57 protein-coding genes and 8 pseudogenes are annotated in these 53,599 nt (G+C 68.1%); 37 read left to right on the forward strand and 28 right to left on the reverse strand.

The genetic code is table 11. From position 1 onward, the window contains the following. The first annotated feature begins 85 nt into the window (after positions 1-85). On the forward strand, positions 86-370 hold the full coding sequence (locus ABH931_RS36725; protein ID WP_370123628.1) for a hypothetical protein: 285 nt from the start codon (positions 86-88) through the stop codon (positions 368-370). Beyond that, positions 367-858 (forward strand): hypothetical protein, encoded by a 492-nt coding sequence (locus ABH931_RS36730; RefSeq protein ID WP_370123630.1) that lies wholly within the window; start codon positions 367-369, stop codon positions 856-858. The genes ABH931_RS36725 and ABH931_RS36730 overlap by 4 nt, the downstream gene beginning before the upstream one ends. A gap of 8 nt (positions 859-866) precedes the next feature. On the opposite strand, the gene ABH931_RS36735 is transcribed toward ABH931_RS36730, so the two are convergent. Together ABH931_RS36735 and ABH931_RS36740 are read right to left on the reverse strand one after the other, a co-directional pair. Next, positions 867-1,403, reverse strand: a complete 537-nt coding sequence (locus ABH931_RS36735) for a DUF2716 domain-containing protein (RefSeq protein ID WP_370123633.1) — start codon at positions 1,401-1,403, stop codon at positions 867-869. A gap of 207 nt (positions 1,404-1,610) precedes the next feature. After that, positions 1,611-1,913, reverse strand: coding sequence for a hypothetical protein (locus tag ABH931_RS36740; RefSeq protein ID WP_370123636.1), 303 nt, complete (start codon positions 1,911-1,913; stop codon positions 1,611-1,613). A gap of 529 nt (positions 1,914-2,442) precedes the next feature. Between ABH931_RS36740 and ABH931_RS36745 the strand changes: the two genes are divergently transcribed. Continuing rightward, on the forward strand, positions 2,443-2,760 hold the full coding sequence (locus ABH931_RS36745; RefSeq protein ID WP_370123639.1) for a hypothetical protein: 318 nt from the start codon (positions 2,443-2,445) through the stop codon (positions 2,758-2,760). On the opposite strand, the gene ABH931_RS36750 is transcribed toward ABH931_RS36745, so the two are convergent. Then, positions 2,708-3,568 carry a hypothetical protein gene (locus ABH931_RS36750; protein WP_370123641.1) on the reverse strand — a complete coding sequence of 287 codons (861 nt, stop codon included), beginning with the start codon at positions 3,566-3,568 and terminating at the stop codon, positions 2,708-2,710. The two genes, ABH931_RS36745 and ABH931_RS36750, sit on opposite strands and share 53 nt — an antisense overlap. 288 nt (positions 3,569-3,856) lie before the next feature. Between ABH931_RS36750 and ABH931_RS36755 the strand changes: the two genes are divergently transcribed. Together ABH931_RS36755 and ABH931_RS36760 are read left to right on the forward strand one after the other, a co-directional pair. Further along, positions 3,857-4,249, forward strand: a complete 393-nt coding sequence (locus ABH931_RS36755) for a hypothetical protein (protein ID WP_370123643.1) — start codon at positions 3,857-3,859, stop codon at positions 4,247-4,249. Further along, positions 4,246-4,725 (forward strand): hypothetical protein, encoded by a 480-nt coding sequence (locus tag ABH931_RS36760; RefSeq protein ID WP_370123644.1) that lies wholly within the window; start codon positions 4,246-4,248, stop codon positions 4,723-4,725. The genes ABH931_RS36755 and ABH931_RS36760 overlap by 4 nt, the downstream gene beginning before the upstream one ends. 84 nt (positions 4,726-4,809) lie before the next feature. Here the strand turns inward: ABH931_RS36760 and ABH931_RS36765 are convergent, their stop codons facing one another. The 5 genes from ABH931_RS36765 to ABH931_RS36785 form a co-directional block, all read right to left on the reverse strand. Further along, positions 4,810-5,202 carry a hypothetical protein gene (locus ABH931_RS36765; protein WP_370123646.1) on the reverse strand — a complete coding sequence of 131 codons (393 nt, stop codon included), beginning with the start codon at positions 5,200-5,202 and terminating at the stop codon, positions 4,810-4,812. Positions 5,203-5,676: 474 nt separating this feature from the next. Then, positions 5,677-6,078 carry a hypothetical protein gene (locus tag ABH931_RS36770; RefSeq protein ID WP_370123649.1) on the reverse strand — a complete coding sequence of 134 codons (402 nt, stop codon included), beginning with the start codon at positions 6,076-6,078 and terminating at the stop codon, positions 5,677-5,679. 494 nt (positions 6,079-6,572) lie between these two features. Next, positions 6,573-7,133, reverse strand: coding sequence for a hypothetical protein (locus ABH931_RS36775; RefSeq protein WP_370123652.1), 561 nt, complete (start codon positions 7,131-7,133; stop codon positions 6,573-6,575). Positions 7,134-7,199: 66 nt separating this feature from the next. Continuing rightward, complete coding sequence (locus ABH931_RS36780) at positions 7,200-8,717, reverse strand: RHS repeat-associated core domain-containing protein (protein WP_370123654.1); 1,518 nt, start codon at positions 8,715-8,717, stop codon at positions 7,200-7,202. A 37-nt stretch (positions 8,718-8,754) separates the two neighbouring features. Further along, complete coding sequence (locus ABH931_RS36785; protein ID WP_370123656.1) at positions 8,755-9,234, reverse strand: VOC family protein; 480 nt, start codon at positions 9,232-9,234, stop codon at positions 8,755-8,757. Between the two features lie 250 nt (positions 9,235-9,484). On the opposite strand from ABH931_RS36785, the pseudogene ABH931_RS36790 reads away from it, so the two are divergent. Then, positions 9,485-9,946: pseudogene (locus ABH931_RS36790) on the forward strand (ISAzo13 family transposase); the annotation flags it as partial. Positions 9,947-10,176: 230 nt separating this feature from the next. Here ABH931_RS36790 and ABH931_RS36795 read toward each other — a convergent pair. Then, positions 10,177-10,911, reverse strand: a pseudogene (locus ABH931_RS36795) (transposase); the annotation flags it as partial. Between the two features lie 45 nt (positions 10,912-10,956). After that, positions 10,957-11,820 carry a tetratricopeptide repeat protein gene (locus ABH931_RS36800; protein ID WP_370123658.1) on the reverse strand — a complete coding sequence of 288 codons (864 nt, stop codon included), beginning with the start codon at positions 11,818-11,820 and terminating at the stop codon, positions 10,957-10,959. Positions 11,821-12,090: 270 nt separating this feature from the next. Here ABH931_RS36800 and ABH931_RS36805 point away from each other — a divergent pair, with 270 nt between their 5' ends. Next, positions 12,091-12,630: a DUF3592 domain-containing protein gene (locus ABH931_RS36805; RefSeq protein ID WP_370123660.1), complete on the forward strand. Its 540-nt coding sequence runs from the start codon at positions 12,091-12,093 to the stop codon at positions 12,628-12,630. A 229-nt stretch (positions 12,631-12,859) separates the two neighbouring features. On the opposite strand, the gene ABH931_RS36810 is transcribed toward ABH931_RS36805, so the two are convergent. Then, entirely contained in the window at positions 12,860-13,123 is a 264-nt protein-coding gene (locus tag ABH931_RS36810; RefSeq protein WP_370123662.1) for a hypothetical protein, read from the reverse strand. Positions 13,124-13,363: 240 nt separating this feature from the next. On the opposite strand from ABH931_RS36810, the gene ABH931_RS36815 reads away from it, so the two are divergent. Further along, positions 13,364-14,128, forward strand: coding sequence for a hypothetical protein (locus ABH931_RS36815; protein ID WP_370123664.1), 765 nt, complete (start codon positions 13,364-13,366; stop codon positions 14,126-14,128). Positions 14,129-14,176: 48 nt separating this feature from the next. On the opposite strand, the pseudogene ABH931_RS36820 reads toward ABH931_RS36815, so the two are convergent. Beyond that, positions 14,177-14,425: pseudogene (locus tag ABH931_RS36820) on the reverse strand (SOS response-associated peptidase family protein); the annotation flags it as partial. 125 nt (positions 14,426-14,550) lie between these two features. On the opposite strand from ABH931_RS36820, the gene ABH931_RS36825 reads away from it, so the two are divergent. The 11 genes from ABH931_RS36825 (at position 14,551) to ABH931_RS36875 (ending at position 30,533) form a co-directional block, all read left to right on the forward strand. Next, positions 14,551-15,981 carry a site-specific integrase gene (locus tag ABH931_RS36825; RefSeq protein WP_370123752.1) on the forward strand — a complete coding sequence of 477 codons (1,431 nt, stop codon included), beginning with the start codon at positions 14,551-14,553 and terminating at the stop codon, positions 15,979-15,981. Positions 15,982-16,088: 107 nt separating this feature from the next. After that, positions 16,089-19,013 (forward strand): hypothetical protein, encoded by a 2,925-nt coding sequence (locus tag ABH931_RS36830; protein ID WP_370123666.1) that lies wholly within the window; start codon positions 16,089-16,091, stop codon positions 19,011-19,013. Beyond that, positions 18,974-20,098, forward strand: coding sequence for a tyrosine-type recombinase/integrase (locus ABH931_RS36835; protein WP_370123667.1), 1,125 nt, complete (start codon positions 18,974-18,976; stop codon positions 20,096-20,098). The genes ABH931_RS36830 and ABH931_RS36835 overlap by 40 nt, the downstream gene beginning before the upstream one ends. After that, positions 20,095-20,421 (forward strand): helix-turn-helix transcriptional regulator, encoded by a 327-nt coding sequence (locus ABH931_RS36840; protein WP_267052067.1) that lies wholly within the window; start codon positions 20,095-20,097, stop codon positions 20,419-20,421. The genes ABH931_RS36835 and ABH931_RS36840 overlap by 4 nt, the downstream gene beginning before the upstream one ends. Beyond that, a complete protein-coding gene (locus ABH931_RS36845; protein ID WP_370123669.1) occupies positions 20,418-22,778 on the forward strand; it encodes an XRE family transcriptional regulator in 2,361 nt (786 codons plus the stop codon). Before ABH931_RS36840 ends, ABH931_RS36845 begins: the two co-directional genes overlap by 4 nt. Beyond that, positions 22,775-23,443 (forward strand): hypothetical protein, encoded by a 669-nt coding sequence (locus tag ABH931_RS36850; RefSeq protein ID WP_370123671.1) that lies wholly within the window; start codon positions 22,775-22,777, stop codon positions 23,441-23,443. The genes ABH931_RS36845 and ABH931_RS36850 overlap by 4 nt, the downstream gene beginning before the upstream one ends. Before the next feature lie 101 nt (positions 23,444-23,544). Beyond that, a complete protein-coding gene (locus ABH931_RS36855) occupies positions 23,545-24,420 on the forward strand; it encodes a hypothetical protein (protein ID WP_370123672.1) in 876 nt (291 codons plus the stop codon). 156 nt (positions 24,421-24,576) lie between these two features. After that, positions 24,577-26,031 (forward strand): hypothetical protein, encoded by a 1,455-nt coding sequence (locus ABH931_RS36860; RefSeq protein WP_370123674.1) that lies wholly within the window; start codon positions 24,577-24,579, stop codon positions 26,029-26,031. A 380-nt stretch (positions 26,032-26,411) separates the two neighbouring features. Beyond that, positions 26,412-27,491 (forward strand): hypothetical protein, encoded by a 1,080-nt coding sequence (locus ABH931_RS36865; RefSeq protein ID WP_370123676.1) that lies wholly within the window; start codon positions 26,412-26,414, stop codon positions 27,489-27,491. After that, positions 27,488-27,925 (forward strand): hypothetical protein, encoded by a 438-nt coding sequence (locus tag ABH931_RS36870; protein WP_370123678.1) that lies wholly within the window; start codon positions 27,488-27,490, stop codon positions 27,923-27,925. The genes ABH931_RS36865 and ABH931_RS36870 overlap by 4 nt, the downstream gene beginning before the upstream one ends. Positions 27,926-28,592: 667 nt before the next feature. Then, complete coding sequence (locus ABH931_RS36875; protein ID WP_370123679.1) at positions 28,593-30,533, forward strand: hypothetical protein; 1,941 nt, start codon at positions 28,593-28,595, stop codon at positions 30,531-30,533. A gap of 74 nt (positions 30,534-30,607) precedes the next feature. Here ABH931_RS36875 and ABH931_RS36880 read toward each other — a convergent pair whose 3' ends face one another. Then, positions 30,608-31,144 carry a DUF2716 domain-containing protein gene (locus ABH931_RS36880; protein WP_370123681.1) on the reverse strand — a complete coding sequence of 179 codons (537 nt, stop codon included), beginning with the start codon at positions 31,142-31,144 and terminating at the stop codon, positions 30,608-30,610. 252 nt (positions 31,145-31,396) lie between these two features. Between ABH931_RS36880 and ABH931_RS36885 the strand changes: the two genes are divergently transcribed. Continuing rightward, positions 31,397-31,843: an SMI1/KNR4 family protein gene (locus ABH931_RS36885; protein WP_370123683.1), complete on the forward strand. Its 447-nt coding sequence runs from the start codon at positions 31,397-31,399 to the stop codon at positions 31,841-31,843. Here the strand turns inward: ABH931_RS36885 and ABH931_RS36890 are convergent. The 7 genes and pseudogenes from ABH931_RS36890 to ABH931_RS36920 form a co-directional block, all read right to left on the reverse strand. After that, positions 31,840-32,370 carry a transposase gene (locus ABH931_RS36890; RefSeq protein WP_370123686.1) on the reverse strand — a complete coding sequence of 177 codons (531 nt, stop codon included), beginning with the start codon at positions 32,368-32,370 and terminating at the stop codon, positions 31,840-31,842. The two genes, ABH931_RS36885 and ABH931_RS36890, sit on opposite strands and share 4 nt — an antisense overlap. Beyond that, positions 32,367-32,906, reverse strand: coding sequence for a winged helix-turn-helix domain-containing protein (locus ABH931_RS36895; protein WP_370123689.1), 540 nt, complete (start codon positions 32,904-32,906; stop codon positions 32,367-32,369). Before ABH931_RS36895 ends, ABH931_RS36890 begins: the two co-directional genes overlap by 4 nt. Positions 32,907-33,233: 327 nt before the next feature. Continuing rightward, positions 33,234-34,118, reverse strand: a complete 885-nt coding sequence (locus tag ABH931_RS36900; protein WP_370123692.1) for a hypothetical protein — start codon at positions 34,116-34,118, stop codon at positions 33,234-33,236. Further along, positions 34,115-34,342: a hypothetical protein gene (locus ABH931_RS36905; protein WP_370123694.1), complete on the reverse strand. Its 228-nt coding sequence runs from the start codon at positions 34,340-34,342 to the stop codon at positions 34,115-34,117. The genes ABH931_RS36900 and ABH931_RS36905 overlap by 4 nt, the downstream gene beginning before the upstream one ends. A gap of 57 nt (positions 34,343-34,399) precedes the next feature. Continuing rightward, complete coding sequence (locus ABH931_RS36910) at positions 34,400-35,188, reverse strand: hypothetical protein (protein WP_370123696.1); 789 nt, start codon at positions 35,186-35,188, stop codon at positions 34,400-34,402. Between the two features lie 27 nt (positions 35,189-35,215). Then, the gene (locus ABH931_RS36915; protein WP_370123698.1) at positions 35,216-36,316 is read right to left on the reverse strand and encodes a hypothetical protein; all 1,101 of its coding nucleotides are present in this window, start codon (positions 36,314-36,316) and stop codon (positions 35,216-35,218) included. A gap of 169 nt (positions 36,317-36,485) precedes the next feature. Beyond that, positions 36,486-36,992: pseudogene (locus tag ABH931_RS36920) on the reverse strand (SOS response-associated peptidase); the annotation flags it as partial. 145 nt (positions 36,993-37,137) lie between these two features. On the opposite strand from ABH931_RS36920, the gene ABH931_RS36925 reads away from it, so the two are divergent. After that, positions 37,138-37,470 (forward strand): hypothetical protein, encoded by a 333-nt coding sequence (locus tag ABH931_RS36925; protein WP_370123700.1) that lies wholly within the window; start codon positions 37,138-37,140, stop codon positions 37,468-37,470. 7 nt (positions 37,471-37,477) lie between these two features. On the opposite strand, the gene ABH931_RS36930 is transcribed toward ABH931_RS36925, so the two are convergent. Beyond that, on the reverse strand, positions 37,478-37,765 hold the full coding sequence (locus tag ABH931_RS36930; protein ID WP_370123757.1) for a hypothetical protein: 288 nt from the start codon (positions 37,763-37,765) through the stop codon (positions 37,478-37,480). A gap of 62 nt (positions 37,766-37,827) precedes the next feature. Beyond that, positions 37,828-37,950 (reverse strand): annotated as a pseudogene (locus ABH931_RS36935) (Ku protein); the annotation flags it as partial. Positions 37,951-38,375: 425 nt separating this feature from the next. On the opposite strand from ABH931_RS36935, the gene ABH931_RS36940 reads away from it, so the two are divergent. Continuing rightward, positions 38,376-38,948 carry a hypothetical protein gene (locus ABH931_RS36940; RefSeq protein ID WP_370123703.1) on the forward strand — a complete coding sequence of 191 codons (573 nt, stop codon included), beginning with the start codon at positions 38,376-38,378 and terminating at the stop codon, positions 38,946-38,948. On the opposite strand, the gene ABH931_RS36945 is transcribed toward ABH931_RS36940, so the two are convergent. Continuing rightward, complete coding sequence (locus ABH931_RS36945) at positions 38,935-39,237, reverse strand: hypothetical protein (RefSeq protein WP_370123706.1); 303 nt, start codon at positions 39,235-39,237, stop codon at positions 38,935-38,937. The genes ABH931_RS36940 and ABH931_RS36945 overlap by 14 nt on opposite strands. A gap of 380 nt (positions 39,238-39,617) precedes the next feature. Here ABH931_RS36945 and ABH931_RS36950 point away from each other — a divergent pair, with 380 nt between their 5' ends. After that, complete coding sequence (locus tag ABH931_RS36950) at positions 39,618-39,995, forward strand: hypothetical protein (protein WP_370123709.1); 378 nt, start codon at positions 39,618-39,620, stop codon at positions 39,993-39,995. 136 nt (positions 39,996-40,131) lie between these two features. Here ABH931_RS36950 and ABH931_RS36955 read toward each other — a convergent pair whose 3' ends face one another. Beyond that, a complete protein-coding gene (locus ABH931_RS36955; RefSeq protein WP_370123712.1) occupies positions 40,132-40,458 on the reverse strand; it encodes a hypothetical protein in 327 nt (108 codons plus the stop codon). Positions 40,459-40,683: 225 nt separating this feature from the next. Between ABH931_RS36955 and ABH931_RS36960 the strand changes: the two genes are divergently transcribed. After that, a complete protein-coding gene (locus ABH931_RS36960; protein ID WP_370123714.1) occupies positions 40,684-41,163 on the forward strand; it encodes a DUF6193 family natural product biosynthesis protein in 480 nt (159 codons plus the stop codon). Between the two features lie 56 nt (positions 41,164-41,219). Here ABH931_RS36960 and ABH931_RS36965 read toward each other — a convergent pair. Further along, positions 41,220-41,474, reverse strand: a pseudogene (locus tag ABH931_RS36965) (ATP-binding protein); the annotation flags it as partial. 43 nt (positions 41,475-41,517) lie between these two features. Continuing rightward, positions 41,518-42,060 carry a phosphoribosyltransferase family protein gene (locus tag ABH931_RS36970; protein WP_370123717.1) on the reverse strand — a complete coding sequence of 181 codons (543 nt, stop codon included), beginning with the start codon at positions 42,058-42,060 and terminating at the stop codon, positions 41,518-41,520. Positions 42,061-42,342: 282 nt separating this feature from the next. Here ABH931_RS36970 and ABH931_RS36975 point away from each other — a divergent pair, with 282 nt between their 5' ends. Further along, positions 42,343-42,873, forward strand: coding sequence for an SMI1/KNR4 family protein (locus tag ABH931_RS36975; protein WP_370123720.1), 531 nt, complete (start codon positions 42,343-42,345; stop codon positions 42,871-42,873). 62 nt (positions 42,874-42,935) lie between these two features. Here the strand turns inward: ABH931_RS36975 and ABH931_RS36980 are convergent, their stop codons facing one another. Further along, entirely contained in the window at positions 42,936-43,514 is a 579-nt protein-coding gene (locus tag ABH931_RS36980; protein WP_370123760.1) for a hypothetical protein, read from the reverse strand. 18 nt (positions 43,515-43,532) lie between these two features. Next, positions 43,533-43,691: a hypothetical protein gene (locus ABH931_RS36985; protein ID WP_370123755.1), complete on the reverse strand. Its 159-nt coding sequence runs from the start codon at positions 43,689-43,691 to the stop codon at positions 43,533-43,535. A 565-nt stretch (positions 43,692-44,256) separates the two neighbouring features. Here ABH931_RS36985 and dnaB point away from each other — a divergent pair. From dnaB to ABH931_RS37045, 12 genes and pseudogenes are all read left to right on the forward strand, one after another. Next, positions 44,257-45,603 carry a replicative DNA helicase gene (gene dnaB / locus ABH931_RS36990; RefSeq protein ID WP_370123723.1) on the forward strand — a complete coding sequence of 449 codons (1,347 nt, stop codon included), beginning with the start codon at positions 44,257-44,259 and terminating at the stop codon, positions 45,601-45,603. Positions 45,604-45,618: 15 nt separating this feature from the next. Then, positions 45,619-46,236, forward strand: a complete 618-nt coding sequence (locus ABH931_RS36995) for a DciA family protein (RefSeq protein WP_370123726.1) — start codon at positions 45,619-45,621, stop codon at positions 46,234-46,236. Continuing rightward, entirely contained in the window at positions 46,233-46,913 is a 681-nt protein-coding gene (locus ABH931_RS37000; RefSeq protein ID WP_370123728.1) for a hypothetical protein, read from the forward strand. Before ABH931_RS36995 ends, ABH931_RS37000 begins: the two co-directional genes overlap by 4 nt. Further along, on the forward strand, positions 46,910-47,446 hold the full coding sequence (locus tag ABH931_RS37005) for a hypothetical protein (protein ID WP_370123731.1): 537 nt from the start codon (positions 46,910-46,912) through the stop codon (positions 47,444-47,446). The genes ABH931_RS37000 and ABH931_RS37005 overlap by 4 nt, the downstream gene beginning before the upstream one ends. Next, positions 47,427-47,903, forward strand: coding sequence for a hypothetical protein (locus ABH931_RS37010; RefSeq protein ID WP_370123734.1), 477 nt, complete (start codon positions 47,427-47,429; stop codon positions 47,901-47,903). The genes ABH931_RS37005 and ABH931_RS37010 overlap by 20 nt, the downstream gene beginning before the upstream one ends. A gap of 110 nt (positions 47,904-48,013) precedes the next feature. After that, a pseudogene (locus ABH931_RS37015) lies at positions 48,014-48,381 on the forward strand (saccharopine dehydrogenase); the annotation flags it as partial. Between the two features lie 115 nt (positions 48,382-48,496). Beyond that, on the forward strand, positions 48,497-49,480 hold the full coding sequence (locus ABH931_RS37020; RefSeq protein WP_370123737.1) for a hypothetical protein: 984 nt from the start codon (positions 48,497-48,499) through the stop codon (positions 49,478-49,480). A 365-nt stretch (positions 49,481-49,845) separates the two neighbouring features. Beyond that, positions 49,846-50,133, forward strand: a complete 288-nt coding sequence (locus tag ABH931_RS37025) for a hypothetical protein (RefSeq protein WP_370123740.1) — start codon at positions 49,846-49,848, stop codon at positions 50,131-50,133. Positions 50,134-50,161: 28 nt separating this feature from the next. Next, positions 50,162-51,331, forward strand: a complete 1,170-nt coding sequence (locus ABH931_RS37030) for a hypothetical protein (protein ID WP_370123743.1) — start codon at positions 50,162-50,164, stop codon at positions 51,329-51,331. 174 nt (positions 51,332-51,505) lie between these two features. Continuing rightward, positions 51,506-52,734: pseudogene (locus ABH931_RS37035) on the forward strand (IS701 family transposase). A 75-nt stretch (positions 52,735-52,809) separates the two neighbouring features. Continuing rightward, on the forward strand, positions 52,810-53,226 hold the full coding sequence (locus tag ABH931_RS37040) for a transposase (RefSeq protein ID WP_370123746.1): 417 nt from the start codon (positions 52,810-52,812) through the stop codon (positions 53,224-53,226). A 50-nt stretch (positions 53,227-53,276) separates the two neighbouring features. Then, entirely contained in the window at positions 53,277-53,552 is a 276-nt protein-coding gene (locus ABH931_RS37045) for a hypothetical protein (RefSeq protein WP_370123749.1), read from the forward strand. The last annotated feature ends 47 nt before the right edge of the window (positions 53,553-53,599 follow it).

The following is a 53,599-nucleotide window of genomic DNA, read 5'->3' on the forward strand; positions in this document are numbered from 1 at the left end:
CGCCTGCTGAATACGAAGCCGCCTACTACCTGACAGCCACGAAACCGCAGGTCACATTCACAACCTAGAGTCTCCGACCAAGCCGGTGCGGTTCAACCCGATGCTGACCGGGACGCGGGTGGAGCTGGTCTTCGACCCGTTCGACCTGAGCGAGATCGAGGTGCGGGCGGCGGGGAAGCCGGCCGGGAAGGCGGTCCCGCACCGGCTGGGCCGGCACACGCATCCGAAGGCGAGCCCGGAGATCCCGCCGCAACCGGCGGCGCCGACCGGGATCGACTACCTCAAGGTCCTGGACGCCACGCATCAGGCGGACACGGCGAGGGGCATCAACTACGCGTCCCTGATGGACGACGGGCGGGGGCAGGGATGATCGACCGGGTCCAGGGCTTCTACGGCTTCACCCGCATCCCGTTCGGCCGCAACCTGGCCCCGTCGATGCTGCATCAGCACCACTCCCACCGCGAGGCCGCGGCCCGCATTGCCTGGTGCAACTACGACATGGACTCCACCACGCCGTTCGCGGTGGTGCTGATCGGCCAGCCCACCCTGCGCAAGCGCATGAAGCACGGCGTCCTGGCCGCCCTGGACCAGCGGATCGCGATCAGCTACCAGATGCCGACCATGAGCAGGGAGGAGACCAGCAGCTACATCAAGCACCACATCACCATCGCCAGCCGCCAGGACACCCTCTTCTCCGACGACACCGTCGAACTGATCCACCTCACCAGCCGCGGCCTGCCCCGCTCCGTCAACAACATCGCCTGGCAGGCCCTCATCGCCGCCTTCACCCAGGACAAAGGCATCGTCGACGAGTCCTCCGCCCGCCTGGCCATCACCGAGACCCACACCAGCGAGTGACCCGGGCCTCAGCCGACAGCCTTCCCGTCCCGGCGAAGAACGACCTGCAGCAACTGCTGCAGGTCGTCCTGGACCGCATCCAGCAGTTCGCCGCCGAACACGCACAGGGAGTGTTCCCAGGGGTGTCCGAAAGTGCCGAAGCGCAGGTCCTCCGCCAGGAAGATGAAGTAGTCCCCGTCCGGATACGGGCTGAGCGGCCAGCCCTCACGCGAGCGCCCTTCAAGAACTCGGGGCAGGAACATGTCGGTCGCCGGCAGATCCGGACGGAGCCGGTAGCACGTGTGCTGCCAATCCAAGATCCACAACGATTCTCCGGGGGCGCTGCAACCAGCCAGTCCTTCCTGCACCACATCGACCAGACGGTCGAGCTTGCGGTCGCCAGGGTCGTCGCCCAGCGCGTCGAGGCTCCACGTGATCGACGGAGAAGTCTCGGTGATCCCGGGGAAGGCATACATGTTGGGCCGGAAGTCGAAATTGGCATCGAAGCGGTCCCAGATGCCGTCGTATTCGGCCCTGGTCAGACGCTTGAGGGGTTCATCGATCACCCGACGAATCTAACCCCAGAGAAGCGAATCTCACGGTCCAATTTGCTGCCACCCGGCTGGTCATACGTCTGCTGGTGACGCGGCCTCACCAGCGACATGACGAGCATGACGCCGACACCATGTTCACCACGGCCCCCGCGACCTGACGGCCGCGGGGGCCTCTTCGCACCTCTTCGTCGACAGCGAGGACGTCGTCCTCGTCCTCACCTACAACGTCGCGCAACACCTAACGACCCGTATGCGCACTGGACCGACATCCCCGAACTGTTCGACCGCCGAGTCGCCGAGATCCAGGCCCGTGTCGACAATGCCAACCGGGGCCCCTGGTACATCGAGAACAACAGCCATGTCACCGGGCAGCCGCACCCCATGGTCTGCGCTGTTGATCACCGCCACGGCAAGATCGTGGGTCGGATCGAGACTCACCGACCCGCCGACTTTGAACTCATCCGTCACGCCGAGCCCGACCTTGAGTGGTGCCTCGACATGATCGCCAAGCTCCGCGCTCACCCTGCCGCCGCAGATGCCACGATCGCAGCGCTTGGCGGCACTGACAGCGACAAGTAGGCCCTACCGTCCCCACAAGCAGTACTGGGCCAGCCCTGCCGACGAGCGGACCCGCCACGCGGTGCGCCCATCAAGAGCGTCATCCATCTTCGCTGTCACGAACTGCGTCTGGTCCAAGATCGTTGGCAACTGGTCCAGGCCCGCTGTCACAGGACACCCGCGTACGAGTCGGTGTTCTTGGATGCCGCGACGGCCGCCGCCCCCGCGCTGACTCCGGACGAACAGGACGAGCTGCTGCGCCGGCTGGGGTCCTGCGGGCCTGCGGTAGTCCCGAGCTGCTGCGGCCCTGGGGGATCGGCGACCGCAGACCACCGAAGAGCGTGCGCAAACTGTCGGGCCCGATCGAGGCTGACCGGCTCCGCCTGCTCACCGACCGCCCTCGATCGCAGCGCAGTGCTCGGCTCGAAGGGCTGCCACCATCAGGGAGTCGATTTCCGCGGGAAGGGGTGTGGGTCGTGGCACTGAGCGATGTTTGGGTGGCCGCAGAGAGCTGTACGGCGACAACGTCGTGCGAGCCGACCAGATCCGCAGAGTGGGCACCCAGCCGCAAGCCCCGCTGTTCGTCCAGCTGTACCTGGACGACGGAGACCACGTCAGCGTTCAGCTCGGAGGACTGGGCGAACGGATCGAGCCCAAGATCCTGGAAACCATCGCGACCGGGCTGATGGAGGCGGTGTTCGCCGCTGCTGCGCTGCCGGGCAGCCACCGGATCGAGGTGGCCCGCGAGGACGGCAAGGTCACCGGCTGGCAGCGCGTCCCGTTGCCCGCGGAGCCTCCATCAGCCGCGTGACCCCGGCCTGTACGAACAGTCGGGTGACGGAGGCCACGAGCAGCGCGGTGACGGGGTCCGTCGTGTCGGCTGCGCGGGCCTTCGCCCACAGGGCGGTCGCGCGGTCGAAGGCGGCGCGCGCACTGGAGTGTCCGGCGCCGAAGTTGCGCGCCAAGCCCGTCGCCGCGCGCGCGTACAGCTGCGAGGCGCGGACGTCGTCGCCGATCTCGTGGCACACGTGCGCGAGGAGTTCGGTGGCGTGCCAGAGCTGGCTGCTGTTCGGGCCGAAGGCGAACTCCACGTCCCACACCAGCGAGCGGGCGGCCCAGGCGGCGTCCAGGAGCCGGCGCTGCTGCACGGCCTCGACAACCCGGCCCGCGGCTGCCTTCGTCCAGTCGGTGTTCTCGTAGCGGGTGGGTTCGCTTTGAAACGAGGCGGGCTGCTCCAGGTACACCGGGAGCTCCATGGTCTCGTCGTCGCTGCGCATGACCGTGCGCAGCGCGGTGCGCGGGGCGTGCGCGCGGGTCCGCTGGTGTGCGCGCGTCGAGGCTCGGCGTGCGCACCAGCCCCGGATGGTCGTCCACAGCAGGCGCAGCAGGGCTGCCGGCCACAGGGCCGTGCACACGACCACCGTGGCGGCGGCCAAGATTGCGCGCACGGGCTCGGCGACGAAGCGGTCGCCGCGTGCGTGCGCGTAGCGCTGCGGCAGTGGCAGGTTCACCGTCAGGCAGACCACGATTCCGGCGAGAGCGTAGAGCGTTGCCGCCGTGACGGTTGTCGGTGGCTGGGGCAGCAGCATGGTGATGCCAGGCACGGTGTCCTCCTCCATGGGGTGGCTCCACCTCATGCCGTCCGGGTCACCGCTACGGTCACCAGTTGCGCGGATGCCGGTTGCGATGCGGCAACAACCGCCGCATCCGGCGGTCCGACCCGGTTACCCCTGCCTCCGTGGCACGTCCCTGTTGTGATCGCCGATCCGGGCGCTGACCTGCACTGGTTACCTCGGCCGGTGACCTGACCCCGGGTAGGTAACCAGCCCCTGGACCTGCCCGGGGTGTGGTGGCTGCGAGGCGCGGCTGGCGCGTGACGGCTGCGTCCGCGCCGCGTTGGACAGGCCATGAGGAAGCATCTGTTCACCGCGCAGACCGGCGCGGCCCTGGCGGCCGGTGCGACGTCGGCTGCCGCCATGGGGCAGTACCAGGCAGTCAGCCTGGACGCCGCGTCAGGCGACCCAGCCGTCACCGGGCATGCGCAGCTGGACGTGACCCGCGCACACGGAGGCTTCCGCATCCTGGGCACCGTCACCAGCTTCTCCGGCTGTGTGAGCCTGAAGGTCGTCCAGGCGCACTTCGGGCTCTACTTTGGCGGAGACCAGATCGTGCGCGTCTGCGGCACCAACCGCAAGGTCCCGGTGGACGCGTTCACCCATCACTCCGATGTGGTCCTTACCGCGGACATCGGACCTGGGTTCGACTCCCCGATCACCAAGCTCACCGGGACGGGCGGATGACCGCCGCCGTTCTGCGCACCGCAACCGCCGGCCTCCTCACAGCGGCGGCCGTGGTCGGCATGGCCGGCTGCGCCACTCACAGGCACTGGATGACCGCCCAACCGGCCACGGTCTCCGCCACCTCGCACCCGACCGCCAACCAGATGGCGCCCTTCCCAGCCCCATCAGCGTCCGCGACCCCGCCCACCGCCTCGGCCTCCGTCGCCGCTCCCGCGTCCGCCAGCCCTTCGCCGAACCCTTCATCCGCTCCGGCACCGCAGGCGGCAACACAACAGCGGGAGCAGGACACCAGGGTTGCCGCTCCGCACCGGCACCGCCGGCACCACACCGAGTCGACCAGGCCGGCGGGCACCGCGCCTCACCCGGCCGGCGCCCGCCCCGCCGGACGACACGGCACCTCCCCCTGCGACGCCCTCGCCCACGAGGGCGGCCTGCCGGGAAACCTGTACGCGCAGTGCCGCCAACTCTACGGCTGAACCTCATGCGGAAAAATGCCACAGCTCCTCAAAAGGACGTAGCCGCCTCGCCACTAAATAGCGAGGCAGCCGACGCCTTCACATCTAAAGCAGACCGAGGATCTGCTCTCCAACCACGAGAACTATGCCAACCCCAAAGATGGTCAAAGTCATGCGTCGAACAACCGCCGGATTCGCAGGCTGATCATTCCCGGCCGCATATCTCTCAATCTCTCCCCGCACATAGTCCCCCTGGCCGATCAATGCCACCAAGATGGAGACCATGACGTCAATGTAGAGCACGAGAACTTGTTGGGAAGAGTTGTGCTTGACCATCCCAAAGAGGAACGCCAACCCAAGGGAGGCCACTAGCGCCAGTGCGATCCCAACACTGACCTTTTGCCGATTGGCCAGCAGGGCACACCGGATTCCCAGCGCGGCGGCTGCGAGAACCGCAGCGCCAGCGAACCACCAAAGCGGTACTTCAGGGGATGTCACGCATTCCTCACGGTTTGCTCATGCCGGGGCCGGCCACCGGGTGGGGGAAGCCGCTAGTGATCATCGGAGCCACTCCCGGAGCAATCCCCGGTCGTGATGCCCAGGAGCGCTTTGGCGCCCCCGGCGACGAGCTCGGATGCCGGGCGGCCGCCTCGGCGCCTGCGGAGCCTGACGCGTTTTCGAGCCGCCCGACCATCTCGCCGAACCGCGCAGCAACTGCGTTCGGGTCGTACGTTACCGGCCACCCAAGCCACTGCGGGTCATCGAGCTCACACAGCAACGTCAGCAGGTCCGCACCACTCTCCGTCACCCGAACATCATGTCGCAGCACCTGCTACGTGATCTACATGAGGTGATGCGAGCCAACCCGGCGCACCCACAGCGACACGCGACGGCCCGCCCCGAACGGCGAAGGGACATTACGGGCACCCAGCCGAGCAGATCAGCGCTCACCGCTGACGAATCGAGGCCATCTCAGCGCGCCATCTTTTGCCAATGACCCTCGGCATCCACCAGGTACAAGATAGAAGCCTTTTCAAGGCCAAGCACTCCAAGGAGGCCATCGACTCTCAGCGGGTCCGCTTCCTTTCCACGTTCGATCCAAACTTCCACATGCGAAAGACCCTCAAGTTGGCTAATTGCATAGTGCCCTCCATCGAGTCTGAATGTGGCATATTGAACCCTCCCCATGTCGACTCGACTCTCCTCAAGGTCGAGCGAAGCCCTGCCAGCCACCTCTGAAACTTCGGCATCCACGACATAGGCACGCCGAAACAAACTCTCGATAAACACCCAACAGCCAAGCTGGATGATCCTTCCCGCCATTTTCCCCACTGTCCCCTCTTCTTCATTCCAAAGATCGAATTGGGGGCTCATAGGAGCCCCCAGTCCGATTGTACGGGCCGTGAATGACACCAGGGCGATAGCTAGTATCCAGAGCATTGCGGCTGCCGACTGGCCCTTTGCGATCACGAAGATGCAACTCGCGATAAGCATGACAATTGGAGCCAAAACAGCCCTCGCGCGCCGTGAGGCCGTCGAGGCCATGCTGCTAAAACAGACGGCCGAGACCACAGCCAGAATGAGTCGGCCACAGCAACCCGACCGATCCCAAGTGGCCTGCCAATTGAAGCGTATCTATCTCCGAGAATCGGATCGCTCCGGCCGCGGATGCCGGTTCCCGGCCGACGGTTGGGCGGCTCGCGATCTACGGCCGCCCAACCGGACTGATCTCTTGACCTCTGCAGTTCACCGCGCTTGCGGGAAAGCCGATGAGACGCAGGCGGCTCCGGCAAGCGCGTGCGGTTCGAACCGGTGGCGGACGGCGCGTAGCCACAAGGCCCGGCAGCGCCAGCGTCAGTTCGGATCCTTCAGCGGAGAACCACACCTATCGCCAGACCCCCGAACAGCGCAAACGCCAGGAATGCTCCGACCCAGAAGTCGTACGGCTTGGGGTACGCCCGGTCCTGAGCAGTCATCTTCTGCTCCCGGCGTCCCCGCCGGCGTGCACTCCGGTCACGGATCGCCGTCGCGCGAAGAGAGCTGATGATGTACTCGGCGATCGCAAGGACAAGGACGGACATGGCTGCCAGGGGCATCAGGAACCAGGGGCTGTGGGCCATGTTTGTACCAACGATGACCTTGCAGGCGAACAGGAGGATGAACGTGGCAAACAGGGATGCGAAGCACAGCGCAAGCCAGGACATGGCAGCAAGCACGACGGCCTGCAGCAGCACCGTCGCGGCCGTGTCATTCCTCTCTGCTACTCCGCGCCCGAGTTCGTCGCCGTGCATTTCCACACCGAAGCCACGGCGAAGTCCTCCCGGAACGATCCGGTAGATCTTCTGAACCAATACGTAGTCGATGAGCAACGCAAATTCTCCAGGAGATTGATTCAAGCGGCTGAGCGTGATTTCGAGGGCGGCTTCCATGCCAAGGCTACGTGATGCCGTTCGGTCGGGGGCGGAGCGTTTGTCCGCTCCGCCCCCGCCACGGGATCAGTTGCTCGGCAGCCACCCCCCGTTGCTGGCCAGGGTCAGCCCGTCTCCCACGGTGGTGGCCATGAGATTGATGCCGATGGCACGCCCCCACGCGCTCGAGGTTGCGGCGGCTCGGGACGCGGCGTCGGTTGCGGCGGCGGCAGCCTTGAACGAGCGCGGACGCGCGGCTGCGATCTTGGATGCCCTTGTTGCTTCCTCGATCGCCGTACCGGCGCGCTTGTCCAGCATCGAGGCGATGCCGAGGCTTCCGACACCGGCGGTACCGAGCCCGGCAACTCCCGCCACTGCTCCAAACATGTCGGCAGTGGTCTTACCCCAGGAGGCGCCGCCGTTTATGTCCTCGTACGTGTTCCAGAGGGAGTCGCCAGTGGCGATCGCATCCGCAGTCATAGCGAGGCCGCCGGTCACGAGATCGAGCCCGGGGACAGCGGAGGTCGCGAGTGCAATCGTGTCCAGAACCGGAGCGAAGGAGCTCACAGTGTCGGCCGGAGACTTCACAAAGCCCCAGAATCCGCCACCCGAACTGTGCTGCGTGGACTGCGCCTGCTCCTCCTGAGCCGCACGCTTGTTGTAGGCCTCGGCCTGCGCTGCCATGGCGTTCATGACTTGCTGGGCCCGTGTGTTGCTCCAGTACAGCTTTGCGTAGTAATCGTTGTTCTGCGCGGCCCACTTGGCGCCCATGCGCTGGTACACCAAAACGTCGTTGCCCGTTGGTGGCGTAGGCATAGTGTGGTGCACGGCGACGCCCATGTTCCAGGAAGTCCAGTTGTGCGGGTGAGCCTGCTGGTAGTCGAAGCCGGGCTGGCCGTCGACGACTCCGCCGTGGGGGGTGTTGACGACGCGGAGCGTGCAGCCGGGGTCGTTGCCGTCGCATCCGCTGATGAACAGCCCTGACGGGTCGCTGAAGGTGATCGGGTTGGATCCGGCGTAGCTGTAGCCGTTGAGCTGCTGAGAGCTCGTCGCCTCGAAGATCGGGTCGAGACTGATGAACCTTCCGATCACTGGGTCGTACTGTCTCGCGCCGATGATGGTCAGCCCGGTGGACGCGTCGGTGGGCGCGTTGATGAATCCGCGGTTGTCGACCCACGTGGTCGCGGTGCCGCGCGGGGCTCCGTACGGGGTGAACTCGCGCCAGGTCGGGACCTGGGCGCTCGAGTCGAGGTACAGGTTGCTGGTGCCGTGCTGGTCGGCGAACTCGAACTCGTACGCGGAACCGCTTCCGGTACGGACCGCTGTCCCGCCGCCCGGAAGGGCGTAGTGGCGCACCCCGGTGACCGTGGTTCCTGTCAGGGTGAGCTCCTCGCCCGGCAGGTAGAGGGTGGTGCTGGTCGGGTCCTTCTGGAGCAGCAGGGCGCCGTCGGGTCCGTAGACGTAGTGGCTGTCGCCGTTGGTTCCGCCGGTGATGTCGGTGAGGTTGCCGGCGTCATCCCAGGTGATGCTCGTTTGAACCGCAGCGATGCGAGAGGGCGCCTTTCTCTGGGATGTTCCATCCCAGAGAAAGGCGCCCTCTCGCATCGCTGCTTCCTGGTTAACGTTCGCCGTTCGGGGCGGACTAAATCGTCGCAACGTGAACGAAGTCAACTCGCCCGTAGGGCGTCTTGGAACCCTCCCAAAACGGGTCACAATCGCCCCAGTCCTTTGAATCGAGGAGGTTGGGGATTTCTCGCTCTTCCTGGAGGCTTGAACTGATGATGAACGCGTTGCCCTCGGGGTCGGCCATCGTAACCTCGCCGATTCCCCACCCATGGTGACGCTTTTCGATCAGGAGCGCGCCCAGGCCCTCCAGGCGTCTCACTTCGTCGACGAGCGATCCGTCGGTCGGTTGGAGCCAAAACAGGACAGCTCCCGCAACATGGCCCGGGGGAGCAGGCATCAGCAGGACCTGCTCGGACGTACCGTTCCCGGCAGGGAAGTCGATCATGGCATAGGGCTCATTCCCCGCCAACTTCCCCCTCAGTGCGCCGCACCAGAACGTCTGCTGCCCTTCAAGATCAAGGCAAGGGACCATGGCGAATCGCATACGCATCGGCATTCAGGCACCCTACCCCTGATCTTGCGCTCGGGGATCGCGTTGAGCAAAAGGCACGGTCGGGAGCGCCAGCGGGCAGGAACACTGCCCTGGGTGGACCACTCCGCGTCTGGCACGGCACCTCACGGCGCGCGGTGCTCGCGGAGTTTGCCGCTCGTGCGGGTTGCCCACTCGTTACCGGCGGGGGGCTCAGTCGGCCGAGGGATCGCAAACAACTTCTGACGTGTATGTCGTGTGCATGCTGGTGTTGGTGCATGGAACGGATGCCGTACTCAACGGACTTGTCCGACGCGCAGTGGGCCTTGAGCAGGCCGCCTACCCGCATGCGAAACGTCTGCTCATCACCGCGGACGGCGGTGGCTCCAACAGCTCCCGCGCCAAGGCGTGGAAGGCGAACCTCGCCGTCCTCGCCACCGAGACCGGCCTTCAGATCAGCGTGTGCCACCTGCCTCCGGGAACATCGAAGTGGAACCGGGTCGAACACCGCCTGTTCTCCTTCATCTCCCTCAACTGGCGCGCCCACCCGCTGACCAGCTACGAGACAGCCCTGAACCTCATCTCGGCGACCACCACCCGCACCGGGCTGACCGTGACCGCCCGCCTGGACACCGGCAGCTACCCCACCGGCATCGAGATCAGCGAACAGCACGCGGCCTCCCTCGCCATCCGCCCCGACGACTTCCACGGGGAGTGGAACTACACGATCCCGCCCCAGCCCGGTACCCCCGAAGTCCCGCTCCACCCGCCCGGCCCCCGATCCCACCCCCGGCACGCGCACACATTCGGCGCGACCCTGGCCACCCACCCCCTGCTGACCGGCCTCGAGCGGCATGACCTGGATGAACTCACCGTCGGCGTCCGCGACCGACTCGACGCCCTGCTGATGACGCGGGTCTGTACTTTGATCGGCTCTGGCCCGTAATCGGTGGTTGCGCTACGTGGTGATCATCGGAGGAGGATTCGCTGGCGGAGGAGAGGAAAGCCGGCGCGACCATGCATCTGCCTCATGATCCGCTTGGTGCGGGTGTTGACGCCCTCGGTTCGGCCGTTGTGGAACGGCAGCGTCAGGCCGGCGTCGACGGCGGGGCGGTCGAGCTCGAGGCCGTTCGCGAAGGAGTGCAGGTGGGGCAGTTCGGTGGCGCGGACTGCCACGATCCAGTCGGTGAGCTTGGCGTCGTTTCCCTCAGCCGGAGTCAGCAACTTGGCAAACTCGCTGACCAGGCGGGCGAGGCCGGTCATCTCGGGGCAGGTGTTGGTGAGCTCGGCCAGGAACGCGGCGTCCTTCTCGCGCAGGTGGTCGGGGTGGGTCAGTAGCAGGCGGGCGAAGCGCTTCGGGGTGGTGACCGGCCGCTCGCCCTCGACGCGGCCCTGGTTGATGTAGCGGACCAGGAGGTTCGCGCTGCCGGTGTAGCCCAGTTCCTTGATCTCGCGCAGAAGGTGGGTGACGGGCACCGCGGGATCCTCGGCTCGGCGTCGGCGCAGGTGATCGCGGTAAGGGTCGACCAGGGTGGGCCGGTAGCGGGGTGCCCGGCGCTCGGCTGGGGGCTCTTTGCGGCGCATGTGTCGCTTGACCGTGTTCAGGGCGAGGTCCAGGCGGCGGGCGCACTCGAGCAGGCCGACGCCCTGGTCGAACAGGTCGTGGATCTGCTGCCAGCGCTCGCGGACACTGTGTTCGTGGACTTTGCGGTGTCTCATGAGACACCGCAAAGTCGTGCCTCGGCGGTGTCATTCGCGCTCGCGGGCTCTCGCGAGCGCGGAGACCAGGATCTGGGCCTCGGTGGGCTGATTCGCGAGCCGTCCTGCTTCGAGGATCGCCTCGTCGGTCATTCGCGCGCCAACCTGGTGGGCTCGATGGACGGCGTCTACGTTCAGATGTGCCGTCAGCACGAGGAGCCAGCGCATGGCCTGCACGGGGTCGGCTTCAGTCCCGATGCCGTCCCGATACCAGTCGGCTGCGACATCCACCGCGCCATCGTGGCCGTTTTCTGCCGCACTAACATACCAGCTCAGGGCTTCCCGGTTGCGCCCGCTGGCCGCCAGCTCGTCGCCCAGCAGCGCGGCAGCTTCCGTGATGCCGCCGTCGGCGGCCTGGGTCAGTAGTCGGAGGTACTCATCACGGTCAGCGCGGCGGGTGCCCTCCGACTGAATGACCGCGGCGTTGAAGGCCCCGTAGGCGTCTCCCTTGTCGGCTGCTGCGCGAAACAGCGCCAGTGCCTCGTCGCGGTCCTCATCCACTCCCAGGCCCCGCACCAGCATGAAGCCGAGGGTGCGAAGGCCGGCAGCATGCCCGGCAGCGGCCGAGGCCCTGGCGTAGCCGACCGCCATCGGAAGGGCGTCTTCGGTGTAGTAGTCCATCAAGATCCCCGCCATCAGGGCCTGTGCCTCGGGGGCTCCTGCATCAGCGAGAGGCCTGACGTGAGGGGCCGCGAACCTGCTGACGGCGTTCGCACCTTCCAGGCTTCCCAGCTTGGCCGCCTCGATCCAGGCAAGCCCGGCATCTACCCACCGTCCGGCCTCAGCCGCCTCCTGCCCAGCGTCGAGAAGCTCTCGTATCTGTGCCGACTCAGGGTCGGGCTGGACGGACGTCACAGAGGCTCCTGGAAGAAGAGTGCGGGTGGCGATCGGCCGATTGAAGCAGAAGCACCTCTTCCGCGCGGCGTCGGCCCGGGCGGGACAGGTGCAGCTTGATCTCGTATCGGAGATCGGCGTCGACGCCGAGTCCCCAGCTCTCAAGATCTTTCACGGAACTCCGGTCAGACCCGTTTTCGACCGTCCTCATCATCCGACCACCGCCGTCCTCGCAGCATCCGCCACCCGGCTCGTAGAGGCAGTCTCAGCCCGTATGGCAGGATCCCCGGCATGCAGAGACGCGAGGGGGAAACCACCAGGCGCACGGTCGCCCGGTGGACAGTGGGGCTGCTCTTCATACTCAGCGGCCTCGGTGCAGCCGCCGTCAACGCGATCGTCGGCTACGAAGCCGGACAGCTCCTCGCGCACGGCACCCGAACGTCAGCGACCGTCGAACAGGTCACCTACGGGAAGAACAGCGACTCCGCAGAGATCACATTCACCGACACTCTGGGAACCGAACAAGTGGCCTGGATCGACGGCGTCCCGCACCAGTACGGCGTTGGCGACCACATCACTGTTGTCTACGACCGCAACGATCCCTCGAACGTCTCGGCGGTCTCGACGGCGGAGCAGAAGTCCGCGCCGAGCACCGTGGCGTTCTTTGCCCTCTTCGGGGCGATCTTCGTAGGCGTAGGCTTCTTGACCATATGGCGAGGCGTCCCCAAAGGGATCGGCGGGTGGGCCTACAACCGGGACTACCTTCCTGGGGCACGGCGCCGGCCGTCGTCCCCTGAGTCGTTGGAGCACGCCTCGGAGACCGTCGACTGACGAACCGCTCCCGGATGGGCGCCGCGTGGAAGGGACAGCCGCCGGTCTGGGATGGCAGCGAGTAAGGGGAAGTTGCTCCCGGGTTGCATGGCGTAGACCGAGGTGAGTCACAGTGCCGCTGCGGGAGGCTTGCTGTTCGCGGAGGGCGGTCGTCTCTGCCGAGAGGCTGGCGATCACTGTGGCGGCGGCGTCGAGCTGGTCCTGCAGACGCCGGCGGTCTTGCTGGCTCTCACGAAGCTTTCGAAGGGCCTGGGCCAGCTCTTCGTCGCGCTTGCTGTTGGCGAGCCTGGGGCGGGGACTCGCTGACCCGGCGGTCCCATTCAGCGAGGATCTCCGGGGCGCGGTTCATGGTCGCGCGGCTGACACCGGCCTCACGCCAGAGGTTGTTCTCGGTGAGCTTGCCGTCGGTGTTCTGGGCTGCGCCTGCGAAGAGCCGGTCCATTGCCTCGCGGAGGGCCAGCTCAGTCGCCGCAGAGACGGTGGAGGCGGTCACGGCTTGGGCTCCCTCTTGAGGACGAGTTCGACGTCGCGGAGTTGTTGACCGAGGTTTGCGCGATGGTTCGGGGCGACCTAGACCATCACTCGGCTCGTCAACGAACGCATCTGCGCCTACGACCCGACCACCAACGAACGGGGCCTGCTGGCACCCTCCGCGGTCTGGCAGCCATCGCCCGGGGACGAGGTGATCGACCACACCGTTGCCGATGATCTTCAGCGCGCCTACTACACGACCTTGAACGCGGTTGTCTGCGTGACGACGGACGGCACCGAGCGCTGGCGGTCGTCCCTGGCACCTGAGTCGGTCCGGCGGCACGGGCACCATCCCGGCTGCCTGCTCTCCCCGGACGAGGCCGTGGTGTGGGTCTACCGGCCCGACGCCATGGCCGGCCGCGACCGATCCGACCAATGGGTCGCCCTGGACGCCGCGACGGGAACGGTCATCGCGCAGGCGGATCTGGACACCGTCGGACACAGCGGAATCCAGCTGCTGCACGAGCCGAGCGGCCAGGTCCTGCTCGACGTAGGCGAAGGTCAGGACGGCTCGGTCATCTACCGCGCCTCGCTGACCGATGCCGGGATCGATCTGTTCACCTACCCCTGGGACGACCGGTGCCTCATCGACCTGTCGCCCGACGGAAGCCGGTTCATGACCGTCGACCACACGCAGGGCGACGCCGCGATCCACGCCTACCCCGAGGGCGACGTCGTGTTCAGCCTCTCCGTTGAGGACTTCGGGCACGACCCCGAAGAACGGTACGTGGAGTGGAGCGGCGGCTACCTGAACCCGGACACCCTCATCGTCACCGTCGCCGGCGAAACCGACGACGAACAGGAGTGGTTCCGCAACTACCGCGTCGACGCGCACTCCGGGCGCATCCGCGGCGAGTTCGACGCCCACGCGAGCGACGCCTACGACCTCCGGCCGCTCGGCGACGGAACCTGGCTCACCACGGACCCGTCCGGCCACCCCATCCGCTGGACCAGCACCGAAGCGTGAACACCACGCCGGCCGCCGACCAAGGCACTCACAACGACACCTGATCGGTCACGCACCCGGGGCCGGCTCGTCGGGCGGGTCAAGCAGGTGGGGCCCGTTGTTGCGGACGTTGTTCACGGCCAAGGAGACCTGGCGGGCGCCGAGGTGTCCGGCGGCGGGCTCGATCAGCAGCGCGCGCAGCTCGGCGGGGTCCTGGTGGCTCGGGTCGAGCCAGGCTTCGAAATCGGCGGGCGCGAGTGCGAGGGGCATGCGGGGGTGGACCCGGCCGGCGGCGTCGGTGGCCTCTGTGGTGATGATTTCCCTATACGTTCAGCGTGTTGATGGGCCCTGAGGGGAGCTGAACGGTGCGTGGATGGCGGGTTTTCTGGGTCGGCGAGGACTGGGCTGACCGGGCTGGAGGACCGAGCTCTGCACCCGTGGACATGCGGGCCGGGGATCCGATCTTCGTGGGCCCGGACTACCGGATCGACCCTGTGCTGTTGGGGTACGGGAGCTCGCGGGCGTTCCGAGGGCTTGCGGTGGAGACGCGGCGGAACTACGCAACCGATCTGACGCTGCTGCTGACCTTCCTGTGGTCACGCGAGCGGCGCTGGCTAGACGCGCGGAGCCGGGACCTGGAGGACTTCGAGGACTGGCGGCTGCGGGATCCGGAGAATCCTGGGCGGGTCGGAGAGTCGAAGGCCGACCGAGAGCTGGCGGCTTTCTCGGGGCTGTTCAGGTGGGCGGTGGACCAGGGGCACGTGACGGTGGATCCGGTATCTCTGATGCAGGGCGTCGGGCGAAGGCGGAGGTCGCGCGGCATGACGGCGCGGTCCGGAGCTGGCGGCATGCACTGGCTGACCCCGCGGTCGTGGCGGCTGTGGACCGATGTCGGTCTTCGCGGGCACACCGGCGCCGGTGTGCCCGAAACGGGCTGGGGTGGACGGCTGGAGGATCGCAACGTCGCCTTCGCCCGACTTGTGGTCTCCTCCGGGCTACGTCGCCAGGAAGCAGGTTCACTGCTGACGTTCGAGGTGCCGCGCATGCCGCATTCCGGCGGACGTTACTGCCGGGGCCGGGTAGCGGCCGAGGTGACGCGGGCGAAGGCGGCACGAATGTTCTACGCGGCCACCGGCAGCGTGCGGGATATCGAGAGCTACGTGGAGTCGTCGCGGGCTTGGGCGGTGGCCAAGGCCCAAGCGAACGGCAAGTACGACCAACTGCCTGGCCTGCGCCTGGTCACCGAGGTGACGCACGGGCCGCGGCCGAGGGTGCGATGGCTGGATGGGCTGGGTCGCAGCTTCGAGCAGCCACTGGATCGGCTCACCTGGCAGGAGCGGACGCTGCTGTTCACGGAGGGTCCTGCCGGTCCGGAGCCGATGTGGCTGTGGTTGAACGAGGCCGGACTCCCGCTGCACCCGCACTCCTGGGAGGCCGTCTTTCGTGCGGCGAATCAGCGCTGCCGCCTGGTCCTCGCCCCGCCGCAGGACGCGGGGCGCGATCCGTTCCGCGTCTGGGCGCCCTACGCCACGGTCCACGCGGGCCGGCACAGCTTCGCGCTGTTCATGTTGGTCGTCCTGAACTGGTTGCTGGACCGCCGATACGGGCTGAGCCCGGCCGAGCGGCGGGACTTCCGCCTGCTGTACGGGGATCCGTGGCACATGGTGCAGGCCCTGCTGGGGCACGCAACGCGTCAGGTCACGATCGACACTTATCTCGCCCCGGTGAGGCACCTGCAGCTGGACTCGCTGCTGGCCGATGCCCCGCCGTCGGCGGCCGAGCCGGTCGGCGATCTGGACGCTCTGTTCGCGCGCGTCGCCCGGGAGACGGAGGGGATCCAGGACATCGAGGCGCGGATGGCGGGTGCGCGGTGAGCGGGCCGGGTCGCCGTGCGTCGCTGCCGCCGCCCGGCCATCGCACCTCCGAGTCGGAGGATGTGCTGTCCGGGTTGACGGTCTCTCATCGCGACCGTGACGGTCACGTGAGGATTTTCGACTTCTCGCTGCTGCTGGCGGCCGAGCCGATGCAGCGCTCGCTCGCGGTGCTGTTCGCCGCGAAGACGCCGGCGTGGGGCTCCCACGCGACTTCGCGCGGACGGTTCCGGGACTTGCGGAGGTTCTGCGAGGTCACCGCGGCCTGGACACCTGTGCCCAGGGACCTCGATGAGGTGCCTGCGGCGCTGCTGCGCGCATGGTGGCGGGACATCAAGGGCACGCAGGGCGGTCGGGACACGTTCCGGAGCGTCTCTGAGTTTCTGCGCGCCGATGGGCGGCTGCGCGGCGAGGTCGCCGAGGAGCTGGCTCGCCGGGTGCCGGTGCTGCCCCGTGCCCGCGAGTCGTTCGCCCCGGCAGAGTTCGAGCGGGTCCGACTCGTCGCGGAGCGAGGATTCCGGGCCGCGTTGCGGCGGATCGAGGAGAACGTCGCGCACCTGGAGCGATTCACGGCCGGCGAGTTCGCCGTCGGCAGCCAGGAGTGGGAAGTCGGCTGGCTGCTGGACGGGCTCGCTCGGACTGGAGATGTGCCCCGTCGCCGCAGCGGCCATGTGACAGCGAACGTCAAACGGCTGCTGGGCGGAGGTGGTGCGGAGGCCACGTGGAAGCGGTTGTTCCTCGACCGTATGGAGGCCACCTCGCTCGGAGTGCTGTTGATGGCCCGCTTCGGCTGGAACCTTGCGGTCATCAGCGACATGCCGGTGCCCCGGGCCGCGCCGGACGCGGGCGCGGACGGTCGTCCGACGTTCACCGTGCAGATCGTCAAGCACCGTGGCGCCCGGATGGAGAGCGAGAGCATCCCCGACACCGGCGCGGACTCCCCGGGCCGGCTGCTCACCCGCGCGATCCGGGCGACGAGCTTCGCCCGTACTCTCGCCCGCACCCATACCGGCGACCGGGATACAGACCGGCTGGTGGCCTGGTACGTCCACGGCGCATCGCCTCCGCTCACCGACCCGTCGAGGCGAACGGTCGCGGGCCGGATCCGCTTCGGCCTCACCGCAGAGGACACCGCGGAGTGGGGCAAGGCGGCCGGGACCGGAGCACCGTTCCGGCGCGGCCGGAGAACCGTAGTCGCTGCCGAGCGGCGCGAGGCCGTCCAGCACACCCAGGCCACCTATGAGCGCCACTATCTCCTGCCCGACAAGCGCGTCCAGGCCGAAGCCGAGCCCGTCATCGCCGCGGGCGCCGCCGACGCCCTCGACAACGCCCGCGCGAGCGTCCACCGCGCCGCCGCGCACCTCACCGAAATCGGCGACCCCGCGCACCAGGAGACCGTCACGGCCGACTGCTCCGGGGCCGAAGACGGCCCCGCACCGCTGGACGACGGCGGATGCGGGGCGTCGTTTCTCCTCTGCCTCGGCTGCGAGAACGCCCGCATCCACCCCGGACACCACCCGCGGCTGGTACTCCTCCACCAGGCGCTCACCAACGCCCGCTCGGTCCAGAACCCGTCGGTATGGAACCGCACTTGGGGAGAGCCCCATGAGCGCCTGGAGGATCTGCGTCGACAGATCGGCGAAGGGGGCTGGCAGCACGCCCCACGGCCGCGCCACCACGGCGGACCGGGAAATTGTCGACGACCTGATCAACGGGGACCTCAACCCATGACCACCACCCCTCAGCCCATTCGCGACAGCCTGCCGCACCCCGCCACCCTGGTCATCCCGGCCCACCTCGCCATCCGAGATCACGGCCACCTCAACTCCGCCTTCAGGGATGCCGTATGGTCCCTGGCCCCGCTGATCGACGACCCGAGCCAGGACCTCACCTCGATCGACTGGCGCACCTGCCCAGGCGGATTCCGCGAGCCCCTTCGCCTGATCGCCTGGGTGTTCCTCAACCGAGAGCTGCAGGCGACCTTCCTGCGTGCGCGCGGCCGCAGGATGCGCGGCCGGCTCTCGGCCCGGGTCGCCCGGGAGACCGTCGGCCAATGGGTTCATCTTGCCTGCTGGCTCACCGACCGCGGAGTCCACGAACTGACGGACTGCCATCAGGGGCTGCTGCATGACTACGCGCTGGCCCTGCGCGACACCGGGCCTGGCCGTGCCCACGTCCACAAGCAACTGCTCGCGCTCACCCGCCTGTGGGCCTTCGACCAGCTCAGCCCTGCACCCGTCGGGGTCGCCCGGCCTCCGTGGGACGAATACGGCATGGACGACTACCTGCCTGCCACAAGGTCCGTTGGTCCGGAGAACGCACGGGACCCGCTCACTCCAGCCACCATGGGCCCACTGCTGATCTGGGCGATCCGCCTCGTAGAGGAGTTGTCCACCGACATCCTCGCGGCCCGTGCCGAAGCGGCACGGATCGCCGATGCCGCGCGGACGCAGTCCAGCACCTCGGCCGGTCGCGCCCGACTGGACGCGTACGCCGACGCGCTGATCGCAACGAGCGGACCGGTGCCGGTCACCCGCCGGCGCGGCCGGACCTCTCTCGCCCGCTCCTACATCGCCGCACTCACCGGCGCCTCCCTGCACCAGGTCCAGTCGGCCCGCGACCGCACCCATCCCCAGCTCGTCGACCTGGTCACTGCCAACCCCGGACCTTGCCCCCTCGACGTGCCCGTCACGGCGACAATCGGTGAGCGTCCTTGGAGGCAGGCGATCGACCTGAACGAAGTGGACACGCTGGTACGGCACCTGGTCACCGCCGCGTTCGTGGTGTGCGCCTACCTGACCGGCATGCGCCCGCAGAAAAAGGGGGGCGGAATTGCGTTTGATGCAACATCCGGCAGGGCGGGCTACACGCATAACTGCAGGTGGGATGGGGTGCCTTCGTGGTCGCCAGGCTGGGGGCGACCGATCTGCCAGCGGCTCTTGCGCTCGACGCATGCCATCCCAACAATGTTGCATCTAACGCAACGGAGGTTGGAGTGGCTAGAGCGGCTGATCTGGCTGGGGCGGCACACCTGATGCTCGTGGACGGGGTCTCGTACCTGGACCCCGAGCCAGCGGTGTTCGAGGCAATGCTGGAGGGGTGGACCAAGCAGCAGCGAAGCCGCTTCCTCAACTGGGACTCGACCATCAAGCCGAGACTGTCGCTCGTCCGCCGGTTCGCCGAGTTCACCAACCAGTACCCGTGGCAGTGGCAGCCAGCCGAGGTTGAGGCATTCATCGACCACCTGCGGGCGAAGACGCCGACGTTCACGGTGTCGAGCGGTCGCGGCTACCAGAACCACCTGCGGCTGTTCTGCGAGTACATCACGGACGCGCGCTACGGCTGGATGAACGTCTGCCAGGAGCGCTTCGGCCAGGTGCCGGTGCAGATCCTGCACGAGTGGAACACAGTCACCCACGTCAGCGAGTACGAGGGCGACCCGAGCCGTCGCCCGCTCACCTACGACGAGATCCAGGCCCTGTTCGACGCCGCCGACGGCCGGATCGAGGAGATCCGAAAGCGCGGCCGCAAGGGCGCGTTGGCCGCGATGCGGGACTCCGCCCTGCTCAAGAGCTACTACGCCTACGGCATGCGCCGTCGGGAGGGCGTCTATCTCGACGTCGCCGACCTGCGGCGCAACCCGACGGCTCCGCAGTACGGGCGCCACGGGGCGATGTTCGTCCGCTTTGGGAAGTCCTCGAAGGGCAGCCCGCCCAAGCGCCGCACCATCTTCACGGTCCCGGAGATGGACTGGATCGTCGATGTCCTGGACCACTACCTGACCGAGGTCCGCCCCCGGTTCGGCGCCGGCAAGCACCCGGCGATCTGGGTCACCGAACGCAGTGGCCGCCTGTCGCGCCGGTCGGCGAACGAAGCCTTCGATGCCGCACGGAAGGCCGCTGACCTGCCAGAGGAGCTGAAATTGCACTGTCTGAGGCATTCGTATATCACGCACCTCGTCGAGTTCGACTACCCGGAGCGGTTCGTCCAGGACCAGGCTGGACACGGCTACGCCAGCACTACGGCCATCTACACCGGCGTCTCGGACGAGTACCGCAACCGGCTGCTGCAGCGAAAGTTGACCCATCGCTACCCCGGCATCTGGGAGGACCCCAAGTGATCAAGAAGATGGGCTACCGCTGGAACCTGCGCAAGCTCATGGCCGACCGGGAGATGTTCCAGACCACCGACCTGGTCCCGCTGCTGGCCGAGCGGGGCATCACCCTCTCCCGCGAGCAGGTCTTCCGGCTAGTCACCCAGCCCCCGCAGCGGCTGTCGATGGACGTCCTGGCGGCCCTGTGCGACATCCTCGCCTGCCAGCCGAACGATCTGATCGAGGTCCAGGTCGTCAACGAGGAAGTCCGCAAGACGGCCGGCGGCGAGACGCCCGGCCCGCTTCCGGCCGTGCGCCGGACCTCCATCCGGCGCCCGGAGGGCCTGTGACCGCGCCCTCGCCGACCGCGCCGTCGGTCGTCGCCCGCCTCGCCGCCCAGGCCGCTCGACTGGAGGCCGCCACCACCGCCGTCACCACCAGGCTCACCGCAGCCCTGCCTGGCCTCGATGCCGAGGAGGCCGCAGCCGCACTGGTGGCCGCAGTGCCGATCCCCGTCCGCGGGGCGGCCCGCTACCTGGAAGAGCTCGCCGAACACCTGGCCGGCCATCCCGCGGCCCTGACCTCCGGGAGTTCTCTCTGCCCGCCGGTCCTGCTGCGGCTGACCCAGGTGCTGCACGAGGGCGGCCATCCGGTGGTCCGCCCCGGCTGCGCGCACTGCGGCACGGTGCGGACAGACCTTCGCCAGCTCCGGCCCGAGGGACGGCTCTGCGCAACCTGTGACGCCAACAGTCGCCGCGCCACCTGCGCGCGCTGCCACCGCGAGGGCATGCGGATCTCCGCCCGCCGGCCCGAGGGCGGCATCTGCACGGCCTGCTACCACAAGGACCCCGCCCGCCTGGAGGAGTGCGCCGGGTGCGGCGAACTCCAGAACCCGGTCGTTCGCCGAGAAGACGGCCTGGGCCTGTGCGTCAGGTGTTGGAAGCGCCCCACTCACACCTGCGTGACCTGCGGCAAGACTGCGGTCGCGGCACTGGTCGACGTCGACGGCGCGGTCTGCCACCTCTGCTACAACCGCCACCGTCGCCCACGACGGCCCTGCGGCCGGTGCGGACAGCTCAAGCGCATCGCACGCAACGCGCACGACGGTGAGCCCGACCTGTGTGACGGCTGCTACCGCGGCCCCGAGGTGAGCTGCTCCGCCTGCGGTCGCATCCGCCCCTGCAGCAGCAAGCTCCAGGGCCAGCCCGTCTGCGGCAACTGCTACCGGCGCAATCGACAGGGCGAGCCATGCGCCCGCTGCGGTCGGACCAAGCCGGTCAACACGCGATGGCCGCTCGGGCCGGTCTGCATGACCTGCTACAACACCGTCCTCCGGTCGCCGGCCGAGTGCTCACGCTGCGGCACGGTCCAGCCGCTCATCGCGCGGGACGCCGGCAGCGCCGGCGTCTGCGGACCGTGCGTCGGCTTCGCCGCCGACTACACCTGCCGCCATTGCGGCCGGGCCGGCAACCCCCACAGTCAGGGCCGGTGCGCGTTCTGCGTTCTCGCCGAGCGGGTCAACCTCCTGCTCGCGGGGGCCGACGGCGTGGTCCCCGAGCAGTTGCAGCCGCTCGCGACGGCACTGGCGGCCGTGCCGGCGCCCTTCCAGGCGATCCAGTGGATCCGCGAGAGCCCGAACAGCAGGCTTCTCGCCCGCCTCGCCGCCGAGGACCGTCCGCTCAGCCACGAGCTGCTCGACGAGCTGCCGCCCAGCCGGAACCAGCGCTACATCCGCCAACTCCTGGTGCACACCGGCGTCTTGGTCGCGCGCAACGAGGACCTTGAACGGATCCCCGGATGGCTGGAGCATGAACTGGCCGACAAACCGGCGGCCCATGCGAACCTCGCTCGCCCGTTCCTGCACTGGTTCCTGCTCCGACGTGCACGCCAACGCGCGGCCGTCCGCCGCTACCCGGCGTCCGCTGACCGCGATCTTCGACGGCGCGTCAGTGTGGCCCTGGAACTGTTGGCCTGGCTCGGCCAGCAGCAACTGGCACTCGAAGACCTCACTCAAGAGCACATCGATGACTGGATCACCGACGGCGCGAGCCAACGGCGCTATTTGATCCGCTACTTCCTGAACTGGACCGCGAGCCGCCAGCTCACCAGCAAGCTCACCGTCCCCTCCATCCCGCAGCAAGAACCCCAGACCCTGCTCGACGAGGACGACCGCTGGCACATCCTCCAGCGCTGTCTCACCGACGACTCCCTGCCCCTGGACGTCCGAGCCGCCGGCGCGATCACCCTGCTCTTCGGTCCGTCCACAGAACGGCTCTGCAATCTGACGCCCGACCACCTACAGCTCGGCAGCAAACACACCCACCTGAGACTCGGCCGTCACCCCGTCCTGCTGCCCCCACGACTGGCCGGGCTGCTGCACCAGCTGGCGGAAGAGCCCCTGCCCGGCTCACGAGCCCTGTTCGCCCAGGCCACACCGGGCCCCCGACTGCTGTTCCCGGGCCTGGTCCCAGGGAAGCCCATCTCGACGCACGCCATGACGCAAAAGCTCAACCGCCACGGAATCTCGGTCCGCGCGGCCCGCAACTCCGCCCTTGCTGCGCTCGCCGCCGACCTCCCCAGCCCGATCCTCGCCGACCTGACCGGCATGCACCGCCACACTGCGATCCGCTGGGTCGCCTACGCCCGACGCGACTGGGCCGAGTACCTCGCGGCACGCGCCGAGGACCAACAGGAAGGCAGACGATGACCGACGCGACCGGCCGCAATGATGAGCGCACAGTCCAAGAAGTGCTCGATTACCTGGTCACAAACTTGAACGGCGCCCTGCGTCGCCCGGGAATGTATGGCGGTGAGATGGCGATCAGGCTCTACCTCGACGCGGTGGCGTTCGCGGACTCCGCCGAGCTGGCATGGCAGCAGGAGCTGAAGGACCTGCAAACCCGCCGAGGATCCTCCTACACCGGCGTGAGCGGAGCCTTCCAAGATCTCTGGGGTGATGCACACGAGGGCGCCGTGGCCTCGGTCTACGCCGAGATCGCACACCGTCAGGGATGGCTGCGACTCGACCGGACCCTCACCTCGGCCGAGCACGACGAGATCCGTCGCGTCAGCAAGACCTGGTGCCGCAAGGACCGTCTCCTCAGCGACATCGTCACAGCGTTCGGCCCGCCCTCGGTCCTCTTCGGAGGGAACAACCCCAACTACCCCAAGACGCTGGCCTACGGGACCGACCAACGTGGCGACGCCCTGCTCTGCTTCCACCTCTGGAACAGCTTCGCCCCGGGTCCAAGCCAATCGTCGGCTTCCGTCCACGCCGAACCTGTCCTCTGGGCCTTCCGGGACGGCGGCACCCTGTTCACGGACGGCTTCATCCTCACCCCGGAAGGATTCGCCCGTCGGCGTGCGAGCTGACAGAAGTGTGGGCACGGGGGAACCGGGTTGCGAGGCAGCCGGAGCTGCGGTGGAATCTGGCGGGCTGCGCACCTGTGGCCCGGGCGGGGAGGGACCGATTGATGGACGAGACGACAGCGCTGGACAGCGTCCTGCAGCAGGCGCACGTGGCTCAGGTGAGCTCGGTGAGCGGGTTCGAGGCGTACGGAAAGATCCGGGTGGACCTCTCAGATCCGGTGGAGTCGGCCCAGCTCAGGATGGCCATGGCCGTGGAGTCGCTGCCCGGGTTCCACTGCATGTGCCTCGGGGACGTCCGCTTCGAGTTGTTCGACAGGGACGGTGAGCGGCTCGCAGCCGTCGTCCTGCACCACGGGGCGACACTGAGGTGGGGGCAGTGGGAGAGCGACGCCATCCTCGCCGACGGCCGCCTGCTCCTGGCGTGGCTGGACGGGCACGGGATGCCCGGCCCCATGCAGCAGTTCGAAGCCGACCGACAGCGAGCGGAGGAAAGATCTGAAGAGGAGCGCAGCTGGCTGGCTGCGATGCCCGCCGGACTGGAGGGGACCGCCGACTGGATCGTCGACCTCTCCCGCACCGGCGGCATGCCCACCCCCGAACTGCTCGCGGAACTCACGGACCGACTGCAGGCGACGTTCCCCGACCCGGTGGAGCGGGTGCTGGCCCTGCTCCACTGGTACGGCTCCGGCAGCGGGCGCTGCTCCGGCTACCCCGTCCACGAGGGTGTGCCTGGCGAACTGCTCGGCAGGGTGCCGATCGCCGACCTGCTCGCCGGGCTGGCCGACCCGCGGGCCGAGGAGCGGCACGACGCCGGGGCCGTGCGGCATCTGGTGGGCTGGAAGACCCGCCCGCGCCAGAAGCGGGATGTCGCCGGCCTGCCCGAGCCGCTGCGTGCCCGGCTGCTGGCGCATGCTCGCCGCTCTGGAGACTCCGACAAGCAAGGCCGCGCAGAACGGTGGTTGGCACCCCCGCGGACCTGAAACCCACCAAGCGTTCAGTGGTTGGGGAAGGCGGCACGCTCAGCAACAGAGAGGGGGAGGTGGGCGGCCTGGGTACGAACACGGCCGAGTCGTCTTGCTGCGACGGATGCGCAGGGGGCACGAGAGCTCCAGCAGCGGACCTGGCACCATGGGGCGGTGTCCGATTCCTTCGAACTTCCCGCCATTGCACAACCGGTCCTGGAGACACTGCTACTCAGCCTGGCCGGCAACCCGTCTGCACCGCCGGAGGTTCTAGTTCGCCTGACGGCGGCGAACATCGACCGGTCCGGGTTGGCCCGGCGGCGCGACCTACCCACGGACGCTGCAGCGGCGCTTGCCACCGACCGTGATGTGACCGTGCGGTCGAATCTCGCCTCGAACCCGAGCCTCCCGCCTGCGGTGCAGGTCGTTCTCGCCGGCGACGCCGACCCGCGGGTGCGAGGCTGGCTGGCTGAAGGATCGGAGTACTTCACCACAGTCGGTGTACACGGGCGCCGAATCCCGGACCCGCTGCTGCGCGAGGTCTACGAACTACTGGCCCATGACCCAGAACCGAAAGTCCGCCGCGCTCTGGCCTTCAACCGTCACCTGCCGGACGATGTGCGGGCCAGGATGCTCGATGACGCGGACTCGCGAACGGCCGCCATCGCCGCTAGCGAATGGCCCTTGGCGCCGACCGGCCGGATCGGAGAACTCCTGTCGCGGGCAACCGGCGCTTTTGGGCGACAGATGCTTCTGCTCCGCCTGGATGGTCCGCTTCCCACAGAGGCCGCACGCGCCATGCTTGCCGAAATCGACTCCGCTGCAGACAATGCCTACAGCGAGGGTCTGCTGCGACAGATTGCCGAAGTCGCCGACCTGGACGCCGGTCTGACTGGCCGATTCCTGGCGAATCCGGACTTGCGCGCCGCGGTGGCGGCGAACCCGACACTGTCGGCCGAGCACATCGCGGACTTGGCGCGTGATCCGAACAACCAAGTACGCGCGGCTGTTGTCGCCCGGCGCGGCCTCGACCCGGAGTTGCGAGAGTCGATACCGGTCGACTACGACGACCGCAGCAGCACCATAGTCGGCTGGCTGCTGACCGAAAACCTGTCCGAGCAAGATCAGCTGGCGTTCGCCCGAAGCCGGCACCAGATCTTCCGCAAGACCCTGGCCATGCGCGCCGATCTACCAGACGAGTTTGTCGAGATCCTCGCCGACGACGAAAGCTTCGCGGTTCGACTATTCGTGTGCGAGCGACAGCCGAACGCCCCCGGTTGGCTGCTAGCCCAGATCGCCGAGCAGTGGACCAGCTACAGCCGGTGGGACATGCTCGCCCACAAGAACTTCCCCGCCGATGCCGCTACCGGCCTGGCCCGCTCCGATGAGCCCCACGACCGCGCGGTCGCCGCAGCACACCCCGGATTGCCAGCCGATACGATCGAGGCTCTGCTGACCGACGACGATGACACCGTACGACGTCGAGCCGCGACCAACCCCGCCATTCCAGCCGACCGGCTGATCGGCCTACTCGGTGCCGCCGATTCCGCCGTTGCCGCAGGAGCTGCCGCGAACCGGCTGCTTCCCGTGAACACGATGCACCAGGTGCTCAATCAAGCAGGGCTGTGAGGACGCGGCGCGATCCCCCGGCCTGGTCGAGATGCCCGACGACCCGCGCTTCGGCCACTGGGCCCGACGTGGTCCCCTCGATCAAGGTCAAAGTCACCAGGCCAGGCCAGGAAATCGGCGGCCTCTTGGTGTTCGGCGATGGCGGTGATCAGCGATTGCATGCGCCGCACCATAGCGGCTGGGGACGACAGTCCCACGCTCACGTGTGTCCGGAGGGCCGGGCAGAACCGCGGGCGTGCCCCTGTTGGCCGGGCGCGAGGGAAGGAATAGTGCACGGTCGGAATAACCCCCTCCCGCCAGTAGTCCTCGCCCTGCGCTCCGGCTGCTGCCCCGATCCCCAGCAGCCTGCCGTCGGACCCCGGCCGCGCCATCTGATCCGTATGCACCTCGACGACGTCGATCCCGACGACGGGGACTGGGACGACGACCCGGAGGCGACGGACGAGGAGAACGGTGAGCCGTACCTGCTGATTCGCAGCCAGCACTTCAAGAGCGCCACGGACCCTGACACCGGCAACCACCTGCCCAGTGGAGCCGAGCGCGCCGTCCCCTGGGTGGCCATCACCCCCGTCGTCACGGCCATCCGTCTGCTGGAACAACTCGTTCCCGCCGGTGCGCTGCTCTTCGGCTCCGGCATCCACGACCCCAACCGCACCCAGCATCGCACCAGGGCGCTCGGAGTGGGCGTGATGTCCGATCGGATCGAGGACCTCGTGGCCTGGGCCAGCGCCGAAGCCGCGGAACATGACCTGCCTGGCGAGGTGATCCCGCCCGACCCGAGCGGGCGGATCGGCACCGCACGCTTCCGCCGCACCCTGGCCTGGCACATCGCCCGCCGTCCCGGTGGCTTGGTCGCCCTCGCCATCCAGTACGGCCACCTGCGCACCGCCCTCGACACGGACGAGTCCGGCCGCTACGGCAGCCGCTCACGACATGGCATCCACCATCTGCTCGACCTGGAGACCGCACTCGCCACCGCGGACGCCGCCGCCGACCTCCACGAACGCTTTCAGGAGGGCGAAGGCGTCTCCGGCCCCGCTGCCCGCCAGGCCCTCCGAGCCGCCGCAGCCACGAAACGTCTCGGCCCCGCCCTCGTCACCGCCGGCTTCGCCCGCAAACACACACTCGCCAAACAGCATCTCGCCCGCGACGGCGCCGTCCTCCACGACAATCCCCACGCCCTGCTGCTGTGCCTGTTCCGCGCCGACCGCGCCTTGTGCGCCAAGGACGGACCCAACAGCCAGCCCACCCTCCACGCCTGCGTCCCCGGCTGCGCGAACACCATCCGCACCGACAAGCAGGCAGCAGCGCTCCGCCGGCGCGCCACCCAACTCGAGGCCAAGGCCTTCCGAACGCCGGCCCCGATCGCACAGCGGCTCCACGCCAACGCCGTTCGGCTTCGCGCCTGGGCCGACGACCACGACCGCACGCGCATCACCCACCAGGAGAACCCTGCATGAACCCCGCCCCCGACGAACGCACACGCATCCGCGCCGCCATGGAACGCATCCTGGGCGGCGTCCCCGAACGCTCCAACGGCGCCTGGACCATCGTCGCCCTTGCCATCGAAGCCGGCGTCCCCCGCAACGCCCTCACCCAACGCCACATCGACCTGAAGAACGACTTCTACGAGAAGGTCAAGGTTCGCGGAGCCACGCCCGACGTCGAGATCCGACTACGACGCAAGATCACCGAACTGAAGAAGACTCTCGCCAACAAGAACACCCAGATCGCCGCACTGCAGGCCGACGTCCAGGGCTTCCTCGCCGAGAACACCCGCCTCACCCTGGAGACCCAGGAACTACGCGACATCCTGGCCGGCCACCAACCGAACGTCACCCCGCTCCACCGCGGCAGCCTCACCACGCCGCCGAACGGCCGCGGCCCGCGCTGACGCTCCTGCGGTTGTGGGATATCCCATGAGTTCCGCCGCCTGCGGACAGCTCGTTGCCCCAGGTCAGCTCTGTAGTTGACGGCGAACGGATTGAATCGATCATGATGGTTCTTCAGGATTCCCGAAGAACCATCATGATCGGCTTTCGGCGGGGGCTGCGCACGGCCTGGTCGGGGCTCCGCCGCGAGGAGAAATCCCACACCAGGCCCGAACGGGTGTGACTGGAGAAGCCACAGGTGGAGGCGCGCCCCGCTGCAGGTGGTCCGCCGTAGCGTGACTGGCAGCGACGGTTGTTCGAGTCAGAGCCCAGGGAGCACGCGATGCCGACGAAGGATCTCCCAGCAAACCTCGCACCCTGGAAGGGCCAGGAGCGTGATCTCTACCTGAAGGTTCTCTCGGGAGGAGCAGAGCTCGACCTCGGCAGCGGCGACCCCAGCCACGGCGAGAACTGGGGGCCCGACCGGACCATCCGGGCGTCCGTCATCCGTCACCTGCTCACCGATCCAGAACTCGCCCCGCGGGTCCTCCGGCTGCAACTGAAGGGTGCCAGGATCGAGGGCAAACTCGACTTCGAGGCCGCCACACTGAGCGGCACCCTGCAACTGACGGGCTGTCATGCCTCGAGGTCGCCATCCTGGAACAGGCAACCGCTCCGGGTGTCTATTTGGTGGGCTGCCACCTGGCCGGACTCAAAGCGGGCCAGCTCCACACCGAGACCAATGTCTACCTCCAGGGATCCACCTGCGCCTTCGTTGAACTCACCGGTGCCCAGGTCGAGGGACAGTTTGACCTGAGCAACGCCGTCTTCCTCGGCAGAGAGGAACCGAAGGCAACTCTGGAAATGTCCGGGATCTCGGTCGGCTCTGACGCATTCTTCAGGGGGACCACTGTTACAGGCCTGACCAACATGATCGGGGCGCGGATCGAGGGTCAGCTCGACCTCCGCAAGGCGACGCTGAACTGCCGTGGCAGGAAAGCCCTGCGTGCCAGCGAATTGAAGATCGGCGAGGACATGTTCTTCGTCGAGGGGTTCTTCGCGGACGGCGCAGTAGACCTGACCGGAGCGAAGATCGGCGGATCGCTGGACTTCGGGAATGCCAAATTTCATCACTCAGGCAACGCCCCAGCCCTTGACCTGGCCAGAGCCCATGTCGAGCAGAACCTGGTCTTCGGGGACGGCTTCACCGCGGAGGGCGCCGTCCTGCTGGCCGGCGCGACCGTCAACGGCAACGTGGACGCCAAAGGCGCTCAGTTCCTCCACCCCTCGGACACCGCGATCGACGCACGCGGCCTCCACGCCCGCGACGTCAACTTCACAACTGCTTCCTCGCCGACCGAGACCGACCGCAACGGCTTCCGCGCAGTGGGGAAGGTCATCCTGGCCGACTCGGTGATCAAAGGAACCCTCGACTGCCGGGGCGGGTCCATCTCCTGCCCCAGATCCAACGAGGCCGCCCTCGACGCCCGCGGCGTGAAGATCACCCGCGACCTGCGGCTCAGCAAGGGATTCACCGCGACTGGCACAGTGAACCTGACCGGAGCAAAGATCGGCGGCGAGGCCGACCTGTCCGACGGGTCTTTCAAGAACGCCGATCGGTGCGCCATCTCTGCCCAGCAGCTCACGGTCCGCACCTGCCTGCTTCTGGAGGACAAATTCCGGGCCGACGGCCTGGTCGATCTCAGGGCTGCGACGGTTGGTCAACTTAAGGTCGGCGGCCAGGTCCACCTGCCTGAGCTAGATGCCCTGGTCCTGGACGGCCTGAAGGCCGCGCAGGACGTAGAGTTTCACGAGGGCCTCGTCGTGGAGGGCACGCTCCGCATGCGCGCGGCGCGGATCGGCAGCGACCTACGGATCATCAAGCCGAAGTTGAGTCGCGGACGCGCCGGCGTGGCGCTCGACCTCGAGGGAACCACCGTTACCGGCACCCTGGAACTCAGGGCCGACAGCGCCGTGGGCGGCCAGGTCGACCTCCAGCAGGCCAGCGTAGGCCTCCTGGATGACGACCTGACGTTCTGGCCCGAAGCCAAAACGCTGCTGGCCGACTTCACCTACACGTCCCTATCTGACTTCGACACAAGGAGCGTTGGCACCCGGATTGACTGGCTCAAGGGCAGCGCCTATTCGGCTCAGATCTACGAGCAACTCGCCGCCGTCTACCGGGCCGCGGGCCGCGCCGACGCCGCCCGGAACGTCATGTACGAAGGCCAGAAGGAGCGGCCACGCCAGGGCTGGCCCGAGCAGATCTGGTCCAGGCTGCTGCGCATTACCATCGGCTACGGCTACCACCCGGAGCGAGTGCTCTGGTTGCTGGCGGTCTTCGAGATCTTCGGGACCGTATTCTTCTCGATCCGTCGCGACGAGTTGAAGCCCAGCGAGACGCTAGTGGTCGCCTACGGAAGTGACACCGACGGAGCCCTTAAGCACTTGCAGCCAGCGCTCTATACCCTCGACCTGCTCCTGCCAGTGGTCAGCTTCGGGCAGCGAACGCTGTGGCTCACGCTGGGTGCCACCAGCTGGGTGGCCACCTTCCTGATGGTGCTGGGGTGGGTGCTGGGCGCCATCCTGGTCTACGGGATCACCATTGCCTACCAAAGGCGCTCCAGTTAAAGCCCCTGACAGACTCCCGGCCCTGTACTCCCGAAGCTGCTGCGATGTGACAAGTACCAGAGCGTGACGGCCGGTCAGCCGACCGGCATCCCGTCCCGGCGGAGGACGACCTGCAGCAACTGCTGCAGGTCGTCCTGCACAGCATCGAGCAGTTCGCCACCGAACACGCAGAGCGAGTGTTCCCAGGGGTGGCCGAAGGTGCCGAAACGCAGGTCCTCCGCCAGGAAGATGAAGTAGTCCCCGTCCGGATACGGGCTGAGCGGCCAGCCCTCACGCGAGCGCCCTTCAAGAACTCGGGGCAGGAACATGTCGGTCGTCGGCAGATCCGGACGCAGCCGATAGCACGTGTGCTGCCAGTCCAAGATCCACAACGACTCCCCAGAGGCGCTACAGCGAGCGAGTCCTTCCTGCACCACGTCGACCAGACGGTCGAGCTTCCGGTCGCCAGGGTCATCGCTCAGCGCGTCGAGGCTCCACGTGATCGACGGCGAAGTCTCGATGATCCCCGGGAAGGCATAGATGTTGGGGCGGAAGTCGAACTTGGCATCGAAGCGGTCCAAGATGCCGTCGTATTCGGCCCTGGTCAGACGCCTGAGGGGTTCATCGATCACCCGATGAATCTACTGAGCCTGAAGGCGTGATGTCGGGCGGGCGCCGAAGGTGTGTCAGGGCGATGCTGCCACCCGCCTGTGTGGGCATGGGGTTCTACTGGCAGGGTTGCCTTCGTGGATGACCCCATTGGCACCCAGGCCCCGTCATACCGGTTGAAGGACCCTGCAGAGGCCCTGGCAGCGTTCCAGAATGCGTCGCCGGGGCTGGCTGCGCTGAGGCGCCCCACGCCGGCTGTAGTTGACTGGTCGGTCATGGAGGGGGGCCTGGGCACGGCCCTGCCCCCGGACTTCATGCTCCTCGCCGAGCACTTCCCCGTTTTGACCATTGGGGACTCCCTGGCCGTCACCTCCCCGCTGCCGGGACGCGAGCAGGCGTGGGTGCGGGCGACGCTCGACGAGCTTGAGATCATCGGAGACTGGTGCGAGGACGCTCACGGAGATCCCCCAGTGCGACCCTTCCCAGCGCCTGGCGGTCTTCTCCCCTGGGGTGCGACGGACTGGGGGGACTACTTCCTGTGGTCCACGAACGGGACTCCCGCCCAGTGGACTGTCACGGTCGCCACCCGAGGCGGCAGCTGGTGGCACTACGACGGTGGCATCGTCCAGTTCCTGACGGGGTTCGTGGACGGTAGCGTCGAACAGTGGGGCCTGCACGCGATCGCGACCGAGATCACGGGAGAGGACCCGTTCTGCGATTAGGCAGCCGGGGCGAGGCCGGTTCCGGTGAGGCATCCGTCGATAAGGTCGGGCCGGTACTGGACCTCACGCAAGCCCCGCTTCAGGGCACGCATCAGGTGAGCGGGGTCGGTGAACGCTCTGTTGGCCTGACATCGGCGGCGGAGCAACGACCAGATCCCCTCGACTGGGTTGAGCTGGGGTGCGTAGGGCGGGAGCCAGTGGACGGTGATCCAGTCCTGGGCGTCGATGAACTCGCGCAGGCGGCGATCGCGGTGGACGTTGAGGTTGTCCCAGACCAGCACAATCGGTTCGCCGAGTTGGCGGTGGGCGACGGTGAGCAGGTCGCGGTAGTCGGTCCAGGCGAAGCTGCGGCGTCCTCCGGTCTTGTGGTCCGGGTGGACGAGTGGCCGGTAGATGAGTCGGGAACGTTCGCCTGTCTTGTAGCAGGTCAGGGCCGCGATGGAGATGCGGCGCTGGGAGCGGCCGCGGACGCGGATGATCGGGGTATGGCCGCGGCGGGACCAGGTGCGGGCGGTGGGCGGCGTCATCGAGAAGCCGGCCTCGTCCTCGAAGACGAGGTAGGCGTCGAGCGCCGCCGCGGTGCTTCCACGGAGAGCCAGGTCTCCTTCACCCAGCCGGCCACGGCTGCTTCGTCCCGCTCGACCGCGCGCCGGGCCGGGACCTGATGGCTCCACCCATGACGGCGCAGCATTTGCGAGACGCCCGAGAGCGTGAACGACTTGTGGAAGCGCCGCCCGATCAGTGTTTTGATCCGGGCCAGGGTCCAGGTCTGGTCCGGCCAGCCGTGCGCAACCGCACCTTTGTCCAGCTCGACCTCCAGCACCGCGAACAACGCGTCGCTCAGCTTCGGCATGGAGACCGGCCCCGCCGACCGCAGCCCCTCGGGTCCGGCATCCTGCCAGGCCCGGTGCCACCGTTGAACCGAGCGCACACTCACCCGTAAGTCCCTGGCGACCTCCCCGTTGGAGGCCCCTGCGGCGAACCGCTCGGCGGCCTCCATCCGGATCCGCTCGCGGAACACCTGACGTTCAGGCGTCAGCCCACCACCCTGCGGATACCTCATACAACCGGCATACCGCGACGATTACCCTCCGTCAGCCCCCGACGACATCACGCCTCGAAGGTCAGTAACCCCAGAACAACGAGTCCCACGGTCCAATTTGCTGCCACCCGGTTGGGCATACAGCCACGGGTGACGCGACCCACCAGCGACATGACGAGTTTGACGCCGACACCATGTTCACCACGGCCCCTGCGACCTGAAGGCCGCAGGGGCCTCATAACACCGCTTCGTCGACGCCGGGGACATCGCCCTCGTCCTCACCTACAATGTCGCGCAACACCCAGGACAAAGCGGAACGTCGGCGAGCAACCCCAAGGCCTCCGGGTTTCAGCAGTCGTAGCGATGAGCTGTGGGCCAGCCAGGGCAGCTGCGGCAGACGAAGATGTAGACGCCGCCCATGTCACCCATATCCATGCCGTGGCTGTTGTCCTCCGGCGCGGTGCCGTGGTCCCATCCGGATCCGGGACCGGTTCGCTCCTCGACCGGAAGCCAGCGCCCGCAGGACTCGCTGGCCGAGACGGTCACAAGGTGCTCCATGCGCTCTCCGCAGGCACAGTCGGGCCACTGCGGGGACTGGGTCCAGCCCGGATAACCGCCGACCTTGCTCTGGGAGGTGCTGAACGCGTCGAAGTAGGAGATGCCCAGCGTCTGCTCCATCTCCTCGCTCCACCGCCCGACACGCTCGGACAGCTCTTGCGGCATGTCCCAGTTCGGGTACTCGACCGTCTCAGCCGGGTGGACCGAACACGCGCGGGGCAGAAAGTCCTCGTCAAACTCGTACGGCTGCGGTGCATCGTCCAGCAGGGGCTCTGCGGCAGTCTCTACCGAGGAGCGCCACCTGATCATGGGAACTGGGCACCACTGGTCACCCTCGTCGTGCACCAGGGGACACCAGAGCACCTGTAGCACGTCTCTGCCGACGGGGAAGATCAGAGCCGGAACGTCCCGGGCGAACAGTTGCAGTACCGGCACCGCGGCCACCGGGGCCGGCCCCACCACTGCGGAACCGTATGCCATCGCGCAGTGGCCGGAGGCGGAGCACATCGGCCATGGCTCGTTCGCAGGCCACAGCAACGGGCCTCCAAGTGAACTCTCCTGGCGGCTCGGCGCCCCGGCACGCGGGTAGAGCAGGGTGGTGGACCGCGCGTGAGGGAGCAGATCCGGGAAGTGCTCGGCAAGGTCGAGCGGGGGCGGTGGGACGGTGAACCTCATGAGGCCTCCAGACCGGACACTCCGGCAAGGTCGAGCGGGCGGTGCATCGCCTCGACCGGCAGGGCGGGATTGCGGGCTGCTGACATGGCGCGCCGCGGGTCGCCGAGATGACGGACAAGATCGTAGTGCGGCAGTCGCGGGTCGCTCACGGCCCAGCCGCCGACGTACAGGTCGTCGGCTAGGCGCAGGACGAGGCCCCAGGCGAGACTTCGCTCGGCCGGCACCACTCAAGATCAGAACTGCCCGCAGAGCAGGCCGGGCTCGCGTCGCGCAGCCGTGGCCTATCCGTCCTTGCGGCGCTTCCACCCTCGAAGCAGCGAATCCTTTCGCCGCTCGACGTCCGCCGCGCCAGCTGCCTCACGCTGCTCGGCCACAGCCTTTCGGGCCTGACGCGCCAGCTTGGGGTCCATGCCCGGGCAGATCAGTAGGACTCGCGAGAGCGGATCATGAAGCTGCGTCGGCCTCCGACCGACGGCCTTGGCGGCGTGCAGGTACCGCTGCCCGATGGCCTTGGCGATCTCCGCGCGCTGCGCCGGGAAGCGCCAAGCGCTGACGCACAGGGCGAACGCCGCCGCCTCGACGGTCCAGTCTTCCGGCCCGAAAAGCAGGCGAAGCAGGAGCGTGCGCCGGGCGGACTGGGGCCATGGCTCGTCGGGTCGGTGGTGCAGGATCCCGACGCACACCCAGGTCTGGGCGAACCGCTGCCAGTACAGAGGGTGTTTGCGCCCGATCGCCACCCAGGACGACTCAAGCGGCGGTGGCATGTGGGCGAGCAGCCCGAGGAAATCGGCGGAATCCAGTGCTCCGAAGCCGGCCGCCTGATCGTAGGCGACCAGCGGATCGGCCCAGATCCCCTTGGCGATGTCGTGGACGAGCTCGAGGGCTTGCGGTGAGGGCGGCGGCACCGTCGCGGCGGCCTCGGTGCCGTGGTAGCTCCACAGCGGCGGCCCGAAGTCCGTCTTCACGGGGGCGCGCGGGTCTGGCTCTATCACCGGCCCCACCTCGATCGAGGCTTGCGGGAAGCGGGCACGGTGAAGGCTCATCGCGGTCGGCGCCTCAAGGGAGGTCATGAACGTCCGAACGTTGTCGACCCGGCCCTAGCCCGACTCCTCAATCCGCGTCAGTTCCCCGTAGCTTGCGCAGATCGCCTCGGTCGGCGGTGGAACGGTCATGAGCCAAGGCGCTCCGTTGCATGCCCGCGAAAGGCACTGGCGGATATACGACGCTTGAGGGTGCGCCGCGGACAGATCGGCGAGTTCTATCAGGGGTGAGACGTCCGCGACGAGATCGACCGGGTTGCTGCCCGCACGGAACCGGGCCGCCAGGAGCGCGGCTTGCGCCTTCGGCGAGGAAGCGTTGCGCGCCGCCGCGCGCTCGGCCCAGCGCAGCGACAGGGCGAAGTCACCTTGGTCGAACGTGATGTCCGCAAGGTCGAGCAGGAGATCGGCGTTGGCAGGGTTCAACTGGCTGGCCCGGGTCCAGGCCTGGATCGTCAGTTCGGGCTGTCCGCTGTCGCGGTAGGCGTAGCCGAGCATGATCAGCGTGTGCTGCGACACCCCGCCGCTGGACCGCTTCTCGCGTTCCTCGGCTTTCTGGCACCACTCGATCGCGTCCTGGTGCGCACCGAGCCGCCGGGCCAGGGCAGAGGCGGCGCACAGGGCGTCGGGCCGGAGACCGGGACGCGACGCGGCGGTGCGGGCCAGCGCCAACCACGGCGTCAGGACCCGCGCAGTCTCCGGCGGCGCGGGATTACCAATCGCCTGCCAGATCGCCGTCACGGCACGGCCGATGGAGATCTCGGGGAGCGAGAGCGCCAGGTCCGGGCTGAACCACGGGGCCGCGGCCCAGGGCTTGGCTGGGGCGGCGGCAACCAGGCTGCCGAGCAGCTCCACCGCCTTGGACACCTCACCCTCCCCGGCGAGCAGCGCAATGATCGCGGCAGCGTTCCCAGGAGCGACGGAGGTGCCGTCGCCTTTGAAGAGCTCCCGCGCCGCCGCGGGCGATCCCGCAGCGTCGGCGAGTTCGCCGAGGCAGGCGTACGCGGACTCGAGGGAGGGATCGTGTGCGAGAGCTCGGCCCAGGTGGGCTGCGGCGTGGGCGACGTTTCCGGCTGCCAGGTTGGCACGGCACCGCTGGGCTTCAAGCTCGGCGTGATCGCGATCCGATGCGCCGATGACCCCGCCTATGTTCGCCGCCACTACCCCTCCAGTCATGGGTGCGGATCACAGCATCCGCGAGCGGGAAGCTTACTGATCAACTGCCTCGCAGACAGACCGGCGTCGACAGCGGCCGACGCGTGACGTCGGCCCGGGCGTCCGGATTGAGGGCGGAGGCGACCTCTCAGCAACACGCTGACTTGACAGGGAAGATGATCGTGCAGGTGGCCCACCAGGCAAGCGGGTCGTCCTCATCGCGGGTCTTGTCGCGCCACCACTCGTACAACCCGGCCATCGCCATCGGCGCGCCGTCCTCGGGAGTGATGAACCAAGGCTGCTGCTTGTAGGACTTGCGGTCCTGCGTGGCCGCAACGGCCGTCCACTCGTAGAAGCCGTCCGCGGGAAGCAGGCAGCGACGCTTGGCGAAGGCGCGCCGGTACGCGGGCTTGTCGTGCACGGTTTCCACCCGCGCGTTGATCATCCGAGATCCGACCGATGGATCCTTTGCCCAGGACGGGACCAGGCCCCAGCGCAGTGGCCGCAGCTCGCGGCCGAGCTCGCCGGTCTCCCGATCGGCCCGCTCCAGCACCGCCCACACGTCGTTGGTCGGGGCGACGTTCCACGACGGTGCCAGGGCCTCGGTCGGGTTCCACCGGGTGACCTCGAAGAGCTCGACCAGGTCCTCGGGCTTCCGGGTTGATGCGTAGCGGCCGCACATGCCCGCCAGCTTGCCACGCCGCGGGCACCGAGGCCCTCAGACGGCCGCGCGCAACGATCCTGCTGCGCGCCCCGACCGGGGCGGCGGGCGTGTCGGCGGCCCCGGTCAGCGGCTCCTGTCAGTGTTCGCACCTACGATCCATGCCGTGGCCGATGCACTCCCCCTCCCCCAAGAGCTGATCAGTCTCCAGCGTGACCTGTACGCGGCGCGGCAAGCCGCCGAGGACTACGGCAACAAGGTCGCCGCCGAGCGCCGGGCGATGTTCCCGGGCGAGGACCAGTGGCGCGAGCGGGCGGTGTGGCCCGAGGACGGCCCGGAACGGGCGGAACTCGCCCGCCTGCGCGCCGAGCGCGACGGCCTCGCAGTGCAGATCCGGCAGCACCCGGTCATGGAACAGGCCCGTGCCGAGGGATTCGCAAAGGAGACCGACTACGCGCTGCAGAAGGCCGGCCGCGAGGCGGTCGACGGCGCGCAGTAGCCCCTTGCTACGAGGCGCGCTTCGGCGCGCTGCGCTTCGCCGTCTTCTTGGCCGTGGTCTTCTTCGCCGGCGCGGCGGCGGCCTCGCGCTGTGCTTGGGTCTCCGCGATCGACGCCTTCAGGGCCGCCATGATGTCCACGAGCGGGGCCCCGGCCACGGCGGGCTCGGCGGCGGACTTGACCTGGTCGCCGCCGGCCTTCGCCGAGAGCAGCTCCTGCATCGCGACGACGTAGGCGTCCCGCTCCTCGTCCAGGTCGTCGCCCTCGCCCTTGGCCTCGGCGAGCTGCAGCACCATCTTGATCTCGTTCTTGTGGACCGCCTCGCCGCTGCTGGCCGCTTGATGCCCTCGGTGGGGCGCAGCTCGTCGGGCCAGCGGATGGTCTGCAGGAGCAGCACGTCGTCCAGGATCCGCAGCACCGCGAGCGACTCGCGTTCCCGCATCGTCACCTTGGTCACGGCCACGAGCCCGGAGTCGCGCATCACCGTCCCGCAGGAGCAGGTAGGGCTTGGCGGGGGCCTTGTCGCCGAGCCCGACGTAGTACGGCGAGTCGCAACGCAGCGAGTCGATCTGGCTGGCCGGTACGAACGCGAAGACGCACTCCGCTTCGACGGTGGGCGCCGCCAATGACAAGATCAGCCCGCCTCTCGCGGGGCCTGCTTCACCGACGCCCCCGGTCGCCACGGCACACGGTCCCCGACGCCCGCGACCCCTATCGATTGAGGCGCGCATCTCCAGAATCGCGCCCATTGCGACATGGACAGGTCAATTCCGGACCATGGCCGCAGAAATCGCGCCAGGCCCTACCCGGGCCATAGTTCGGTCGTGCACGACCTCGTAGCGTGAGGCTCTGTCGACACGGACGGTGCACGGGGCACCTTCGTTACCGACAGCCAAGGAGTGCAATATGCGCATCCGTAGCCTCACAACCGCACTGGGCGCCGCAGCCCTCGCGACCACCCTCGCCGCCGGAACGGCCAGCGCCTCGGCGGCCACCGCACCCACAACACCCACCCTGCACGCGCAGGTCGGGACGATCATCACTCAATCGGGGAAGGCACACCTCAACCCCGCGCTCAACCCGCTCCTGAGCCCCGCCAGCGCGCAGGTGACCCCCATGAACCCGACGGATGCCGTGGGGGCATGGTGCAACGTCAACCTTGAGGCACCCTTCCAGGTCACCTCGGGCGGGGCGGTCTACGGGCAGTCCAAGTACACCGGGTGCTCGACCCCCGGGCCCCAGGCTTGCCGCTTGGTAGTCGACCTTATGCGCGGCAACCCGCTCACGGGCGGCGCCAACGTCGGACACGGCGACTCGGGCTGGAAGTCGTGCAGCGGCTACGTGAACGCACCCATGAACTGCGCGTTCTCCGTCGTCAAGCAGCCGTTCTACACGATCGTGTCCCTTGAGGTTGAATACCTCGGACGCTACGGCACCAATGTCGGGCAGAGTTCCGTGGCGAATCTCAACTGTCACTAACCGGCGGCGCCGAAGGGTCCTCGCCAGTACCCGTGCCGTCGCCCACCACACAAGCCCGAAGAACTGGCGCGCCTGGTGCGGGCTCCATGAAAGGCCCGTTGAGGTAGTTCGCGAGCGCCCGGGCGTCGCCCTCGGACAGATGGAGGATGACGCCCGCGCCATCGACGGCGGCCTCGGCCTGTGCTGTGATGTCTCGCATCGACAAGGCGTCGGTGAGCACGTCCACCGCAGGTGGGGGCGCGTGGCGCTCCAGGATCTCGATGACTTCGTCGTCCAGGTGCGCGGCCACGGGGGCAGCTTGGGCCTGATTCCGGGCGAAGACCGCTCGAAGCTTACCGGGGCGACCATGGTCAGTCATGTACTCACCATAGCCCGCAGCCTTCGTGGCAACATCAAGTCTTCGACTTCGACCGGTAGGGCGCTGCGAGCAGTGTCAGGACCGCCAGGACCGGCTCGTCATGGCCGCCGTCGCCTGTGGCGGGGTCGGTCTTGTTGTCGCACGGGAACTCCATGCCGCTGACGCGGAAACGGCCATGCGGCCAGCCCAGGACCAGGTCGAGGAGTTACCGCTTCGCTGCCACCTCCGCCGGGACACGCGCCGGATCGTGACAAGCCATGTGCTCTACGGCTGCGCGGGACGCTATCTGAGCAATTGTCAAGGCTTCCAACTTGGAAGACACCGCAGCGAGTTCGACCTCCAGCACCTCCACCCGCACCCGGGCAGCCGCCTCGCGTGCCTCCAACAAGCTGGCCCGGGAGGGACTGGGGCGCCTGCGGATCGCGCGGGAGACGGTCGCCGAGGTGCTCGCGGAGATGACGCTGCAGATGCCCGCAGTGACGGTCGATGCCGCAGGGCAGCCTGTGGGTGAGCGGGTGGCGTCGGCATATGCGGGGGCAAAGCTGCAGGTCATCGGGGTGCTGAGCGTGCCGAACTGGCAGCCCGGGATGGGGCCGGACGTGCTCCCGGCGGCCTACCGGGACATCGTGGAGGTGGTGGCGGATGCGCCGGGACCGGTCCGCGCCAAGCAGATCGTGCCCACACCCTGACCGAGCCCGCCTCCGATGCCGCGATCGATACCGCCTGCCGCGTTCCCAGGTTGCCGACCATGCGGGCCCAGTTCGCCGACATCGTCAACCGAGCCGAACGCGAGCACCTGTCCTACCGCGAGTGGATGATCCCTGATCACGGCCACTCGCGCAGCTTCGGCATCGGCAGGCGCCAATCGCCCACCCGTACCTGAAGAACCCGGCGGGCCAAAGCTCTTGTCTCGGCCCATCCAGGGTCGGACGCCACTGCCTCATCGCTCCAGCGGTCCGCCTGGTCTTGGCCGCTCATACCGTCGAAGATCTCGTCGATCGTCTTGAGATCTGACAAGACTTCCCGATCGAGTTCAGCTTCGCCAGCGCCGGCCACGCCTCGGTAAGCGTGCTCGAAGTCCAGCGCGATCTCGTCCGTCAGCATCCGGTATCGGTCCACCCAAGCCAGCTGTTCCGATGCATCGGCGGCCACGACCGTGAGCGACGCAACGAGCAGGGAGCGACGAGAACCAGGAGCAGGGCCATCCACCCGAGGATCATCGCACAGGCGGGCCTCGGGAGATCGAATACCCGAGGGGGCCACTCCTGGCCGGAAGCCGGGGCCAGCTCAGCTTGGACCCGGCTGACGGGACGACTGCTGTCCGTGATTTTCGCTATCTGATCGCCGATGCCAGGCTCGGGCCGCGACACTGTGTCCGTGGAAGCGAACAACGACACCTCTGATCAGCACCCGCTCCTGCCACCGAGACCGGTCCTCCCGGACATGGTTGCAGCACGAAGCCGCGGGCCAGCCGATACTGTCGACGCCCGTTGGAGGGCCCTTCAACTCAAAGCGCAGTGGGAATGGGCGGTTCACGAGATTCGTTCACCCGGACGCCCGTATCCGCGCCTTGTCACCCTGTTGGAAGTCGCTGCCGCTCAACCACGACTCCGTCGGCTGTATCCGTTCACCAGCCACTTCGCGCTGGTCTTCAGCAGTTCCACCACCTATGCCTGGAGGGCTGTGCAGGCCGGATCGATCGAGCCCTTGCACAACGGACGATTCAAAGTTCGCAGGCATCGCCCCTTCGTGATCTGCGAGGTCGATACCCCCGAGGAGGCCGTGAATGCGGTGCTTGAGCTTCTGCCCGCCGGCTCCGATCCCATCATCACCGCGTCTCCAGACAGGCATGCGTGACGACACCTGCCCGTGATCAAAGCGGCGCCGCGTGCGGAATCGCAGTCGCAGGCCTGCTATCGGCCGGCCTGCTGCTTGGCCCGGGTCTGGGCGAGGTGGTAGGACTCGGTGCCGGACTCGATGATGGTGCCGTTGAAGGTCAGGCGGTCGACGATGGCCGCGCAGCGCCGCGGGTCGGTGAAGGTCTTGGTCCAGCCGAAGGGCTTGTTCGAGGCGACGATCACGGACGCGCGTTCGTATCTGTTCGAGATCAGCTGGAAGAACAGGTTCGCCGCCTCGGCCTCGAAGGGGATATACCCCACCTCGTCCAGCTATGCCGATATCGGCATAGCTCGATCTATGCCGAGACAGTGACTATGCCGACGGTGCGTAGGGTGGCAGCTCGCGTGCGGGGAGAAGCGCGCTGACGGTTCCGAGGTGGTGTTTGGTCTTTTCACCGAGTTGATCAACGATCACGCTGCAGCCGGCCCAACTCGCCCTGCATTCCTCGATCATGGCCTTGACGGCGAGAGCCTGGCTCCCGGTCTCGATCCAGTCGTCGACCAGTAGGACTCGGTCGCCTGGACCCAGGGAAGGCCGCTGGAGCCTCAGGGTGTGGCGAAGGCTCCGGTAATCCGGGTCTGTCCGGCGTGTGACTTTGGCGCCTGGGAAGAGGCCGTCGCCCTTCCTCACCGGGACGAATCCGACGCCGAGCTCAACGGCCGCGGCGGCGCCGAGAAGGAACCCTCGGGACTCGATCCCGCAGATCGCAGTGATCTGCTCGTCACGAAACGGCTCGACGAGGCCGCGGACCACTGCAGCCAATGCCTCGGGGTCGCGGAAGATCGCCCAGACATCCGCGTGGCCGTTGATCCATTGGAAGTGGTCGAGCACGAGACCACGGGCGGTTGTGACCATGAACGGGAGTGTTCAGGTCGCCGTCGTGGAGGGCAAGGGATTTGTCGGCCCGAGGCGTCTCGTCATAGTCACAGGCGGTCGAGGAACGCGAGGACATTGTCGGTGGGCCGGTATCGGCCCGGCCTGGCGGTGACCGGTGTGGTGAGGGCCAGTGCCTGCTCCTTGATAGTCATGTCGGCGTGGACGCAGGGCTTCGGCGTAGTCGGCTGACGTCCGTTTTGTGATCACGCGAGGGCAGGGGCGGGTGACCCCTGATCGGTCTGCCCTGCGAGAATCTAAGCCGTGACAGACGACGAGCTGTTGGCGGCGGTCAGGTCCCGAGGATCGACGGGACGCTGGACCGACCTCCCGGGCGGCGGACAGCCGCCGGCGCCAGCTACCCGGGCAGCGGTCCATGCGGCTGAACAGGCATTGGGCTACGAGATGCCGGCGTTGCTGCGACGCCTCTATACCGAGATCGCCGACGGCGGGGTGGGCCCCCGAGCGGGCATGGACGGGGTATCTGAAGACAACTGGTCCACGGTCAGCAACTACCTCGCCTATCACGAGGCGGAGCTGGAGCCCGGCGTGCCGCCGCCTCCGCCGCGCGGGGTGTTCTTCCTTTGTGACTTCGGCTGCGCCACCTGGGTGCTACTCGACTGCCGGGAACCTCAGGGGAGGATGTGGTGGTGGGACCAGGGCGAACGGCACAAGCTGGACCTCACCTTCCGGCAGTGGCTACAGTCCTGGCTTGACGGACATTTCAACACGGACCTGATGTGCGCACTGCGGGTGGACGATGAAGAGTCCTGGGTCTGGCCCGACGAGCCTTGATCGGCGTCACGGCCTGGCGGTTTGATCGCAGGGCTTCAGCGGATGCACTGCCCGTCTTGTGATCACGCGAGGCCGAGGAGCGCGAGTGGCCGTCGAGGGTCGCGCGCGCTGTGGTGGAGCCCGGCGGCGATGTTCGTCACGCCGCTCAATCGCAGGGCGCCGACGGCGAGGTTACGCCAGGTGGCCATCGCTCGCGGCGCGTTGCCGGTCCGCAGCTGGGAGGCGTCCTCGGTGAAGGTGGTGTCGCGGACGTGGTGCAGGGCCTCGATGCTCCAGTGGTCGCGGATCAGTCGGGCGAGGACGGCCAGGGCGGCCCGCTCGGTGGCGAGGCTGGTGACGGCGTAGATCGTCTTGATGGTCGTCCTCCCGGTCTTGCGGTCGGTTCGCCGCCGTTTGAGCTGGATGGCTTGCCGGGCGCCGGGGAACAGGAGGTTGCTCACGGTGCAGGCCTTGATCCGGCGGATCTCGGAGCGTCCATGGCCCTTGTCGCGGGTGCGGCCCTGGAGCGGGATGTCCCTCCAGGGAAGCGACTTGAGCTGGTTGCGCAGGTGCTTCGTAGAGTAGGCCGCGCGGCGCGGTGCCCTGATCGGGTCGTTTCCGCGCGGCCCGTCCCCGAACCGGACGTGCGACGTTAACCGCATCCGGGCTCTCCAGTGGTGCTACTGCGCTTTCGGCTGCTGGTGGATGTCGGCGTGGCAGCGGGAGCAGACGATCAGGGTCTTCCGTCGTCTGGTCCGCATCGTTTCGACCCAGCCGGGTGCGGCCGAGGGACTGTATTGGTTGAGGTCGGTGAGGCGCTTGACGTGGTGGACGGTGATCCCGTCTCGTGCTTGGCGATGTAGGCGGCGACGTGCCGGTCGGTGACGGGGCTGCCGCCGGTGAAGTCCGTGCTGCGGATCGCTCGGACGTCGATCTGCCGCCCGAACCGGAACACCGTGAACTCAGCCGACCTCGCGGTCCCGGCCTCCCCCGCCTCGGAGCGGTAGCGCGGGGCCGAGTTGTGCTCCTCGATCAGGTAGCCGCCCTCGCGCGGAACACCCCCGCGAGCGCGGGGATGGCCCCTCAACCGGCTGACCGATGCGGGCGGCTGGAACCTGCTCCTCGCGCCCGCGGGGATGGCCCCATGGCCACATCGCATCGGTAGCTGTCCTGGTTCTGCTTCCCGCGCCCGCGGGGATGGCCCCGACGACATCAACGGCACGGTGGTGGCGTTATCGGCGCAGTCGGTCCCACTCTTCCGGCTTGACGTGGCTCCAGGGCAAAACGGGCACGCCCACTTCCGGCCTGCGCTGGCCCCACCGCTCGGAGGAGTTCTGGAGAGTCAGAGGATGCCCAGCGAGGCGGAGGTACGCTTCCCGGACACGGCCTCATGGGAGCAGGGGGATGTCCAGCATGGGTGAGGGCAGGGACATCCAGAGTTCAGCCGCCGACGGTGATCTGAAGGCGGAGCGGTCTTTGCTCGGCAGGCTGCTGGCCTCGAAGGACGCGCTGGCCGACGTGCTGGGCATCGTGGACGGTGAGGACTTCGCCGAGCGGGGCCACGGTCTGATCTTCGACGTGATCGTGTCGCTGTATGGGGACCTGAAGGCCGTCGACGCCGTCACGGTCGGGGCGGAGCTGGCCCGCCGGAGGCAGGCCAAGGCGGGTGGCAGTCTGGCCGAGTTGACGGCCGCGGCCAAGGGCGCGCCGAAGGCCACGGTGTTGGCGGAGCGGGTTCGCTCCGCCGCCCGGCTGCGTGAACTGCGCGCGGCCGCCCAGCAGGTTGCCGACGCGGTCGATGAGGCCGATGCCGGGTGCGTGGATGACGTGGTGGATCTGGCGCAGTCGCTGTTCTCGCGCACGTCAAAGCGGCTGCACATCGGCGAGCCGGCGGTCCTGCTGGCGGATCTGATGGAAGGAGCCCTGGATGAGCTGGAGTCGATCGGCTCCCGCAGGGGCGCGATGTCCGGGATCCCGACCGGCTTCGCGGACCTGGACACGCTGACCAACGGGTTTCACCCGGGGCAGCTCGTGGTCCTCGCCTCGAGGCCGGCTGTGGGGAAGTCGATGCTGGCCTTGGACTGGATCCGGTTGGCCGCGATCAAGCACAAGTTCCCCACCGTGCTCTTCACTTTGGAGTCCGGCCGCAACGATGTCGCCATGCGCATCCTGGCAGCGGAATCCCGGGTAGCGCTGCACCACATGCGCACCGGCGCCATGACCGATGAGGACTCGAGGCGGCTCGCGCGGCGGATCCAGGTCCTGAACGACAGCCCGCTGTTCGTGCAGGACTCGGGGCATGCGACGTTCACGGACATCCGCGCGCAGTCCCGCCGGCTGGTGGATCAGCACGACGTCCGCCTGATCGTGATCGACCAGCTGCAGATGCTGACCTACGGCACGCGTCCGTTCGCTTCCCGGTACGAAGAGGTGTCGGAGATTTCCCGCTGCCTGAAGCTCCTTGCCAAGGAACTGAACGTTCCGGTGTTGGCGCTGTCCGAGCTGAACCGCAGCCCCGAGAACCGCGCCGACAAGCGCCCGATGCTCAGTGACCTTCGTGATTCCGGAACGTTGGAGGAGAACGCCGACCTGGTGATCCTGTTGCACCGCGACGACCCCTACGAACGGGATTCGCCGCGGGCCGGCGAGGCCGACCTGATCGTGGCCAAGCACCGGGAGGGGCCGACAGCGACCATCACCGTCGCGTTCCAGCCGCACTATGCCCGGTTCACCGACATGGCTCCGAGCTGAGGAAAGGCGACGCGGATGCACGACCACGCTGAACTGTCCGGCGTCGACCTGGCCAAGGTGACGCTGCGCTCGTTCAAGGAGCACGCTGGTCGGGCGCGCCACACGGTCGAGCGGCCGACCGTTCAAGCCCCGCGGCGACGTGGACGACCAGGGCCACCGATCGACCTAGCTGTGGCCCTGTCCGACGGGTTCGACCTGTTGCAGGCCAAGGGCGGCAGCCCCGCGCAGCTGGCCCGCACCGCCTGGGAACAGGCGGTAGGGCAAGACATCGCCCGCCACGTGAAGGTAATCCGCTTCGACGCCGGGAGCGGCACGCTGACCGTGGAGGCGTCCAGCGGGGCGTGGGCGACGTCCGTGCGCCTCAACGCCGTCACGGTCTTGCGGGATCTCGCCGCCCACACCCCGCCGAGCAGGATTCGCCAGCTGCAGGTGGTCGCCCGGAAACAGGCCCAGCATCTGGCCCGCGGGCACCGGCTGGCGTTGGAAGCCGCGCTGAGCACAGCCCAGTCCGCGCTCGACGCGGCAATGACCGACCCGGAGCCCGATCACAACCAGGAACGCGCCGTCGCGTACGCCCGCGCGATGAGGCGGGCCCGGGCCGAGCTCGCCGAACGCCAGCAGGAGGAGTCGTGACGGTGCCGTTCCAAAGCCCCGGACAGTTGCCGGCCGTGTGGGTGCTACAGGCGATGCCCGGCCCGCTGACAGAAGCGCTGAGGCAGCACGGCGGCGTGCCGAACAACGTATTCCGCCTGGTTGACCAGCAGCTGCAGTACCGCACCGCCGTGGAACTGCGCGAGCGGATCGAGCGCCGCTGGTACAAGCTGTTCTCCAACCTCACCGGACCCGAGCTCGTCCAGCGCGGCGACCAGATCGCCTGGGACCTGCTGGCTCCAAACGACTGCTCGTCCCCGGCCTGCGAGGACGGGTGGCTGCGCGACGACTCCGGCTCCTGCCCGCAGTGCCGCAAGACCTCCAGCGTGTTTCACATGACCGGTGAGGACCACCGCGACGCCCCACGCGCCAACCCCAGCTACGCCGCGCAGATCGTCGAGGCAAACCACGACGATCTGCGCCGCAAGTACGGTACGCCGCGAGGCGGTCAAAGCAGGCACGTCGTGAAGCATTTCGTCGAGTACACCCCCGAGCCGTACACGATGCGGGAACCTGAACCCGATCTCCCGACCGAGGAGCAGATCGAGCGGGCCCGCCGCACCGAGCGTGCCCACGAGGTCCAGCGCCTGGCCGAGGAGCGGGCCAAGGCCGAGAAGGCCGCCCGGGCCAAGCAGAACCGACGAGAGGGAAGGTCATGACGCGGGTGGGGTGGGAGCAGGTCCGCGCGGTACTGCTGGCCGACGGCTGGCACGCCGCCCAGCGCGACACCTTCCGCGTCGGCCCCATCCATCTCACCCCGCCAGAGGGCAAAGGCGAACCCGTGGCCTGGCCGGACGCCTTCGCCTTCGACGGCACCGACGGCGAGAAGTACGCCGGCCCTCTCACCTCCGTCCTCGCAATCGACTACGCCACCGTCGAGCCCACCTGCTGCGCGCACGACGAACTCGCGCAGCGTCTCCACGGCGAGCTCGTCACCGTCGAGGACTGCGTCACGGTCCGCTTCTCGCACGCCGACCGGGACTTCGACGTGTGGCTCGACGCAACAGGCCACTGGTGCTTCGTCGAGTCCGGCCAGCGCGAGACCGCGAAGTCGGTGATGACCTCGCTGCCCGAGGCAGATGTCGACGGACTCATGAGCCTGATGATGGGCGAACTCAAGGCCGTCTGGGGGCGCGGCCGCCCGCCGGATCCCCGCGACGGTCGCGACCACGATGCGTCCCCCCTCTCCTGAACCCTCGGGCGCGACCGCCGGTGGCGACGGCTTCACCGTTCGCACCGGACATCAGCCCCAAGACACCTCAGGTGCCCACCGCGCCCATCAGGTGGCCCAGGCCTGGGAGTCGCTGCTGCAGATCCGGCGCCTGGTCCAGCCCGACCACGCTGACTTGCCCGCGCCGTGGGAACGCGCGCAGTCGGTTCGGGCGGTGGCGCTCGCGCTCGAGGCGGCCGGAGTCCCAATCCGCGCGGTCGACGGCGACCAGGTCGTCGAAGCCGGCGCCGTGGTGGAGGGAGCGGATCGTGGCGGCGTCCGGGTGAGCTGGGGCTACCAGCGCGGCCACCGTCCGGTCGACGCTGGCGAGGCAGACCTGCGCGCGGCGGCCGATGCGTTGGGGCAGGCCGGATGGGACGCCCTGCTTTACCGTTCCGGGCCTCGCCGGTTCCTGCTGGTCGAACCCGGCAGGACCTGATTCCGCTTCGCAATCCGCCATCAGGGCCGTCAAGGAGCTCTGGCAGTTGTCGCGATCACAGCAATAGGGGGCATGTTGAGCGCGCCTGCGCAGCCATGGTTCCCGGGCCCATCGGCGATGTCGTCACTGTGCCCAGCCACGTAGCCGTGCCCGAGGTCGTCACCTACATGACCGTCGAGGCCGCCAGGGACCTGGCCGCCGAGGACACCCCGTCACCCGAGGCGGGTCGACGCCCTGGGGCGGTCGGACCAGACGTTCGTCGTCGACGTCCTGGTCCGCGCGGGCGGCGTCGAGCGCCGCGCCACCGCCCGTGGCCAGGACATCTACCCGGTGACCGCACCGCTGGTGGTGGAGGCGGTCCAGCGCGTGCTCGCCGGGCGGACGCGCACCACGGGCGTGGTCTCGGCCGGCGATCTTCAACGCGGCGGACTTCCTCCGGGCGCTGGCCCCGTACCGGACGGTCGGACTCCCGCACTGACGGCCGGGCCGTGTGGCGATTCTGTGACAACTCCCGGACAGCGCAGGAACGTTGCCCTGCCAGCATCGGATCCAGGCGACTCTGCCACCGCTCGTCCGCTCCTGGGGGAACCGTCATGCACGCTGGCCACCACAGAACCAGCACCGCCCTCGCCCTCGCCGCCGCCGGCACCGCCCTGCTGCTGACCGGCTGCGGCGCCAAGTCCCCCGCCCGCTTGGCGGGCGGCCCCGCCTCGCCCTCCGGGTCCCCCTCCGCGTCCGCGAAGGCTGCGCCGGTCTCGGTCGTGAACGGCACCGGGGGCAACGGACTGACCATCAGCGATGGCACAAACCACGTGCTCATGAACGGGACCTCGGTCGACTTCGGCACCGCCGTCCGTGACCTGGCCTGGAGCCCCAGCGGAAGCAAGGCCGTCTTCGTCGACGGCTCGGGCAACCTCGACGTCAGCAACCCGGACGGCAGCGACCGCGTCACCATCGCGGTGAACCCCGGTGGCCAGGCCTGGTCCCACCCCACCTGGGTGGTCACCCCGATCCGGCCGATCGGCTACTACAACCCCGCCGGACAGAACATCTTCTTCGCCGACTCCATCGACGGCGTCTCCCGGGTGGCGTTCGTCTCCGCGACCGGAGTCGACGGCAAGCCGACGCTCGACACCCCGACCGACGGCAAATTCGGCTCCAGCGGCGGCCCGTATCTGCCGCCGACCGGCAACGCCTGGCCCAGCGGCCGCGGCCGGTCCACCGCGTTCGCCAACGCCGGCACGGGCGAGGTCTACATCCGCGACAGTCTGCTGCGGACCGTCACCACCGCGCTTGGCCAGGGGTCCGAGCCGGCCATGTCACCCAGCGGCGACGAGGTCGTCTTCGTGCGCTCGGTCGCCGGCGTGGACCACGTCTTCGAACAGTCCGTCCGGCCGAACAGCACAGCCACGGACCTCAGCTTCGGCTTCCCCCAGGACGCCACCGAGCCGACATGGTCCCCCGACGGCCGCACCGTCGCCTTCCGCACCCCCGCCGGCATCGACACCGTCGCCATCGGCGGCGGCGCGCCGGTACAGGTGTCCACCGTCACCGGCCTCCCCGCCTACCGCGGCTAGTACTCCAGCAGGACTTCGGTGTTTTACCTGCTCAGAGGCTCGCGTGGTGAGTGTAGTGGGCGGGTTGCGGGTCAGGGGCGGTCTTGATGGGACCGCCCCTCGAAGGTGTGCACTCGACTTTCGACGTTCTGGCGGGGCCAGGCTGCCAGGTCGTCGCAGGCCGAGCCCAGGCTTGGTGGACGGCGCGGATATCACCGTCCGCGGGTCTTGCCAGCAGTGATGGGCACAGCTCCCGGCTGTCCGTACTACTCCTGCCCGCCGGGGTACGCGCATCGCGTCCACGACCACTCGCTTCAAACCGATGTGTGCCATGCGTGATACTCAGACTTCGTTTCCGGGTAACCGCCAACCCCAGGAGCCGACCGATGACCTCGTCCGACATTCCGCACCTCGTCGACCTTCTCGCCGATTGCCGCCGCCGCGCCGAGCCCCTCGACTCCCACATCGCCGCCGTCCTGTCTTTCGCCGGCGAACAGGCAGCGGGCACCGAGGAGCGAGTCTCCCGGGGCGGCGGCTGCAATAGCCTTATCACCTACATCTGCGACGCGCTGACTCGTGCGCGCCAGGGCGGCCTTCCCCAGGACCTGCTCGCCGATATCGCCCGCGCGCACGAGCTGGCCACCGCTCTCGCCCGCCGACTGGGAGTGTTGTAACGCACTGTCAGATCGCTAGCATCGGGGGATGCAACCCTCCACCGATCGCGCCGCGTTGCTGCTCTGCGAGGCCGAAAACCTGACCCGACGGACCTCTAGCGACCAGGTCAAGAAATTCTTGATCGTCACGGAGATCGCCGAGGTGATCGCCCTCTACGATCCCGCTGAGGCCTTGCGGCTCGCCGCAACCATCACCTACCCGGTATTGAAGGATACTGCGATAGCTAAGATGGCCGAGGTGGTTGCCGCCTACAATCTCGCCTTGGCCGAGAACCTGACCAACCTCCTGACCGAGCCGGGCAAGCGGCCCATCGCGCTGAGCGCGATCGCCGTCGTGGTGGCGCCTCGGAATATCGCCGAGTTCGAGCGGTTGTCCGCCGAAGCCGAGCAGGCCGCCGCCGCCATCGAAAGCGCCCTGTCGCGAACCGTCGCCCTGACGGGCATCGCCAAGGTGATCGCCGACCGCGACCGCGCCGGCGCGCGTCGGATCCTCGCCGAAGCCGTGGCTGTGGCCCAAACGATGGAGTCCTACAAGCGGACCGACTCGCTAAACAAGATCGTCGAGGCGATGGCTCAGTTCGATCCAGCCGATGCGGAACAGCTGGCTGCCACGATCGGGGCACCGGACTATGTGCTCGCGTCGATCGGCATAGCGTGGGCGGCGTCCATTCCCGAGCCAGTTGAGCTTTTGGCTAGACGCATCACCTCCCCCGCCGCCGCCGCGAAGGTGCGGGGGAAGATCGCCGCCTACATGAAAGGCCGGGGCTATGTCCACGCCGACCTGGCTTTCGCCCAGGCCGTCGCCCTGGCCCGCAAGGAAACTCGCGCCGATTTGCAGGCCGCCGCCTTGGACGAAATCGCCGTGATGATGGCCGAACACGATCCGGTCGGTGCGCTTGAGCTGGCCGGAACCATCAAGCACGCCAACGAGACCACTCCGGTGAAGGCCCGGATCGCGATGGTGGTGGCGAGGACCGACCCGGCCGAGGCGGAACGGCTGGCCAACGACATCGGCCACAGCTATTGGAAGGCCTATGCGCTGGCGCAGGTCGCCACGGTGATCGCACGGCAGGATCCGGTCGAGGCTGAACGGGTGGCTCGCACTATCCTCGCCGGCGAGGGGCGCAACGAACATGCCCATCTGTGGCAGGCCTCCGCGTTCGCCGGGATCGCTAAGACCCTGATCGAGCGGCGCTGACGTCCGTCCAAGTCTCCCTCGGCCTAGTACTGCAACGACACTCCGTGACTTGATGCGTCTCCGCTCGTTGTGTGTTGCGTGCTGGAAGACATAGCTGATGGTTGGTCAGATCTGTTCGGAGACTTCGTGTCCCGGTTCGCTGGCCGGTTCGGGCGCGTGGAACCCCGGCGGCGCATGGTGTCCTACCTGCGGGGACTTCTGAGCGAGTCGGAGCGGAAGAACGGCTGGACGCTGGCCGAGGCCGTCGGCGACAGCGGTCCTCAGGGGATGCAGCGCCTGTTGAACCACTACCTGTGGGACGCCGACGCGGTGCGTGACGACGTCCGCGACGTCGTCGTGGAGCATCTCGGGGATCCCGACCGCGGCGTCCTCATTCTCGACGAGACCGGATTCCTCAAGAAGGGAGTGAAGTCGGCGGGCGTGGCCAGACAGTACTCCGGAACAGCAGGGCGGATCGAGAACTCCCAGGTGGCGGTCTTTCTGGCCTACGGATCAGAACGGGGGCGGGCCCTGATCGACCGCGAGTTGTACTTGCCGAAGGACTGGACTTCCGACCGCGAGCGTTGCCGGGCGGCCGGCATCGACGACGATGTCGAGTTCGCCACCAAGCCGGACCTGGGCCTGCGGATGCTGAAACGCGCCGTCGCGGCCGGAGTCCCGTTCGGCTGGGTGACCGCGGACGAACTCTACGGTCAGGTCGGGCGTATCCGGCTGTGGCTGGAGGAGCACGACATTCCCCAGGTACTCGCCGTCCCGAAATCCCAGATGGTCATGACCATGGAATTCTTCGGACAGGCCCGCGCGCATGAACTGGTCAGCGGGCTCCCCGACGAGGCCTGGACGCGCCTGAGCTGCGGTGACGGTGCCCACGGCCCACGCGAGTACGACTGGACCGCCGCCCCGATCCGCCCATGGCGGCGCGAAGGCTGGGACCACTGGCTGCTGGCGCGTCGCAGCCCCGCCGACCCCACCGACATCGCTTACTACATCTGCTTCGGCCCGGCGGGAACCACGCTCGAGGAACTCGCCCGGATCGCAGGATCGCGGTGGATGGTCGAGGAATGCTTCCAGACCGCGAAAAACGAGACCGGGCTCGACCACTACCAGGTCCGCGACTACACCGCCTGGTATCGGCACATCACCTTGTCCATGGCCGCACTCGCCTTCCTCGCTGTCCTTCGAGGAGAGGCAAAAAAGGGGCTGCCGACACCCGGCCGGCACACCTCCTGGCGCCCGTCAGCATGAATGAGGCACGGCGCCTGTTCAACCGTGTCGCCGCTCCATTACGCCACGCTGTCTCGCATGTTCTCGCCTGGTCCCTATGGCGCAGGAAATCCCAAGCCCGAGCCCGCACCAGCCATTTCAAGCGACGAGGACATCACGGAGTGTCGTTGCAGTACTAGGGACTGTTCTGAATTCGGATCATGAGTTCGCGGGTTCGGGTGCTCCGGTTGTGCTGCGGCTGGTAGAAGAAGTCCATGACCCGTGGAGATCTGACGGTCGGTGAGTGGGAACTGGTTGAGCCATTCCTGCCGATGGCGGCGACAGGGCCGATCCCGGACCTGCGGCGGCAGTTCGACGCGATCATGTGGCGGTTCCGGGTGGGCAGTCCCTGGCGGGACGTGCCCGAGCGGTACGGCAACTGGTCCACGATCTACGGCCAGTTCCAGTCCTGGGCACGCAGGGGCGTGTTCCAGGCCCTGATGGACGGGATGATCGCCGAGGCCGCCGCGCGCGGCCAGGTCGACTTGTCGCTGGTCAGCGTGGACTCCACCGTCGCCCGAGCGCACCACCACGCGGCCGGGATGGTCGTGGACGCGGAGTTGTTGGAGGAGTTGGAGAAGGCCGTCGCGGAGGAAAAGGGGATGCTCCGAAGGGACAAACCGGGCCGGTAGCCGACCTGGGCGATGCTGCGGACGAGGCCGAGCGAGAGGGCAAGCGTCGCGTGCGTCGCCGCCGTCGGGCGCGGCTCAAGGCGGCCGCGCTGGGACGTTCGCGGGGCGGGCTGACCACGAAGACCCATCTCGCGGCCGAGCGGCGCTGTCGCCCGCTGTCCTTCGTGGTCACGCCGGGGCAGAGCGCGGACAATCCGCAGTTCGTCGCCGTCGTGGACAAGATCAAGGTTCGCGGCCCGGCGGGCCGACCCCGTACCCGCCCGGACGCGGTCGCCGCGGACAAGACATCCCACGCGGATAAGCGTCAAGCCACTGCGGCAGGTTGATCTTCCGATAGCGGAGTTGCGAAGGCCTTCGTCTCGTCGTAGGGCTG

The organism is Streptacidiphilus sp. MAP12-33 (genome assembly GCF_041261265.1).
GTDB lineage: Bacteria > Actinomycetota > Actinomycetes > Streptomycetales > Streptomycetaceae > Streptacidiphilus.

Bases quoted from the DNA above. Each gene is read 5' to 3' on its own strand.
- ABH931_RS36730 (WP_370123630.1), top strand. From the start codon at position 367: ATGATCGACCGGGTCCAGGGCTTCTACGGCTTCACCCGCATCCCGTTC.
- ABH931_RS36750 (WP_370123641.1), bottom strand. From the start codon at position 3,568: ATGGAGGAGGACACCGTGCCTGGCATCACCATGCTGCTGCCCCAGCCA.
- ABH931_RS36755 (WP_370123643.1), top strand. From the start codon at position 3,857: ATGAGGAAGCATCTGTTCACCGCGCAGACCGGCGCGGCCCTGGCGGCC.
- ABH931_RS36760 (WP_370123644.1), top strand. From the start codon at position 4,246: ATGACCGCCGCCGTTCTGCGCACCGCAACCGCCGGCCTCCTCACAGCG.
- ABH931_RS36770 (WP_370123649.1), bottom strand. From the start codon at position 6,078: ATGAGCCCCCAATTCGATCTTTGGAATGAAGAAGAGGGGACAGTGGGG.
- ABH931_RS36775 (WP_370123652.1), bottom strand. From the start codon at position 7,133: ATGGAAGCCGCCCTCGAAATCACGCTCAGCCGCTTGAATCAATCTCCT.
- ABH931_RS36780 (WP_370123654.1), bottom strand. From the start codon at position 8,717: ATGCGAGAGGGCGCCTTTCTCTGGGATGGAACATCCCAGAGAAAGGCG.
- ABH931_RS36785 (WP_370123656.1), bottom strand. From the start codon at position 9,234: ATGCCGATGCGTATGCGATTCGCCATGGTCCCTTGCCTTGATCTTGAA.
- ABH931_RS36805 (WP_370123660.1), top strand. From the start codon at position 12,091: ATGCAGAGACGCGAGGGGGAAACCACCAGGCGCACGGTCGCCCGGTGG.
- ABH931_RS36825 (WP_370123752.1), top strand. From the start codon at position 14,551: ATGCGGGCCGGGGATCCGATCTTCGTGGGCCCGGACTACCGGATCGAC.
- ABH931_RS36850 (WP_370123671.1), top strand. From the start codon at position 22,775: ATGACCGACGCGACCGGCCGCAATGATGAGCGCACAGTCCAAGAAGTG.
- ABH931_RS36855 (WP_370123672.1), top strand. From the start codon at position 23,545: ATGGACGAGACGACAGCGCTGGACAGCGTCCTGCAGCAGGCGCACGTG.
- ABH931_RS36865 (WP_370123676.1), top strand. From the start codon at position 26,412: ATGCACCTCGACGACGTCGATCCCGACGACGGGGACTGGGACGACGAC.
- ABH931_RS36870 (WP_370123678.1), top strand. From the start codon at position 27,488: ATGAACCCCGCCCCCGACGAACGCACACGCATCCGCGCCGCCATGGAA.
- ABH931_RS36885 (WP_370123683.1), top strand. From the start codon at position 31,397: ATGGAGGGGGGCCTGGGCACGGCCCTGCCCCCGGACTTCATGCTCCTC.
- ABH931_RS36890 (WP_370123686.1), bottom strand. From the start codon at position 32,370: ATGACGCCGCCCACCGCCCGCACCTGGTCCCGCCGCGGCCATACCCCG.
- ABH931_RS36895 (WP_370123689.1), bottom strand. From the start codon at position 32,906: ATGAGGTATCCGCAGGGTGGTGGGCTGACGCCTGAACGTCAGGTGTTC.
- ABH931_RS36900 (WP_370123692.1), bottom strand. From the start codon at position 34,118: ATGAGGTTCACCGTCCCACCGCCCCCGCTCGACCTTGCCGAGCACTTC.
- ABH931_RS36910 (WP_370123696.1), bottom strand. From the start codon at position 35,188: ATGACCTCCCTTGAGGCGCCGACCGCGATGAGCCTTCACCGTGCCCGC.
- ABH931_RS36930 (WP_370123757.1), bottom strand. From the start codon at position 37,765: ATGGTGCTGCAGCTCGCCGAGGCCAAGGGCGAGGGCGACGACCTGGAC.
- ABH931_RS36940 (WP_370123703.1), top strand. From the start codon at position 38,376: ATGCGCATCCGTAGCCTCACAACCGCACTGGGCGCCGCAGCCCTCGCG.
- ABH931_RS36970 (WP_370123717.1), bottom strand. From the start codon at position 42,060: ATGGTCACAACCGCCCGTGGTCTCGTGCTCGACCACTTCCAATGGATC.
- ABH931_RS36980 (WP_370123760.1), bottom strand. From the start codon at position 43,514: ATGCGGTTAACGTCGCACGTCCGGTTCGGGGACGGGCCGCGCGGAAAC.
- dnaB (WP_370123723.1), top strand. From the start codon at position 44,257: ATGTCCAGCATGGGTGAGGGCAGGGACATCCAGAGTTCAGCCGCCGAC.
- ABH931_RS36995 (WP_370123726.1), top strand. From the start codon at position 45,619: ATGCACGACCACGCTGAACTGTCCGGCGTCGACCTGGCCAAGGTGACG.
- ABH931_RS37005 (WP_370123731.1), top strand. From the start codon at position 46,910: ATGACGCGGGTGGGGTGGGAGCAGGTCCGCGCGGTACTGCTGGCCGAC.
- ABH931_RS37010 (WP_370123734.1), top strand. From the start codon at position 47,427: ATGCGTCCCCCCTCTCCTGAACCCTCGGGCGCGACCGCCGGTGGCGAC.
- ABH931_RS37020 (WP_370123737.1), top strand. From the start codon at position 48,497: ATGCACGCTGGCCACCACAGAACCAGCACCGCCCTCGCCCTCGCCGCC.
- ABH931_RS37025 (WP_370123740.1), top strand. From the start codon at position 49,846: ATGACCTCGTCCGACATTCCGCACCTCGTCGACCTTCTCGCCGATTGC.
- ABH931_RS37030 (WP_370123743.1), top strand. From the start codon at position 50,162: ATGCAACCCTCCACCGATCGCGCCGCGTTGCTGCTCTGCGAGGCCGAA.
- ABH931_RS37040 (WP_370123746.1), top strand. From the start codon at position 52,810: ATGACCCGTGGAGATCTGACGGTCGGTGAGTGGGAACTGGTTGAGCCA.